This window comes from Streptomyces sp. NPDC005799 (assembly GCF_040630525.1).
In the GTDB taxonomy this organism is placed as follows: Bacteria; Actinomycetota; Actinomycetes; order Streptomycetales; family Streptomycetaceae; genus Streptomyces; species Streptomyces griseorubiginosus_B.
The window spans coordinates 230049-286945 of the sequence record NZ_JBEXXQ010000001.1; the positions used below are offsets into that span (position 1 = coordinate 230049).

The 56897-nt window shown below is 71.6% G+C and carries 47 protein-coding genes and 3 pseudogenes (1 of these 50 only partly in view); 21 read left to right on the forward strand and 29 right to left on the reverse strand.

Annotated features, from left to right (window positions below):
• Positions 1–16 precede the first annotated feature (16 nt).
• From ABZ453_RS00950 to ABZ453_RS00980, 7 genes are all read right to left on the reverse strand, one after another.
• The gene (locus tag ABZ453_RS00950; protein WP_359010240.1) at positions 17–988 is read right to left on the reverse strand and encodes a BadF/BadG/BcrA/BcrD ATPase family protein; all 972 of its coding nucleotides are present in this window, start codon (positions 986–988) and stop codon (positions 17–19) included.
• Positions 979–2244 (reverse strand): 6-phospho-beta-glucosidase, encoded by a 1266-nt coding sequence (locus ABZ453_RS00955; protein WP_359010242.1) that lies wholly within the window; start codon positions 2242–2244, stop codon positions 979–981. Before ABZ453_RS00955 ends, ABZ453_RS00950 begins: the two co-directional genes overlap by 10 nt.
• A 7-nt stretch (positions 2245–2251) precedes the next feature.
• Entirely contained in the window at positions 2252–3145 is an 894-nt protein-coding gene (locus ABZ453_RS00960) for a carbohydrate ABC transporter permease (RefSeq protein WP_133040938.1), read from the reverse strand.
• Positions 3146–3147: 2 nt separating this feature from the next.
• Positions 3148–4089, reverse strand: a complete 942-nt coding sequence (locus ABZ453_RS00965) for a sugar ABC transporter permease (RefSeq protein WP_359010244.1) — start codon at positions 4087–4089, stop codon at positions 3148–3150.
• A gap of 7 nt (positions 4090–4096) precedes the next feature.
• Positions 4097–5458: an ABC transporter substrate-binding protein gene (locus tag ABZ453_RS00970; RefSeq protein WP_359010246.1), complete on the reverse strand. Its 1362-nt coding sequence runs from the start codon at positions 5456–5458 to the stop codon at positions 4097–4099.
• A gap of 81 nt (positions 5459–5539) precedes the next feature.
• Complete coding sequence (locus tag ABZ453_RS00975; protein ID WP_359010248.1) at positions 5540–6751, reverse strand: ROK family transcriptional regulator; 1212 nt, start codon at positions 6749–6751, stop codon at positions 5540–5542.
• A 171-nt stretch (positions 6752–6922) separates the two neighbouring features.
• Positions 6923–8026 (reverse strand): mechanosensitive ion channel family protein, encoded by a 1104-nt coding sequence (locus tag ABZ453_RS00980; RefSeq protein WP_359010250.1) that lies wholly within the window; start codon positions 8024–8026, stop codon positions 6923–6925.
• A gap of 322 nt (positions 8027–8348) precedes the next feature.
• Between ABZ453_RS00980 and ABZ453_RS00985 the strand changes: the two genes are divergently transcribed.
• A complete protein-coding gene (locus ABZ453_RS00985; RefSeq protein ID WP_133040943.1) occupies positions 8349–8885 on the forward strand; it encodes an HNH endonuclease in 537 nt (178 codons plus the stop codon).
• 150 nt (positions 8886–9035) lie between these two features.
• Here the strand turns inward: ABZ453_RS00985 and ABZ453_RS00990 are convergent.
• Both ABZ453_RS00990 and ABZ453_RS00995 read right to left on the reverse strand, forming a co-directional pair.
• Positions 9036–9293: pseudogene (locus ABZ453_RS00990) on the reverse strand (ATP-binding cassette domain-containing protein); the annotation flags it as partial.
• Positions 9290–9424: pseudogene (locus tag ABZ453_RS00995) on the reverse strand (PadR family transcriptional regulator); the annotation flags it as partial. The pseudogenes ABZ453_RS00995 and ABZ453_RS00990, both read right to left, overlap by 4 nt.
• A 178-nt stretch (positions 9425–9602) precedes the next feature.
• Between ABZ453_RS00995 and ABZ453_RS01000 the strand changes: the two are divergent.
• The 3 genes from ABZ453_RS01000 (at position 9603) to ABZ453_RS01010 (ending at position 12243) form a co-directional block, all read left to right on the forward strand.
• Positions 9603–9800: a hypothetical protein gene (locus tag ABZ453_RS01000; protein WP_359010574.1), complete on the forward strand. Its 198-nt coding sequence runs from the start codon at positions 9603–9605 to the stop codon at positions 9798–9800.
• A complete protein-coding gene (malQ, locus tag ABZ453_RS01005; protein WP_359010251.1) occupies positions 9801–11879 on the forward strand; it encodes a 4-alpha-glucanotransferase in 2079 nt (692 codons plus the stop codon).
• Positions 11880–11970: 91 nt separating this feature from the next.
• The gene (locus tag ABZ453_RS01010; RefSeq protein ID WP_359010253.1) at positions 11971–12243 is read left to right on the forward strand and encodes a hypothetical protein; all 273 of its coding nucleotides are present in this window, start codon (positions 11971–11973) and stop codon (positions 12241–12243) included.
• A 67-nt stretch (positions 12244–12310) separates the two neighbouring features.
• On the opposite strand, the pseudogene ABZ453_RS01015 reads toward ABZ453_RS01010, so the two are convergent.
• Positions 12311–12653: pseudogene (locus ABZ453_RS01015) on the reverse strand (MarR family transcriptional regulator); the annotation flags it as partial.
• Positions 12654–12799: 146 nt separating this feature from the next.
• A complete protein-coding gene (locus ABZ453_RS01020; RefSeq protein WP_359010254.1) occupies positions 12800–13705 on the reverse strand; it encodes an SDR family oxidoreductase in 906 nt (301 codons plus the stop codon).
• Between the two features lie 131 nt (positions 13706–13836).
• On the opposite strand from ABZ453_RS01020, the gene ABZ453_RS01025 reads away from it, so the two are divergent.
• The 3 genes from ABZ453_RS01025 to ABZ453_RS01035 all read left to right on the forward strand — a co-directional run bounded on the left by ABZ453_RS01025 (position 13837) and on the right by ABZ453_RS01035 (position 16928).
• The gene (locus ABZ453_RS01025; RefSeq protein WP_359010255.1) at positions 13837–14721 is read left to right on the forward strand and encodes a LysR family transcriptional regulator; all 885 of its coding nucleotides are present in this window, start codon (positions 13837–13839) and stop codon (positions 14719–14721) included.
• A gap of 45 nt (positions 14722–14766) precedes the next feature.
• On the forward strand, positions 14767–16098 hold the full coding sequence (locus tag ABZ453_RS01030) for a sigma-70 family RNA polymerase sigma factor (RefSeq protein WP_359010575.1): 1332 nt from the start codon (positions 14767–14769) through the stop codon (positions 16096–16098).
• 71 nt (positions 16099–16169) lie between these two features.
• A complete protein-coding gene (locus ABZ453_RS01035; protein WP_359010256.1) occupies positions 16170–16928 on the forward strand; it encodes an SDR family oxidoreductase in 759 nt (252 codons plus the stop codon).
• An 89-nt stretch (positions 16929–17017) separates the two neighbouring features.
• Here ABZ453_RS01035 and pepN (ABZ453_RS01040) read toward each other — a convergent pair whose 3' ends face one another.
• Complete coding sequence (gene pepN, locus ABZ453_RS01040; RefSeq protein WP_359010257.1) at positions 17018–19588, reverse strand: aminopeptidase N; 2571 nt, start codon at positions 19586–19588, stop codon at positions 17018–17020.
• Positions 19589–19801: 213 nt separating this feature from the next.
• On the opposite strand from pepN (ABZ453_RS01040), the gene ABZ453_RS01045 reads away from it, so the two are divergent.
• A complete protein-coding gene (locus tag ABZ453_RS01045) occupies positions 19802–20278 on the forward strand; it encodes a DUF1203 domain-containing protein (RefSeq protein WP_359010259.1) in 477 nt (158 codons plus the stop codon).
• On the opposite strand, the gene ABZ453_RS01050 is transcribed toward ABZ453_RS01045, so the two are convergent.
• Positions 20275–21294: an aspartate-semialdehyde dehydrogenase gene (locus ABZ453_RS01050; protein ID WP_359010260.1), complete on the reverse strand. Its 1020-nt coding sequence runs from the start codon at positions 21292–21294 to the stop codon at positions 20275–20277. The genes ABZ453_RS01045 and ABZ453_RS01050 overlap by 4 nt on opposite strands.
• Before the next feature lie 210 nt (positions 21295–21504).
• Here ABZ453_RS01050 and ABZ453_RS01055 point away from each other — a divergent pair, with 210 nt between their 5' ends.
• On the forward strand, positions 21505–22026 hold the full coding sequence (locus tag ABZ453_RS01055; RefSeq protein WP_359010577.1) for a sigma-70 family RNA polymerase sigma factor: 522 nt from the start codon (positions 21505–21507) through the stop codon (positions 22024–22026).
• A 1-nt stretch (position 22027) separates the two neighbouring features.
• Complete coding sequence (locus ABZ453_RS01060; RefSeq protein ID WP_359010261.1) at positions 22028–22768, forward strand: hypothetical protein; 741 nt, start codon at positions 22028–22030, stop codon at positions 22766–22768.
• A gap of 50 nt (positions 22769–22818) precedes the next feature.
• Here the strand turns inward: ABZ453_RS01060 and ABZ453_RS01065 are convergent, their stop codons facing one another.
• The gene (locus ABZ453_RS01065; RefSeq protein WP_359010263.1) at positions 22819–26091 is read right to left on the reverse strand and encodes a S8 family serine peptidase; all 3273 of its coding nucleotides are present in this window, start codon (positions 26089–26091) and stop codon (positions 22819–22821) included.
• A gap of 156 nt (positions 26092–26247) precedes the next feature.
• Between ABZ453_RS01065 and ABZ453_RS01070 the strand changes: the two genes are divergently transcribed.
• The 3 genes from ABZ453_RS01070 (at position 26248) to ABZ453_RS01080 (ending at position 30150) form a co-directional block, all read left to right on the forward strand.
• The gene (locus ABZ453_RS01070) at positions 26248–26712 is read left to right on the forward strand and encodes an NUDIX hydrolase (RefSeq protein ID WP_356768281.1); all 465 of its coding nucleotides are present in this window, start codon (positions 26248–26250) and stop codon (positions 26710–26712) included.
• Between the two features lie 198 nt (positions 26713–26910).
• Entirely contained in the window at positions 26911–28671 is a 1761-nt protein-coding gene (locus ABZ453_RS01075) for a TIGR03767 family metallophosphoesterase (RefSeq protein WP_359010264.1), read from the forward strand.
• 291 nt (positions 28672–28962) lie between these two features.
• Positions 28963–30150: a glycosyltransferase gene (locus ABZ453_RS01080; protein ID WP_359010579.1), complete on the forward strand. Its 1188-nt coding sequence runs from the start codon at positions 28963–28965 to the stop codon at positions 30148–30150.
• Positions 30151–30228: 78 nt separating this feature from the next.
• Here the strand turns inward: ABZ453_RS01080 and ABZ453_RS01085 are convergent, their stop codons facing one another.
• Entirely contained in the window at positions 30229–31266 is a 1038-nt protein-coding gene (locus ABZ453_RS01085) for a hypothetical protein (RefSeq protein ID WP_359010265.1), read from the reverse strand.
• A gap of 188 nt (positions 31267–31454) precedes the next feature.
• A complete protein-coding gene (pepN, locus tag ABZ453_RS01090; RefSeq protein WP_359010267.1) occupies positions 31455–34052 on the reverse strand; it encodes an aminopeptidase N in 2598 nt (865 codons plus the stop codon).
• 157 nt (positions 34053–34209) lie between these two features.
• Between pepN (ABZ453_RS01090) and ABZ453_RS01095 the strand changes: the two genes are divergently transcribed.
• Positions 34210–34872, forward strand: coding sequence for a DsbA family protein (locus ABZ453_RS01095; protein WP_359010268.1), 663 nt, complete (start codon positions 34210–34212; stop codon positions 34870–34872).
• Positions 34873–34875: 3 nt separating this feature from the next.
• Here the strand turns inward: ABZ453_RS01095 and ABZ453_RS01100 are convergent, their stop codons facing one another.
• From ABZ453_RS01100 to ABZ453_RS01115, 4 genes are all read right to left on the reverse strand, one after another.
• Positions 34876–35115 carry a hypothetical protein gene (locus ABZ453_RS01100; protein WP_359010270.1) on the reverse strand — a complete coding sequence of 80 codons (240 nt, stop codon included), beginning with the start codon at positions 35113–35115 and terminating at the stop codon, positions 34876–34878.
• A 16-nt stretch (positions 35116–35131) separates the two neighbouring features.
• The gene (locus ABZ453_RS01105; RefSeq protein WP_359010273.1) at positions 35132–36562 is read right to left on the reverse strand and encodes an FGGY-family carbohydrate kinase; all 1431 of its coding nucleotides are present in this window, start codon (positions 36560–36562) and stop codon (positions 35132–35134) included.
• 208 nt (positions 36563–36770) lie between these two features.
• Positions 36771–37799, reverse strand: coding sequence for a 2-hydroxyacid dehydrogenase (locus ABZ453_RS01110; protein ID WP_359010275.1), 1029 nt, complete (start codon positions 37797–37799; stop codon positions 36771–36773).
• Positions 37800–37829: 30 nt separating this feature from the next.
• On the reverse strand, positions 37830–38651 hold the full coding sequence (locus ABZ453_RS01115) for a DeoR/GlpR family DNA-binding transcription regulator (RefSeq protein WP_359010277.1): 822 nt from the start codon (positions 38649–38651) through the stop codon (positions 37830–37832).
• A 150-nt stretch (positions 38652–38801) separates the two neighbouring features.
• On the opposite strand from ABZ453_RS01115, the gene ABZ453_RS01120 reads away from it, so the two are divergent.
• From ABZ453_RS01120 to ABZ453_RS01130, 3 genes are read left to right on the forward strand one after another with little or no spacing between them, the layout of a single operon-like run.
• Complete coding sequence (locus ABZ453_RS01120; protein WP_359010279.1) at positions 38802–40352, forward strand: FGGY-family carbohydrate kinase; 1551 nt, start codon at positions 38802–38804, stop codon at positions 40350–40352.
• 28 nt (positions 40353–40380) lie between these two features.
• The gene (locus tag ABZ453_RS01125) at positions 40381–41001 is read left to right on the forward strand and encodes a histidine phosphatase family protein (RefSeq protein ID WP_359010281.1); all 621 of its coding nucleotides are present in this window, start codon (positions 40381–40383) and stop codon (positions 40999–41001) included.
• Between the two features lie 12 nt (positions 41002–41013).
• The gene (locus tag ABZ453_RS01130) at positions 41014–41790 is read left to right on the forward strand and encodes an SAM-dependent methyltransferase (RefSeq protein ID WP_359010283.1); all 777 of its coding nucleotides are present in this window, start codon (positions 41014–41016) and stop codon (positions 41788–41790) included.
• Between the two features lie 28 nt (positions 41791–41818).
• Here ABZ453_RS01130 and ABZ453_RS01135 read toward each other — a convergent pair whose 3' ends face one another.
• The 6 genes from ABZ453_RS01135 to ABZ453_RS01160 all read right to left on the reverse strand — a co-directional run bounded on the left by ABZ453_RS01135 (position 41819) and on the right by ABZ453_RS01160 (position 48162).
• Complete coding sequence (locus ABZ453_RS01135; protein WP_359010285.1) at positions 41819–42715, reverse strand: TauD/TfdA family dioxygenase; 897 nt, start codon at positions 42713–42715, stop codon at positions 41819–41821.
• 14 nt (positions 42716–42729) lie between these two features.
• Positions 42730–44073, reverse strand: coding sequence for an LLM class flavin-dependent oxidoreductase (locus ABZ453_RS01140; protein ID WP_359010287.1), 1344 nt, complete (start codon positions 44071–44073; stop codon positions 42730–42732).
• Positions 44074–44104: 31 nt separating this feature from the next.
• On the reverse strand, positions 44105–44839 hold the full coding sequence (locus ABZ453_RS01145) for an ABC transporter ATP-binding protein (RefSeq protein ID WP_359010289.1): 735 nt from the start codon (positions 44837–44839) through the stop codon (positions 44105–44107).
• Entirely contained in the window at positions 44815–45657 is an 843-nt protein-coding gene (locus ABZ453_RS01150) for an ABC transporter permease (protein WP_359010291.1), read from the reverse strand. The genes ABZ453_RS01145 and ABZ453_RS01150 overlap by 25 nt, the downstream gene beginning before the upstream one ends.
• A gap of 5 nt (positions 45658–45662) precedes the next feature.
• Positions 45663–46733, reverse strand: coding sequence for an ABC transporter substrate-binding protein (locus tag ABZ453_RS01155; protein WP_359010293.1), 1071 nt, complete (start codon positions 46731–46733; stop codon positions 45663–45665).
• A 241-nt stretch (positions 46734–46974) separates the two neighbouring features.
• Positions 46975–48162 carry an ROK family protein gene (locus ABZ453_RS01160; RefSeq protein ID WP_359010295.1) on the reverse strand — a complete coding sequence of 396 codons (1188 nt, stop codon included), beginning with the start codon at positions 48160–48162 and terminating at the stop codon, positions 46975–46977.
• Positions 48163–48601: 439 nt separating this feature from the next.
• On the opposite strand from ABZ453_RS01160, the gene ABZ453_RS01165 reads away from it, so the two are divergent.
• Positions 48602–49177, forward strand: coding sequence for a biotin transporter BioY (locus ABZ453_RS01165; protein WP_359010297.1), 576 nt, complete (start codon positions 48602–48604; stop codon positions 49175–49177).
• On the opposite strand, the gene ABZ453_RS01170 is transcribed toward ABZ453_RS01165, so the two are convergent.
• Both ABZ453_RS01170 and ABZ453_RS01175 read right to left on the reverse strand, forming a co-directional pair.
• The gene (locus ABZ453_RS01170; RefSeq protein ID WP_359010299.1) at positions 49167–50495 is read right to left on the reverse strand and encodes an FAD-binding oxidoreductase; all 1329 of its coding nucleotides are present in this window, start codon (positions 50493–50495) and stop codon (positions 49167–49169) included. The two genes, ABZ453_RS01165 and ABZ453_RS01170, sit on opposite strands and share 11 nt — an antisense overlap.
• 124 nt (positions 50496–50619) lie before the next feature.
• A complete protein-coding gene (locus tag ABZ453_RS01175; protein ID WP_359010301.1) occupies positions 50620–51345 on the reverse strand; it encodes an LPXTG cell wall anchor domain-containing protein in 726 nt (241 codons plus the stop codon).
• A 233-nt stretch (positions 51346–51578) separates the two neighbouring features.
• On the opposite strand from ABZ453_RS01175, the gene ABZ453_RS01180 reads away from it, so the two are divergent.
• On the forward strand, positions 51579–54029 hold the full coding sequence (locus ABZ453_RS01180; protein WP_359010303.1) for a protein kinase: 2451 nt from the start codon (positions 51579–51581) through the stop codon (positions 54027–54029).
• 27 nt (positions 54030–54056) lie between these two features.
• Here the strand turns inward: ABZ453_RS01180 and ABZ453_RS01185 are convergent, their stop codons facing one another.
• Positions 54057–55472 (reverse strand): amino acid permease, encoded by a 1416-nt coding sequence (locus ABZ453_RS01185; RefSeq protein ID WP_359010305.1) that lies wholly within the window; start codon positions 55470–55472, stop codon positions 54057–54059.
• A gap of 216 nt (positions 55473–55688) precedes the next feature.
• On the opposite strand from ABZ453_RS01185, the gene ABZ453_RS01190 reads away from it, so the two are divergent.
• Both ABZ453_RS01190 and ABZ453_RS01195 read left to right on the forward strand, forming a co-directional pair.
• A complete protein-coding gene (locus ABZ453_RS01190) occupies positions 55689–56177 on the forward strand; it encodes a ribose-5-phosphate isomerase (protein ID WP_359010307.1) in 489 nt (162 codons plus the stop codon).
• 27 nt (positions 56178–56204) lie between these two features.
• Positions 56205–56897: the 5' portion of a DNA-formamidopyrimidine glycosylase family protein gene (locus ABZ453_RS01195; protein WP_359010309.1), read on the forward strand. It continues 117 nt past the right edge of the window; the window shows 693 of its 810 coding nt (coding positions 1–693); its start codon is at positions 56205–56207; the stop codon falls past the right edge of the window.

Below are 56897 nucleotides of genomic sequence, written 5' to 3' on the forward strand. Positions count from 1 at the left end.
ACTTCCAGCGGAGCGCTTAGCCCTCGAAACGGGCCCGTACCCGCTCGTGCACCTCCCTCTGCGCTCCCACCCGGTCAAGGCCTAGCAGCGCCGCGCCCAGCACCGGGCTCGCCGTGACCACTCGGGCCACCGCCTTCGGTGCGCGGACCGCCAGCAAGTCCCTGATGCCGTCGCTCAGTTGGGGATGCTGGGCGGCCAGGACGCCGCCGCCGAGCAGGACCGGGGTCTCCTCCTCCAGCAGGTCCAGACGGGTCAGTGCGACCGTCGCCATGGTGACCACCTCGTCCGCCAGCCGGTCCACCAGCGCGCGGGCGATCGGGTCGCCGTCCGCGGCCGTCGCGAACAGCACCGGCGTCAGCTCGTGCCGGCGTACCGGCTCGACCTCCTCCAGGTGCAGCGCCTCGATCAGCGCGAGCATGGTGGCGTAGCCGAAGTGGGCCGGGAGTGCGCGGACCAGTTCCGTCTCCTCGCCCCGGCCGTCCTCCGCGCGCGCGGCGTGCCACAGGGCCTCCTCCGCCAGGCCCCAGCCGCCGCCCCAGTCACCGGAGATCCGGCCGAGCGCGGGGAAACGGGCGGTACGGCCGTCGGGGCGCATGCCGACGCAGTTGATGCCGGCACCGCAGACCACGGCGACCCCGCGCGGCTCGGTGATGCCCGCGCGCAGGATGGCGAAGGTGTCGTTGCGGACCTCCACCGACGTGCCCCACGCGCGCGCGTGCAGCGCGGCCGCCAACTGCTCCTCCTCGACGGGGAAGTCGGCGTTGGCGAGACAGGCGGAGACATGGTCGGCGGACTCCACGCCGGCGGCGGCGAAGGCCCGGCCGACCGCGTCGCCCAGGGCGTCCACGGCCGTCTCGACGCCCACCACCGGCGGCCGGAACCCGCCGCCGCGGGCCGTGGCCAGGACGGTCCCGTCGTCCGCGACGACCGCCACGTCGGTCTTGCTGTTGCCCGCGTCGACGGCGAGGACACGTGCGGTCATGCCCACGCGAGGTGCTCCCGGTTGTGTGCGATCAGTCGGTCGGTGAGGTTCTCGGCGTACTCGTACTGGCCGATGAGGGGGTGGGCGAGCAGTGCCCGGAACACCCGGTCCCGGCCGCCCCGCAGGGCCGCCTCCAGAGCCAGCTCCTCGTAGGCGGTGACGTTCGCCGTCAGGCCCGCGTACAGCGGGTCCACGGCGGCCACCGGCAGCGGCGTCGCCCCCTTCACGCCGACCGCCGCCTGCACCTCGATCACCGCGTCGTCGGGCAGGAAGGGCAGCGTGCCCCGGTTGTAGGTGTTGACCACCTGGTACGGCGATCCGCCCGCGCCCAGCAGCGAGGCCGCGAGGTCGACGGCCGCCTCCGAGTAGTACGCGCCGCCCCGTCTGGCGAGCAGCTCCGGCTTCTCGTCCAGGGCCGGGTCGCCGTACATCTTCAGCAACTGCCGTTCCATCTCGGCCACTTCGGCGGCCCGGGACGGCTTGGTGCGCAGTTCGCGGACGACCTCGTCGTGCGCGTAGTAGTAGCGCAGGTAGTAGGAGGGGACCACGCCGAGGCGGTCGAGGATCTCGCGGACCAGGTGCAGGTCGGCGGCGATGGCGTCGCCGTGCTCGGCCAGCAGCTTGGGCAGCGCGTTCTCGCCCTCGGGGCCGCCGAGGCGGACGCCGGTCTCCCAGGTGAGGTGGTTGAGGCCGACATGGTCGAGGTGGATGTCCGCGGGCGAGACGCCGAGCAGGTTGGCGAACTTGCGCTGGAAGCCGATCGCCACGTTGCACAGGCCGACCGCCTTGTGGCCCGCCTGCAGCAACGCGCGCGTGACGATGCCGACCGGGTTGGTGAAGTCGATGATCCAGGCGTCGGGGCTGGTACGGCGCACCCGTTCGGCGATGTCCAGCACCACCGGCACCGTGCGCAGCGCCTTGGCGAGACCGCCCGCGCCGGTGGTCTCCTGGCCGACGCAGCCGCACTCCAGCGGCCAGGTCTCGTCCTGCTCGCGTGCCGCCTGACCGCCGACGCGCAGCTGCAGCAGCACCGCGTCGGCGCCCTCGACGCCGGCGTCCAGGTCGGAGGTGGTGACGACACGGCCGCTGTGGCCCTGTTTGGCGAAGATGCGCCGGGCGAGCCCGCCGACCAGTTCGAGGCGCTCGGCGGCCGGGTCGACCAGCACCAGCTCCTCGATGGGCAGGGTGTCGCGCAACCGGGCGAAGCCGTCGATGAGTTCGGGCGTGTAGGTCGACCCTCCGCCGACCACGGTGAGTTTCATGAAGTGTCTAACCCTTCACTCCGGTGAGCGTGACGCCTTCGACGAACGCCTTCTGGGCGAAGAAGAACACGAGGATCACGGGGGCCATGACCAGCACGGTCGCGGCCATGGTGAGGTTCCAGTCGGTGTGGTGCGCGCCCTTGAAGGACTCCAGGCCGTAACTCAGCGTCCACGCGCCCGGGTTCTCCGAGGCGTAGATCTGCGGGCCGAAGTAGTCGTTCCAGGCGTAGAAGAACTGGAACAGGGCGACGGCGGCGATGCCGGGCTTGGCCATCGGGATGACGACCTTGAGCAGGGTGCGCAGATCGCCGCAGCCGTCGACCTTGGCCGCGTCGACGTACTCGTTCGGGATGGTCAGCAGGAACTGGCGCAGCAGGAAGATGGAGAACGCGTCGCCGAAGGCCATCGGGATGATCAGCGGCCACAGCGTGCCCGACAGGTCCAGCTGCTTCGCCCAGAACAGGTACATCGGAATGATGATCACCTGCGGCGGCAGCATCATCATCGAGATGACCAGCATCAGGGCGAGATTGCGGCCCCGGAAGCGGAACTTGGCGAGCGCGTAGGCCACGGGGATCGACGAGACGACGGTGAGGACCGTCCCGAGTCCCGCGTAGATCAGCGTGTTCTTCCACCAGGTGAGGAAGCCCGGGGTGTCGAAGACCTTCTTGTAGTTGGCCCACTCCCAGGTGTGCGGGATCAGGTCCCGGCTGAGCGCCTGGCTGTCGCTCATCAGCGAGGTCAGGAAGACGAACACGAACGGCAGGGTGAAGAAGAGCGCGGCCGCCACCCCGAGGGAGTGGATGGCGATCCACTCGAAGAGCGACCTGCGGCGGGCCGTGCGTTCGGCGGGGGAGACCGGGGCGTGCACCTGCACCGGCTTGTCCAGCACTTGGGCCATGGTCAGTCACCTGCCAGGTTGAGACCGCCCCGGCGCCGCATCAGGAACGCGGTGAACACCATGGACAGGACGAACAGGACGAGGGCGACGACACACGCGGAGCCGTAGTCGAAGCGCTGGAATCCGAGGTTGTAGACGAGCTGCGGGAGGGTCAGCGTGGACTTCTCCGGGTAGCCGGGCTCGAACTGGGTGCCGGCGCCCTGGATCACGCCCGAGGCGACCTTCCCGGCGATCAGCGGCTGGGTGTAGTACTGCATGGTCTGGATCACGCCGGTGACGACCGCGAACATCACGATCGGCGAGATGTTGGGCAGGGTCACGTACCGGAACCGCTGCCAGGCCGAGGCGCCGTCCAGCTCGGCGGCCTCGTACTGCTCCTGCGGGACGTCGAGCAGCGCGGCCATGAAGATGACCATCAGGTCGCCGATGCCCCACAGGGCGAGCAGGGTGAGGGCCGGCTTGGACCAGGTGGGGTCGTTGAACCAGCCGGGGGCCGGGATGCCGACCTTCTCCAGGATCGAGTTGACCGGGCCCGTACCGGGGTTGAGCAGGAACGCGAACGCCATGGTCGCGGCCACCGGCGGGGCGAGGTAGGGCAGGTAGAACAGGGTGCGGAAGACTCCCGTGCCCGTCTTGATCTTGGTGATCAGCAGGCCCACGCCGAGCCCGAAGACGACTCGCAGGGTCACCATGACGACGACCAGCCACAGGGTGTTGCGCAGGGCGGGCCAGAAGTAGGGGTAGTGCTCGAAGACGTACGTCCAGTTCTTCGTACCGCTCCACGTCGGCGCCTTGAAGCCGTCGTAGTGCATGAACGAGAAGTAGACCGTCGAGATCAGCGGGTACGCGAAGAAGACCGCGAAGCCGATCAACCAGGGCGACATGAAGGCGAGGGTCCGAAGCGCCGACCGGCGGCGCTTCGACGCCAAGGTGATGGTGCTCATCGTCGGACTACTTCGCCTGCGCGATGTCCGTGTCGATCTGCTTGGCCGCGCTCTCCAGGCCGGCCTTGAGGTCGGTGGCCTTTCCGCTCTCGTAGTCATAGCCGAAGTTCTGGATGGTCACGAGGTACGAGCCGCCGTTGATCGAGGCGGGGCTGGTGTTCGAGTTCGGGTTCGCCGCGATGTCGAGGAAGGTCTTGAAGCGCGGGTCGTACTTCAGCTTCGGGGACTTCAGCGCGGCCAGCGTGGAGGGCACGTTGTGGATGCCGTTGGAGAAGTTCACCACCGCGTCGGTGTCCGTGGTGATGTACTTGACGAACTCCCAGGCCGCGTTCTGCTTCTTGCTGGTGGCAGCGACACCGGCGATGGTGCCGGTGATGTAGCCCTTGCCGTACTGGCCGGCCTGGTCGTCGGGGACGGGCAGCGGGGCGACGCCGATGTCCAGCTTCGGGTTGGCCTCCGTGGCCATGCCCAGCCGCCACTCGCCGTCGAGCTGCATGGCGACCTGGCCGGTGTGGAAGGGGTGCTTCTTGCCCCACTCGTCGCCGAGCGTGGAGCGGTAGGTCTCCAGCTTCTTGAAGCCGCCGAGCTCGTCGACGAGCTTCTTCTGCAGCTGGAATCCCGCGGTGAACGCCGGGTCCTTGGCGAGGTCGGACTTGCCGTTCTGGTCGAAGTACGTCGGCGAGAACTGCGCGAAGTAGTGCTCGGTCGTCGTCTCCCAGCCGTGGTAGTCCGGCATGAAGCCGAGCTGCTTGTATGTGTCGCCCTGGGGGATCGTCAGCTTCTTGGCGTCGGCCTCGAACTCCGACCAGGTCTTCGGCGGGCTGGTGATGCCGGCCTTCTTGAACTCGGTCTTGTTGTAGTAGAGGCCGTACGCGTCGCCCAGCAGCGGCACCGTGCAGCGGTCGCCGTTGAACTGGGTGTACTCGTTCATCGCCTTCGGGAACGTCGTCTCCGGGTCGATGCCGTCCTTCTTGAAGAAGGGGTTGAGGTCGACCAGTGCGCCCGAGGAGCAGAACTTGCCGACGTTGTTGGTGGTGAAGGAGGAGATGACGTCGGGCGCCTTGTCGCCGCCCGTGCGCAGCGCCTGGTTGATCTTGTCGTCGGTCATGTTGCCGACGACGTTGACGTGGATGTTGGGGTGGGCCTTCTCGAAGCCGGCGATCAGCGACTTCACGGCCGCCACCTCGTTCGGCGCGCTCCAGGCGTGCCAGAAGTTGATGGTCGTGTCCTTGGAGGCGTCGTCGCTCGCACCCGAGCTCGACTGTCCGGTACAGGCGGTGGCGAGGAGGGCGAGGGAGGCGGAGGCGGCGAGCGCGAGGGCCGTCTTCCGGGTCACTTCGGCGGCGACTTTCCTGGACTTTTCGGGCATGACGAGGTCTCCCAGGGGCGGGACGGGGTGGGTGAGGAAGGCGCGGGGGGTGAGTGCGGGGTGTGCGGGAGGGGTGGTGCGTCAGCGCGAGGTGTCGAAGACCTCGTCGCGAGTGGCCGCGAGGGCGCTCTCCAGCGCGCCCCGCAGCACGGGATGTTCACGGACGTCGCCGATGACGAGCCGGGGGCGGGCGGCGGCCAGCTCCTCCAGCTCGTCCTGGACGAGGGAGCGCAGCGGCTCGCCGCCCGAGGTCAGGGAGGCGCCGCTGAGTACGACGAGTTCGGGGTCGAGGACGGAGACGAGGGCGGCGAGACCGGTGGCCAGCCGGGTCGCGTACGTCTGCAGGAGCTTGCGGGAGAGGTCGGTGTCCTCGGCGGCGGCCCGCTCCAGGAGCGCGGCGGCCACCTCGGCGTACGGCCCCGAGGGGATCTGCGCGATGCCGAGTTCGCGGGCGAGACGCGGGACGGCCTGGGAGCCGGCCAGCTCCTGGTAGCCACCGCTGTTGGCCTTCGTCACCTGCCGGACCAGGGGCACGCCCGGCACCGGGAGGAAACCCACCTCGCCCGCGCCGCCGGTCCAGCCGCGGTGCAGCCGGCCGCCGAGGACCAGGGCGGCGCCGAGGCCCCCCTCGTTCCAGAACAGCACGAAGTCCTCGTGCCCCCGTGCCGCGCCCAGCCGTTGTTCGGCGACGGCGACGAGGTTGACGTCGTTCTCGTACTCCACCGGCATCGGCAGCGCGGCGGCGAGTTCGTCGAGCAGGGCCGGGGTGTGCCAGCCCGGGAGGTGCGAGGCGTAGCGCAGCCGGCCGGTGTTGGGGTCGAAGGCGCCGGGGGTGCCGATGACGAGCCGGTGGACGTCGTCGCGGGCCAGCCCCGTCGCCTTCACCGCCCCGTCGAGGGCGTCGGTGACCTGCCGGACGACGGGCTGGGCCGGACGCCTCCCGGGGGTGGGGAGTTCGTACGAGCCCACCGTGCGGCCGGTGACGTCGGCGACGGCGGCGAGGATGCGCTCCGGGGTGACGTCCAGGCCCGCCGCGTACCCGGCGGCCGGGTTGACCTCGTACAGCTGGGCGTTGGGGCCGGGCCGTCCCTCGGTGGTGCCGGTGGCGAGGACCAGCCCGGCCGCCTCGAGGCGGGCGAGCAGCTGGGAGGCGGTCGGCTTGGAGAGGCCGGTGAGCTTGCCGATCCGCGTGCGGGACAGTGGCCCGTGCTCCAGGAGGAGGTCCAGGGCGGCGCGGTCGTTCATGGCGCGCAGGACGCGCGGGGTGCCCGGCGTACCGGCGGATCCTGCCATGGGTCGACACCTGCCTTTCGACTGTCCAGCTTCTCATTCCACCACTGTTAGGAAAGTTTCCTATTGGCTGGAAAGGAACGTAAGCCCAGGGCGAAGGGGGCGTCAATAGAAGCCGCCCCCGAGGCAACACACTCGTTACCTCGGGGGCGGTGGGACCGGGGGAGCGGCCGGCTACTTCGGCGCGGTCCGCTGCGGCGCCATCGGCGTGGCCGCCGCCGACTGCGGGGAGTCCGGGTCGGAGTGGGCGGACGGGGCCGCGACCGTCTCCGTCGCGGGGGCGGGGTCCAGGGCGGTGGCCACGGCCGTCTCGCCGCCCACGATGCGGATGTCCGCCGCGTCGAAGGCCCGCTTGACGCGCCAGCGCAGCTCGCGCTCGACGGCGAGGGACTTGCCCGGCATGGTCTTCGCCGAGATGCGCACGACCATCGAGTCCAGCAGCACGCTGTCCAGACCGAGCACCTCGATCGGGCTCCACAGGAGCTCGTTCCACGGCTCCTCGGCGCTCATCTTCTCGGCGACCTCGTCGAGGGTGGCCTTCATCTTGTCCAGGTCCTCGTTCGCCTTCACGGTGACGTCGACACCGGCCGTGGCCCAGCCCTGGGAGAGGTTGCCGATCCGCTTGACCTCGCCGTTGCGGACGTACCAGATCTCGCCCTCGGCGCCGCGCAGCTTCGTCACGCGCAGACCGACCTCGATGACCTCGCCGGAGGCCACGCCCGCGTCGATCGTGTCGCCGACGCCGTACTGGTCCTCCAGGATCATGAAGACACCGGAGAGGAAGTCGGTGACCAGGTTGCGGGCGCCGAAACCGATCGCGACACCGGCGACCCCGGCGGAGGCCAGCAGCGGGGCCAGGTTGATCTGGAACGCGCCCAGCACCATCAGCGCCGCGGTGCCCAGGATCAGGAAGGACGCCACCGAGCGCAGCACCGAGCCGATGGCCTGGGAGCGCTGACGGCGGCGTTCGTTGTTGACCAGCAGACCGCCGAGCGAGGTGCCGTCGACCGCCTCGGCGGTGCGGGTCATCCGGTCGATCAGCTTGGTGATCGCCCGCTGCACGACCGCTCTGAGCACTCCCGCGATCACCAGGATCAGCAGGACCCTGAGACCGATCGCCAGCCACGTCGACCAGTTCTGCTCGACCCAGCTGGCCGCGTTCGTCGCGCTCTCCTGGGCGTCCTGGAGCGTCGGGACCGTCACGGCCGTCGACCCCGAGGGGGACGGCGACGGCGAGGGCGACGAACCGGCGGCCAGTAGGACGGCGGGCAAGGACACGGCGGGTACCTCCAGGTGCAGCGGTCCGCCCCCCGGCACGCGACGCGGTCAAGGTCACGAAAAGGTCACCGGAAGGGCAGGCCCACCACACTATCGGGGCGCGGTGTGGGAATCCTTGCGGTCTTCTGAGGAGACTCCGTGCGCACCCGGGATGAGCAGGTGGGATAAACACATCCCGCTCGGGGGGATGAATCACGTGTGGTCGAAAACACTCCCAGCCCGTTACCGGGACATGGTGGCGCGTCCACCAGGCAAGAGGGGAGACTGACCTACAGATCGTCCCGGCGCGAGCCACGCGCCGCCGACGCCCAAGGAGGCATCCGTGCCGCATGTCCTGGTCCTCAACGCGTCGTACGAGCCACTCGGCGTCGTACCGCTCCGCCGCGCGCTCGTCCTCGTCCTGGAGAACAAGGCCGTCTCCCTCGAGGAGTCGGGCGCCTTCCTGCACAGCGCGACCGTCACAGTCCCCGCACCAAGCGTGGTCCGGCTCAAGCGATTCGTCCGGGTTCCCTATCGGGGGCCCGTTCCTCTGACCCGACGCGCGCTGTTCGCGCGTGACGGGGGCCGGTGCATGTACTGCGGTGGCGTCGCAACCAGCGTCGACCACGTCATCCCGCGCAGCCGCGGGGGCAAACACGTCTGGGACAACGTGGTGGCGTCCTGCCGCCGCTGCAACCACGTCAAGGCCGACCGACACCTGATCGAGCTGGGCTGGCGGCTGCGCCACAAACCGGCCCCGCCCACCGGTCTGGCCTGGCGCATCATCGGGACCGGCCATAGGGACCCGCGCTGGCTGCCCTACCTGCAGCCGTACGGCGCGGAAGACGCCATGGCCCGGATCGACGGCATCTCCGCCTGACGGTCCGGGCCTTCGCATTCCCCTGCTCACCGGGAGTGCGGCAGCGTACGGCCCGGCCCGGGAGCCCCCCGCGCTCCCGGGCCGGACAGCCATGCGGTCAGGCGTAGCGCAGCTCGGCCGGGTGCAGTGTGCGGCGCAGCAGGGGGAGCCGCGCAGCTCGCTCAGCCGCCGCTCCGGCAGCCGGTCCAGCCGCTCGCCGGCGTACGTCACCACGCCCGCGTCCGGCCGCACGATCCCGGCGAGGCAATGCAGCAGTGTCGACTTGCCGCTGCCGCTCGCGCCGGTCACGGCGAGGATCTCGCCCGCGCCCAGCTCGACCGAGGCACCGCGCAGGGCCTCGGTCCTGCCGTGCGCCTTGGTGAGGCCGCGGGCCGCCAGCAGCGGCACCTTCCCGTCCCCGTTGTTCATGCCGAGTCGACCTCCGCGGTCAGGGTGGTGAGCCGGGCCGCCGTCGTGGTCATCCAACGGAGGTCGGCGTCGAGATGGTTGAGGGCGTAGTCCGCCGAGAGCACGGTCGCGAGATCGGCGCCCTTGGCGGTCGGTCGGCGGGTGACGTGTTCGGCGCCCGGGCCCAGAATGTGATGAGAGGCACGTAGTTCCTTCCTGTACGTCTGTCATCGCGCCCGCTGGGTAGGGCTGCGGTAACCGCCCCCAAGGTCGCCGTACTCGCGAAGGAGGCCCCTCGTGGCCGCACCGGCACACCCGCTCTCCAAACCCGTGGCGCAGCTGCCGCCCCTCGAGGACGAGCCGCACTTCTGTGTCTTCAGCGCGGAGGGCGCCTGCGCCGAGACCCCGCTCACCAGTGAGCCGCCGCTGCCCGAGGCCGAGCCGCTCACCAGCGAACCCCCGCTCTCCGAGGCCGCGCCGCTGACCAGCGAGGCGGTGGCCCCCGAGCCGGACTGCGCGAGGCCGTAGATGACCGCGCAGGGGCCGGCCGAACCGCCCTCCGAGGAGCTGACCCGGCTCGCCGAGCTGCACGGTGTGGCCGCCTCCTACAGCCCCTCCCCGGACCGTACGGTCGCCGCATCGGCCACCGCCGTCACCCTCACCCTGGCCGCCCTCGGCGTGGACGCCGGCACCGAGGCCTCGGTCCGCGCCGCGCTCGCCGCCCGCGAGCGCGAACTGGCCGAGCGGCTGCTGCCGCCCACGGTGGTCCTTTGGAGTGGCGCCCCGTCCCCCGCCCTGGACGCCCTCCCACCCGGCACCCGGCTGAGCGTCGAGACCGAGGAGGGCGAGGCGCGGACGTCCGTCGAGGGACTCCCGCCCGGCGTCCACCGGTTGAGCGTCGCCGCCCCCGACGGCCGCACCGCCGCGGCCCACCTGCTCGTCGCCCCGTCCCGCCTGCCGACGCCCACGACCCGCTCGTACGGCCTCCTGGTCCAGCTCTACTCCCTGCTCTCCCGCCGCTCCTGGGGCATGGGCGACCTGGGCGACCTGGCCGAACTCAGCGACTGGGCCGGGCGCGCGCTCGGCGCCGGCTTCGTCCAGGTCAACCCCCTGCACGCGGCCGTACCCGGCGCCCCCACGGACCCGTCCCCCTACCGCCCCTCCTCCCGCCGCTTCCCCGACCCGGTCCACCTGCGCGTGGAGGACGTGCCCGAGTACGCGTACGTCACCGAGCGCGAGAAGCTGCGGACGCTCCTGGAGCGGGCCGACCGGCTGCGCGCCTCCGTCCTGGAGAAGGACGCGCTGATCGACCGGGACGCGGTGTGGGAGCTCAAGCGGGAGGCGCTGGAACTGGTCCGCGAGGTACCGCTCGGCCCGGGCCGGCGCGCCGCCTACGCCGACTTCCTCGCCCGGGAGGGCGAGGCGCTGGAGGACCACGCCACCTGGTACGCCCTCGCCGAGGTGCACGGCCCGGACTGGCGGAGCTGGCCGGCCGGTCTGCGCGACCCCCGCTCGGCCGAAACCGCCCGCGCCCGCGGCGAGTTGATGGACCGGGTGGACTTCCACTGCCGTCTGGCCTGGCTCACCGACAGCCAGCTCACGGCCGCCCAGCGCACCACGCGGGAGGCCGGGATGGCGGTGGGCGTCGTGCACGACCTGGCGGTCGGCGTGCACCCCGAGGGCGCCGACGCCTGGGCGCAGCAGGAGTACTTCGCCGCCGGGATGTCGGTGGGGGCCCCGCCGGACGCCTTCAACGCGCGCGGCCAGGACTGGGGGCTGCCGCCGTGGCGCCCGGACCGTCTTGCCGAGTCGGGCTACGAGCCGTACCGCCGCCTGCTCAGGGCCCTGTTCCGGTACGCCGGCGCCCTGCGCATCGACCATGTCATGGGTCTGTTCCGGCTCTGGTGGGTGCCGCAGGGGCATCCGCCCACCGAGGGCACGTACGTCCGCTACGACGCCGAGGCCATGCTCGCCGTCCTGGTGCTGGAGGCCTCGCGTGCCGGGTCCGTCGTCATCGGCGAGGACCTGGGCACCGTGGAGCCCGGGGTGCGGGAGAAGCTGCGCGAGCGCGGGGTGCTCGGCACCTCGGTGCTGTGGTTCGAACGGGACTGGGAGGGCGACGGCCGCCCGCTGCCCCCCGAGGACTGGCGCGCCGACTGTCTCGCCACCGCCACCACCCACGACCTGCCCTCCACCGCGGCCCGCCTCACCGGCGAACACGTCGAACTCCGCGACCGGCTGGGCCTGCTGACCCGCCCCCTCGCGGAGGAACGGGCCGAGGCCGCGGCCGACACGGGGGAGTGGCTGGCGGTGCTCACCCGGCTCGGTCTGCTGCACGGCACGGGCGGCGGACACGGTGCCTCCGAGGAGGAGGCCGAGATCCAGGCCGTCCACCGCTTCCTGCTCCGTACCCCGTCCCGCCTCCTCGGCGTGTGGCTCCCGGACACGGTCGGCGACCGGCGTCCGCAGAACCTGCCGGGCACCTGGGACCAGTATCCGAACTGGCGGCTGCCGATCGCGGACGCGCAGGGCAGGCCGGTGACCCTGGAGGAGCTGGCCGGCTCGGCACGACTGCACGCCCTGATCGACGTCCTGCGGACCGGGTAGACCGGGGCGCGGGCCGGGTGGGGCCCGGCCGGGGGCCGCTGGGGGGACCCCGGACGAGCGACCCCGATCGTCATTCGATACTTTTGGGACCGTGGACAAGAAGAACGCCCTGCGCGCCGGCGCCCTGGCCGCCGGTACGACGCTGATGATGCTGCTCATGTCGTCCCCCGCGCTCGCGCTGACCCGCGACGACGGCGACGACCCCGGCAACGGCCTGAGTGTCATCCAGACGCTGGGCCTCTACGTCGCGATCCCGCTCGCCCTGTTCGGGATCATCGCGGGCCTGGTGCTGGTCCTGGACAAGTCCCACCCCAGCCACCGCGTGGCCAAGCCCGGCGCGGACAAGGCCAAGGCGAAGGCCTGACCCGACGCTTCACCGGGGGCGCCGGCCGCACCGCACCGCGGGTGCGGCCGGCGCCCCTGACGTGTTCTCACGCTTCTTGCGCTCCCGCCGGCAACTCCCTCAGCAAGTCGGCCAGTTGGTCGGCCTGCTCCTCGGTCGGGGTGGCCCGGGCCTCGGTCTGGACGGACAGGCCCGCGCCGACCGCCTGGTCGATGACCCCCGGTCCCTTCCCGGTGAGCGTCACCTGGAGGGCGCGGCGGTCGTACGGGTCGGGGGCGCGGCGCAGCAGGCCCGGGCGCTCCAGTTTGCCGAGGCGGCCCGTCATGCCGCCCGTGGTGAGCATCAGCGTCGCCGAGAGTTGGCGCGAGGGTGTACGGCTCCCCGGCGCGGCGCAGGGTCGCCAGGACGTCGAACTCGCCGCGTGAGATGCCGGAACCCGCAAAGGGACCGCATCCGCCGAGGAGACCCCAGCCTCCGTGAGGACCCCGGCCTCCGTGAGGACCGCAGCTCCCGAGGGGGCCGGAACCCGTAAAGGACCGCCGGCCCCGGGGAGGAGCGCCCCGCTCGGCTCCCTCGGTCACGCGGTGAAGTAGTGGCCCTCCTCCAGGTCCTCCAGCAGGCCCGGGCCCGTCGGGTCCCAGTTCAGCCACTTGCGGGTGAGGGTGTTGGACGCCGGTACGTCGCGGGGGACGATGTGGCCGAGCCAGCCGTAGTGGGCGTCCGCCTCCTCGGGGGCGATGGAGCGGACCGGCAGGTCCAGGTGGCGGCCGATGACGGCGGCGATGTCCCGGAACGGGACGCCCTCGTCGCCGACCGCGTGCAGCCGGGAACCGGCCGGCGCCGACTCCAGGGCGAGCCGGACCAGACGGGCCGCGTCCGAGCGGTGCACGGCGGACCAGCGGTTGGCGCCGTCGCCGACGTGGGCGACGAAGCCCTTCTCACGGGCGATCGCGATCAGCATCGAGACGAAGCCCTTGTCGCCGCGCCCGTGCACGGACGGCGAGAACCGGACGGCCGCCGACCGGACCCCGCGGTCGGCCAGTGCGACGGCCGCGTCCTCGTTCCGGGCCCGGATCGCCCCGAAGGACTCCGGCGGGGCCGTGTCCTCCTCGCTGGAGACCCTTCCGGGCTGCAGCAGGGCCGTACCGGAGGACATCACGAAGGGCTTGTCCGAGCCCTTCAGCACGGCGCCGATCGCCTCGACGGCCCGCAGATCGGCCGCACACGCGGCGGCGAAGTCGAAGGTGCCGGAGAAATCGTGGATGAAGGCGAGGTGGGCGACGCCGTCGGCCGCGGCGGCCCCCGCGGCGAGGGAGTCGGGGTCGTCGAGATCCCCGCGGTGCACCTCGGCCCCGGCCGCGGCCAGCGCGGCGGCGGACGAGTCCGAGCGGGCCAGCCCGGTGACCCGGTGCCCGGCGTCGAGGAGTTCACGGACCACGGCGGAACCGATGAAACCGGTGGCGCCCGTGACGAATACGCGCATGGTGCGGCCCTTCGTGAGGGGAGTGGGTGAGTGTGCCTCCATCCTCGGAAGGGGGCGGCGGCCGCGTCCAAAGCCTGTTCCGCATGGCGCAATACGGTTCGGGCATCACCACAGGTGAGTAGGGTGGAGGAATGGCTGACCTCGACCTCCGTCTGGTCCGGTACTTCACCGCCGTCGCCGAGCACCGCCACTTCGGGCGGGCCGCCGAGACCCTGCACATCACCCAGCCGTCCCTGAGCCGGCAGATCGCGAGCCTGGAGCAGCAGGTCGGCGCCCGGCTGCTGGACCGCACTCCGCGCGGGACCCGGCTGACCGAGGCCGGGGAGGTGTTCCTGCCCCGCGCGCGGGCGCTGCTGCGGTCCGCCGAGCAGGCCGCGGCCGAGGCCCGCGCCGCCGCCGAGCCCGGCCGGTTCACCGTCGGCTTCACCAGCGGAGTCATCGTCACCGCCGCCGTGCGCGAAATGCGGCGCCGGCATCCGGAGGCCGACGTACGCAGCCGACATCTGCGCTGGGACGAGGCGCGCGCGGCGCTGCTGGAGCGGCGGGTGGACGCCGCCGTCGCCCGACTGCCCTTCGTCACCGACCAGTTGGACGTGACCGTCCTCTACGACGAGCCCCGGGCCGTGGTCGTCCCCGTCGATCACCGGCTGGCCGGGAAGGAGTCCGTCACCGTCGACGACATCGCGGACGAGCCGATGCCCCGGATCACCGGCGCCGACCCCGTCTGGGCGGCCTTCTGGCGCCTGGAACCCCGCCCGGACGGCCGCCCGGTGCCCGAGGGCCCCGAGATCCAGGACCTGGAGGACAAGTTCGAGGTCGTCGCCGCCGGGGAGGCCCTGGTCGTCACGGCCTATCCCACCGGCATCCGGCTCCGTCCCGACCTCACCTCCATCCCGCTGCACGGCGTGGAGCCCAGCCAGGTCGCCCTCGCCACCCGCGCGGGCGACCGCAGCCGTATGGTGACGGCCTTCCGGAAAGTCGCGCGGACGCACCTCACGCGCCCCGAGCAGGTATAGCGTCACACCGTCCCCGCGTGACGCGATCCCCTCCCGGAGGTGCCCGTGGTCGCCGACGTCTGTGCGGTGTGTGGAAAGCCGCTGCCCGCCCGGGCCGGCCGCACCGGCCGCAGCTCCGTGTACTGCTCGGCGGCCTGCCGGCAGAAGGCCTACCGCAGGCGGCACGGGCCGGAGGAGCCCGGGGTGGAGGGGCTGATCGAGGACCTCGCGCGCCAGGTGAAGGAGCTGGCGCCCACACCCCCCTCGGTCCTGTACTCGGGGGTGAGCGAGCTGTCGTCGTCCGTCGCCCGGCTGCGGCGGGTGGCACGGGTGGCGCGGGACACGGCGAAGGAATCCGTCACGCCCGTCCCCGTGACGGAACCGGAGAAGCGGCCCCGGCCCAGCAGGTCCGAGCTCGGCGCCCTCACCGAGACCGACTTCGCCGCCCTCACCGAGACCCACCGCCGTGAGATCCAGGTCCACTGCTACCGCATGACCGGCTCCCACGACGACGCCGAGGACCTGGTGCAGGAGACGTTCCTGCGGGCCTGGCGGGCCCGGGACGGCTTCGAGGGGAGGGCCGGCGCCCGCACCTGGCTGTACCGCATCGCCACCAACGCCTGCCTGGACTTCCAGCGCCGCACCGCCCGCCGCCCGCAGCGCTACGAACCGATCCCCGGCATGAACCACGGCACCGGCGAGCCCCCCGCCCGTATCACCTGGCTGCAGCCCTACCCCGACGACGAACTGCCCTCCGCCGAGGAGCAGCCGGAGGCCGCCGCGCTCTCCCGGGAGACCCTGGAACTGGTCTTCCTCGCCGCTCTCCAGCACCTCCCGCCCCGCCAGCGCGCGGTGCTGATCCTGCGGGACGTGCTGGGGCTGACCGCCGCCGAGACCGCCGAGGCGCTCGGCCTGACCGTGGCCTCCGCCAACAGCGCCCTGCAGCGCGCCCGTCCCACCCTGCGCGACCGGCTGCCCGGCCACCGCGCCGACTGGACGACCACCGAGCCCACCCGGGCCCAACGGGCCGTGCTGCAGCGGTACATGACCGCCGCCGAACAGCTCGACTTCGGGGCGATGACCGGGCTGCTGAGCGAGGACGTCACGCTCACCATGCCGCCGAACCCGTTCTGGTTCACGGGCCGCGACGCCCTCGTCGACTTCCTGCGCCCCACCCTGGACCCGGCGTCCCCCATGTTCTTCGGCCACTGGCGCCATCTGCCCGCGCGCGCCAACGGCCAGCTCGCGGCGGGCGGTTACGTCCGCAGGCCCGGTACGAACGTGTACCGCGCGCAGGTCCTCGACGTGCTCCGCTTCGACGCCGACGACCGGATCGTCGAGATCACCTCCTTCGAACCGCACCTCTTCCCGGCCTTCGGCCTGCCCCTGCGTCTGTGACCGATGACCGCCACGGCCCCGGCGCGTCCATATGACCGACACGAACGTCACGACCCGCAGGGAGAATCACCATGCTGCTCACCGACAAGACCGCGATCGTCTACGGTGCCGCCGGCTCGATCGGCGGTGCGGTGGCCCGCGCCTTCGCCGCCGAGGGGGCCCGTGTCCACCTCGTCGGACGGACCCGTAAGACACTGGAGGCGGTGGCCGCCGACATCAAGGACGCCGAGGTCGCCGTCGTGGACGCGCTGGACGAGGCGGCCGTCGAGGACCACCTGAACGGCGTCGGCGCCGTCGACATCTCCTTCAACCTGGTCAGCCGAGGCGATGTGCAGGGCGCCCCGCTCACCGACATGCCGGTGGACGACTTCCTGCGGCCGGTGATCGACGGCACCCGCGCCAACTTCATCACCGCCCGCGCCGCCGGCCGCCGCATGGCCGAGCGCGGCTCCGGCGTCATCCTCACCCTCAACAGCGGCTCCGCGCACGGCAGTCCGATGATGGGCGGCACGGGACCCGCGGACGCCGCCACCGACACGCTCGTCCGCAATCTGGCGATCGAACTGGGCCCCCGCGGAGTACGCGCCGTGGGCCTGTGGGCGGCCGGCGTCCCCGAGACCTTCACCGTCGAGAAGCTCTCCGCGGTCAACCCCGCCATCGACGAGGCGGCGATCCAGGGCATCGTCACCAACCTCGCGACGATGCGGATGACCCGCCGCAACCCCACCCTCGCCGAGATCACCGCCACGGCCACCTTCCTGGCCTCCGATCACGCGGCGGGCATCACCGGCACGTTCGTCAACGTGACGGGCGGAATGGTCGTGCGCTGAAGGCGGTCGAAGGGCGGCTCTGGACGGCTGAGGGCATACGGAGGGGCGCCCGGCACGATGCCGGGCGCCCCCTGTCGTCGTACCCGGAACTAGGCGGCCGTGTCCGCCGCCTGCGCCTTCAGCGCGCGCTCCACTCCCGAGCGGGACTCCGAGACCAGACGGCGCAGGGCCGCGTTGGGGTCGGTCTCGGAGAGCCAGGTGTCCGTCTTGGCCAGGGTTTCCGGGGAGACCTGGATGGCGGGGTAGAGGCCGACGGCGATCTGCTGGGCCATCTCGTGCGAGCGGGAGGACCAGATGTCGTTGACCACCTCGAAGTACTTGTCCGTGTACGGGGCGAGCAGCTCGCGCTGGTCGGTCTGGACGAAGCCGGCGATGACCGCCTCCTGCACGGCGTTCGGCAGCTTGTCGGACTCGACGACCGACGCCCAGGCCTCCGCCTTGGCCTCCGCCGTCGGGCGGGCGGCACGGGCGGACGCCGCGTGGCGCTCGCCGGCCGCGGTCTTGTCCCGCTCGTACTCGCCGGCGATCTCCGCCTCGTCGAAACGGCCGACCGCGGCGAGGCGCTGCACCAGCGCCCAGCGCAGCTCCGTGTCGACGGCCAGGCCCTCGATCGTCTGCGAACCGTCCAGCAGGGACTCCAGCAGGTCCAGCTGCTCCGGCGTACGGGCCGTGGCCGCGAAGGCGCGGGCCCAGGCCAGCTGGTGGTCGCTGCCCGGCTCGGCGGAGCGGAGGTGGGCGAGCGTGGCGTCGGTCCAGCGGGTCAGCAGCGACTCGCGGGCGGTCGGGTCGGCGTACAGGTCGACGGCGAGCTTCACCTGGCGCTGCAGGGACTGCACGACACCGATGTCGGACTCCTTGCCGATGCCCGACAGGACCAGTGAGAGGTAGTCGCGGGTGGCGAGTTCGGCGTCCCGGGTCATGTCCCAGGCCGAGGCCCAGCACAGGGCGCGGGGGAGGGAGGACTCGAAGTCGCCGAGGTGCTCGGTGACGAAGGCGAGGGACTGCTCGTCGAGGCGGACCTTGGCGTACGACAGGTCGTCGTCGTTGAGCAGGACGACGGCCGGACGGCGCTTGCCGGCCAGCTGAGGTACGGCCGTCAGCTCGCCGTCGACGTCCAGCTCCACGCGCTCGTCGCGCACCAGCTTGCCGCTCGTGTCGTCGAGTTCGTACAGGCCGATCGCGATGCGGTGCGGGCGCAGGGTCGGCTCGCCCTTCGCGCCGGCCGGGAGCGCCGGGGCCTCCTGGCGGATCGCGAAGGAGGTGATGACGCCCTCGGCGTCCGTCTCGATCTCCGGGCGCAGGATGTTGATGCCGGCCGTCTGCAGCCACTTCTGCGACCAGGTCCCCAGGTCGCGCCCGGAGGTCTCCTCCAGCGCGCCCAGCAGGTCGGACAGCCGCGTGTTGCCGTACGCGTGGTTCTTGAAGTACGCCTGCACGCCCGCGAAGAACTCGTCCATGCCGACGTACGCCACGAGCTGCTTCAGGACGCTCGCGCCCTTGGCGTACGTGATGCCGTCGAAGTTGACGAGGACGTCGTCGAGGTCACGGATCTCGGCCATGATCGGGTGCGTGGAGGGCAGCTGGTCCTGCCGGTACGCCCACGTCTTCATGGAGTTGGCGAAGGTCGTCCAGGAGTGCGGCCAGCGGGAGGCGGGGTGGTACGCCTGGCACGCGATGGACGTGTACGTGGCGAACGACTCGTTCAGCCACAGGTCGTTCCACCACTCCATGGTGACCAGGTCGCCGAACCACATGTGGGCCAGCTCGTGCAGGATGGTCTCGGCGCGCAGCTCGTACGACGCGTCGGTGACCTTGGAACGGAAGACGTACTGGTCGCGGATGGTCACCGCGCCCGCGTTCTCCATCGCGCCCGCGTTGAACTCCGGCACGAAGAGCTGGTCGTACTTCTTGAACGGGTACGCGTAGTCGAACTTCTCCTGGAACCACTCGAAGCCCTGCCGGGTGACCTCGAAGATCGCGTCCGAGTCCAGGAACTCGGCGAGCGAGGGCCGGCAGTAGATGCCCAGCGGCACGGACTGGCCGTCCTTCTCGTACACACTGTGCACGGAGTGGTACGGGCCGACGATCAGCGCGGTGATGTAGCTGGAGATCCTCGGCGTCGGCTCGAAGACCCAGACGTCGTCCTTGGGCTCCGGGGTCGGGGAGTTGGAGATGACGGTCCAGCCGGTCGGCGCCTTCACCGTGAACTGGAAGGTGGCCTTCAGGTCGGGCTGCTCGAAGCTCGCGAAGACGCGGCGGGCGTCCGGCACCTCGAACTGGGTGTAGAGATAGGCCTGCTGGTCGACCGGGTCGACGAAGCGGTGCAGGCCCTCGCCGGTGTTGGTGTACGCGCAGTCCGCGACCACGCGGAGGACGTTGCGGCCCTCCAGCAGGCCAGGCAGCGCGATCCGGGAGTCCGCGAAGACCTCCGCCGGGTCGAGCGGGTCGCCGTTCAGCGTGACCTCGTGGACCGTGGGGGCGACCAGGTCGATGAAGGACTCGGAGCCGTTCTCGCTGACGTCGAAACGCACCGTCGTCACGGACCGGTACGTACCGCCCTCCTGCGCGCCGGAGAGGTCGAGATCGATCTCGTAGGACTCGACAGTGAGCAGCTGCGCCCGCTGCTGAGCCTCTTCGCGAGTCAGGTTTGTGCCAGGCACGCGTTCATCTCCTCGTATGTGTCGGTTCGGCGGTGCGGCCATCCTTCCACGGCGGCCGGGAAAAGCGCGATGTCCATTCACCGCCGCCGGTCTCCGACGGCCGGCCCGGTCGCACGCACGTCCGTCGTAGCCGCCGCCGGCCAGCCGACCTGCGGGAACGCCGTGTCCGATTCCCGCCGGTCATCGCGCCCGGCCCGCGGCAGCCTGGGACGTATGACCACCTACACCGCACGCCCCGTCGCCCCGTCCGCCCTCGAGGAGCTGCGCGTCGCCGACGACGCGGGTCGGCCGCCCGCCCCGTTCACCGACGACGAGGGCGGCGCCCCCCTGCGCTGCTGTCTGCGCCGCAGTGAGCCGGGGGAGCGGATCACGCTCGTCGCCTACGCGCCACTGCGCCGCTGGGCGGCCGAGACGGGCGCCGAGCCGGGAGCCTACGACGAGCAGGGACCCGTCTTCGTCCACGCGGAGCAGTGCCCGGGCCCGGCCACCGGCGCCGCCGCCTACCCCTTCGCGGACGCCCACCGCACCGTCCGCCGCTACTCCGCCGACGGCCGCATCCTCGGCGGCGAGCTGGTCGACGCCCCCGACGACGCGGCCTTCAAAAACGCGTTCGACGACCCGGCTGTGGCACTCGTCCACGTCCGGGCCGTCGAGTACGGCTGCTTCCTCTACGAGGTGCGCAGGCCCTAGGCCTGCTTCAGCTCCGCCGCCACCAGCTCCGCGATCTGGACCGCGTTCAGCGCGGCGCCCTTGCGGAGGTTGTCGTTGGAGATGAACAGGGCGAGGCCGTTGTCGACGGTCTCGTCGCGGCGGATGCGGCCGACGTAGGAGGGGTCCTGACCGGCGGCTTGCAGGGGCGTCGGGATGTCCGACAGCTCGACCCCGGGGGCCCCGGCGAGGAGCTCCGTCGCCCGCTCGGGGGAGAGGGGGCGGGCGAAGCGGGCGTTGACCTGCAGGGAGTGGCCGGAGAACACCGGGACGCGGACGCAGGTGCCGGAGACCTTGAGGTCGGGGATCTCCAGGATCTTGCGGGACTCGTTGCGGAGCTTGTGCTCCTCGTCGGTCTCGTTCAGGCCGTCGTCGACGAGGTTCCCGGCGAAGGGGAGCACGTTGAAGGCGATGGGGCGCTTGTAGACGCCGGGCTCGGGGAAGTCGACCGCCGCGCCGTCGTGCGTCAGCTTGTCCGCGTCGGCGATCACCTTCTGCGCCTGGCCGTGCAGCTCGGCCACGCCCGCGAGACCGGAACCGGACACGGCCTGGTAGGTGGCGACGACCAGCGCCTCCAGACCGGCCTCGGCGTGCAGCACCTTCAGGACCGGCATCGCGGCCATCGTGGTGCAGTTCGGGTTGGCGATGATGCCCTTGGGGCGGTTCGCGATCGCGTGCGGGTTCACCTCGGAGACGACCAGCGGAACCTCGGGGTCCCTGCGCCAGGCGGAGGAGTTGTCGATCACGACCGGACCCTGCGAGGCGACCTTCTCGGCCAGCGCCTTCGAGGTCGCGCCGCCCGCGGAGAACAGCACGATGTCCAGGCCGGAGTAGTCGGCGCTCGCCGCGTCCTCCACCGTCACGCCGTCCAGCTCGGTCCCGGCCGAGCGGGCCGAGGCGAACAGGCGCAGCTCGGAGACCGGGAAGTTTCGCTCCTTGAGGATCCTGCGCATGACCGTGCCGACCTGACCGGTGGCTCCGACGATTCCGACCCTCACGGCGACTCCCTTACCTGTGATGCTTGCGTGTCTGCGGCTTTTCCATCATGCGGCCGACCCGGGTCCGCCTGTCCAATTCTTTGCGCACCATGCCCGAGGAGTGGGACGCCCGGAGGTGTGAGGTACGCCTCCACACAGTCTTCCGGAGATCCGGTCGAACGTTTCCGTGCGCCGCCGCGTCATAGAGGAAACGCGGTGAGGGGGTGGCTTGTGCTGCGCAGAAAGGCCCGCCGTGCGCCGGAGGAGGAGGATCCTCTGGACGCGGCTCAGGAACGCCGGGTGCGGGCGGTGCTCGCGCTGGGCGGGGTGCCGCAGGCGGACCTGCCGGACGGGGTGCAGCAGGTCCGCCTGCGGTTGCTGGAGCGCGCGGCGAAGGGGTACGAGGCCCCGCGCGACGTCTCCGCCTGGGCGGCCGTCGTCGCCTCCAACCTGGCCATGGACTGGCATCGCGCCAAGCGCCGCCAGGACCGGATCGGTGAGCGGCTGGCCTCCCTGCGCCAGCTGGAGCACCCCTCGGGCGAGGACACCAGCGTGCTCTCGCTGGCGGTGGCCCAGGGCCTCGACGAGCTCCCTGACTCCCAGCGCCAGGTCCTCGTCCTGCGCTTCTACGCCGACCTGCCGGTCCGTTCGATCGCCCAGGAGCTAGGGGTTCCGGAGGGCACGGTCAAGAGCAGGCTGCACACGGCGGTCCGGGCCCTGCGTGCCCGTCTGCACGAGGACGAGGTGGTGTGAGATGACCGCCGACGACCGGCACTACGACGGCGGCGACGCGCTGATGGCCGCGCTCACCGGCGAGCGGCTCCCGAAGGACGCCGACGCCGTCCTCCTCGCCGAGCACCGCCGCGCCGAGGCGGATGTGGCGCTGCTGCGGGAACAGCTCGGGATCATCGGGGACGCGCTGGCCGGGGAGCAAGCACGGCCACGGCCGGCGGCCGCACCGCCACGGCCGTCACGCAACCGGCGTGCGGTGCGCAGGTTCGCCTTCGCGGGCCTCGCCGTGACGGCCGTCGCGGGCGTGCTGTCGGGGATGATCTGGCTGCTGGGACAGGCCGGGGGCGGGGCGAACTCGCTGTCGGGCGGCAGCGCCGACTCCGGCGCCAAGGCGGACTCCGCGGCCCGCTCCCCGTTCGCCAGCCCCGAGTACCTCGCCTGCTCGCGGCTCGTCGCCGAGGGCACGGTCACCGCGGCCGGACCGGCCCCCGCGGCCGCCGGCCGGGAGCGGATCACCCTGCGTGTGACCCGCGCGTACAAACCGGCGAAGGCCCAGCCGGAGAACGCCGGGGAGGAGATCACCTTCGTCGTCGCCGAGAGCGTGGCCGGCCGGGCCCTGCACCTGGGCGACCACATCCTGGTCGCCTTCCCGCGCCGCTCGGCCACCCCGGACCAGGTCCTGGTCGGGGAGGCGTCCATCGCCCCCGAACGCGCCGGGCTCGAACAGGCGCTGACCGGGTCGGCCGGTATGACCTGCGAATGAGCAAGGGCGGGCGCCCGTACGGACGCCCGCCATCATCGCCGTACCACCGGCTACGGAGTGACCTTCTCGATCTTCACGCTGCCGGTGCCCGCGACCGTGCCCCGGGCGTTCACCAGCTGCACCTGGCCGAAGAACTCCCGGCCCTCCGGAGCGGCCGCCGCCGCGGTGACGCTCGCGGAGACGGTCGCCGAGGCGCCCGTGCCGAGCTTCACCGGCGCCGTCTGATCCACGGTGACGGTGCCCAGGGACGCGGAGAAGAAGACGTCCCGGTAGTCGTACGCGGTCGAGCCGGACGGCACCGAGTAGCCCGCGACCTCGACGGTGTACGTTCCGGCGGCGGGCGAGGCGACGGAGACCGCTTCCTCCGAGTCGCCGTCGGCGGACTGGCCGACGACCGTGCCGGCCGCGTTCTTCACCGTCAGGTCGAGGTCGGCGGCCGCGTCGGAGACGTTGCCGATCGCCACGTCCAGGGACTTGGCGCCCTCGGGCACCACGACCGTGGTGGTCTGCGTCTCGCCCTGCTTGATCGTCGGGCGGGCCGTCTTCGAGGAGCCGAGCGGGCCGCCCACCAGGTGGCCGTCGATCGCTGCGAGCTTGTTGGTCACGCTCCAGGAGGCGGCCGCCGGGGTGCCCACCTTCGCCTCGGGCACGGTCACCGTCTCCGGGTCGAAGGCGGCGCCGTAGACGGCGGCGTCGAGCTTGTAGGGGTTGTCGAGCAGTGGCGAGGTGCGGCGCGCCTCGACCTCGATCTCCCAGACGCCGGGCTGCGGGTCGGCGTACGAGCGCACGTCGGGCTTGCAGCCGTTGCCGTCGAGGTAGTTGTTGTAGCAGTACGGCGTGGAGGTGTTGTCGACCGGTACGCCGTAGGGGTGGATCGCGATGAACCGCGTCTGGCTCGCGCCCTGCAGCCCGCCGATCGCCACCTCCAGCGACGTGGCGCCCTCGGGCACCGTCACGAAGTACGACCGCGTGCTGTTGCGCTGCACGGAGTCGGACGCGGAGTAGGTGTACTTCACCGGCGTCGAGACCACGACCGTGGTCAGGATCTGCTTGTCGACGCCGTCGGTCTGCGGGTCGTCCACGGAGAGGATCGCGCTCTTCAGACCCGCCGAGCGGGGGTTCGCCTGCACCTGCACCGTCACCGGCTGGTTCAGCGGCAGCCTCACCTCGTGCTTGCCGAGGATCCTGAAGGTGTCACCGGCGTTGTTCTCGAACCACAGCCGGTGCCACTGCGCCTTCTCCGAGCCGGAGGTGCGGGTGATGGTGACGTCGTACGTCTTCTTCTGCCCGGCCTTCAGACCGCCCTCGCGGTCGTAGAGTCCGGTGCCGTAGCCGGGGGTCTTCAGCAGCTGGTCGATCGCGGTGTCGACCGGCGCCTTGACGGTGTAGTCGTGGGCGGTGGCGCCGTCGCGGACGGCGTCCCAGGCGTCGACGACGTCGATCAGGCCCGCGCCCTCCTCGTACGCCTGAACGCCCTTGATGTGCTTGGCCGTCGAGGTCAGAGCCGTGCGCAGGTCGGCGGGGCTCAGCGCGATGTGCTTCTGCTTGGCGGCGCTCAGCAGCAGCGCGGTGGCGCCGGTGGCCTGCGGGGAGGCCATCGAGGTGCCCTGCAGCATGGAGTAGCCGGCCGGCAGCGCGTAGCCCGCCTCGGCGACCGGGGCGCCCGGCAGCCAGGTCTGGGTGGTGTTGATGGCGGCGCCCGGTGCGGACAGGGTCGGGGTGAAGCCGCCGTCCTCGCGCGGACCGCGGGAGGAGAAGGGCATCATCGCGTACTTCTTCTCGACGACCGAGCCGTAGTTGGCCGCCCAGGTCTCCTGGGAGATGGTCGCGCCGACGGAGATCACCTTGTCGGCGAGGCCCGGGTCGCCGATGGTGTTGGCACCGGGGCCGGAGTTGCCGGCGGAGATCACCAGCTGCACGCCGTAGGTGTCGATGAGCCGCGTGTACAGCTCCGCACGGGCGTTGTTGCCGTCGTTGAGGGCCGGAAGGCCGCCGATCGACATGTTGACGATGTCGACACCGCGGTTGACCACCAGGTCGATCATGCCCTCGGTGAGCGCGACGTTGGTGCAGCCGCCGGTCCAGGTGCAGGCCCGGGAGGAGACGATCTTCGCGCCGGGTGCCGCGCCGTTCATCCTGCCGCCGAACAGCCCGTTGGCGGCGGTGATGCCGGCGACGTGGGTGCCGTGCTCGGACTCGATGACGCCGATGTTGACGAAGTCCGCCTTGGCGCCGGAGGAGTTGTAGACGACGTCCTTGCGGATCTCGACCACGAACGGCTGCCGCTCCACCACGTCGGTCTTCGGGTCGTCGGTCCCGAAGTAGCCGACCTGGAAGCCGTCCTTGTACGGCTTCATGGGCGTGTCGTCGCTGAAGTCGAAGTTGTTGTTGAGGTCGACGCGGACCGTCCCGGCGGCAGCGTCGTACAGGACGCCCCACTTGTCGGTGGTGTCGCCGTCCCGGTTGGCGTCGCCCTTGGCGTCGCCGCCCGCGGTCGCGGCCTCGCTGAAGGTGCTGATCCGGTACGACCCGGCGGGCGCCGTCCAGGTGCGGCCGCCGTAGGTGAAGACCGGCCCGGACACCGAGGTGAGCATCGGCCGCCAGGTGGCGTCGCCGTCGACGATCGGGTCGGTGGCCGTCACCCAGTCGACGATCTTCCGCTCGCCGGTGGTGGTCTTCTGCAGCGCCGGGTGACCGAGGTCGACACCGGAGTCCAGGATGCCGATGGTGACACCTCGGCCGTCCGCCTTCGGGTGCTGCTTCACGAAGTCGACGGCGCCCGTCTCGAAGGACGGGTTGTACGGGTTGCGCGCCGGCGTGTTCTTGTCCGGCGCCGGATAATTCGCCTTGCCACTGGCCGACTTGGCGCCGCTCGTGACGCTCGGGTCGTCCAGGGGTATCTCCGCGCGCAGGTCGATGCCGTGCACGGAGGACAGCTTCGCGGCGGCCGCGATGGCGGAGTCCGCCCTCGAGGTGGGGACGGTGGCCCGGACGTAGCCGAGCTTGTCGTAGGTGCGGCCCACGATGCCGCCCTTGACCGCGTCCAGCTTCTGGGTGACCTGCTCGGTCTGCCCCGGCGCGGTGGCGATCATCATCGTGACGTTCTTGTCGCCGTCGGCCTTGGCCTCGGCGAGCCGGTCCGCGTCGTCGGAACCCAGCTTGTCGTGGGCGGACTTGACGGCGGTGTCCGTGGGCGCGGTGCCGGAGGGGCCGTCGGCGGAGAAGGCCAGGGGTATCGGCCCGGCCGCGGAGAGCGCGGCGACGAGACCGACGGCCACGGCTATTCGGGCCGCGGGTCTGACGGGAAGCAAGGTCATCGGCATCCCTTACAGGTGAGGAAGTCCAGTGCCGGACGAGCGCACAGCTTTACCCAAGGGGACGTTGTTTGGGAAGTGTTGACCCGAGCGATAGAGATGTATGGGGAAAACCCCCGATGCGGGAGGCACCGCCGACGGCCCCGTCCCGGCTAATTTCTCCCTGTGCGACGGAAACTGAGGGTGGCGGCCTACGCCATATGCGTCCGTGACGGCCAACTCCTGCTGGCCCGCTGGACCGACGGCCGGGGCCGGCCCGAATGGACCCTGCCCGGCGGCGGCATGGAGCACGGGGAGGACCCCTACGACACCGTGCTGCGGGAGGTGGAGGAGGAGACGGGGTACCACGTCGAGGTGACCGGTCTGCTCGGCGTCGACTCCTTCCGTCTGACGACCCGGAGCCGCTTCCGCCGCCCGGTCGACCGCCAGGGCCTCCGGCTCGTCTACGAGGCCCGGGTGACCGGCGGCGAACTCCGCCCCGAGATCGGCGGTTCGACCGACATGGCGGCCTGGCACCCGCTGGAGACGGTCCCGGCCCTCAACCGGGTCGGGCTCGTCGACACGGGCCTGGCGCTGTGGCGGGAGCGGCCCGTGACGGGTCGGTTACCCCAGAAGATGAACACTGCGTGACCGCCTTCCGGCCGGTCGAAGAGCGGGTGAGAACACGCAGGGTTTGCCAAGATCCACGTACGGTGATCGGCGCTGCGCGTTGCCGTCTCGTTCACGCGCAGGTCATTCCCGGTGCCAAGCATCCAAGGCGAGCGGGTTGTTCGCGGCAGCGAAACCCGCGACCACTGCCGACGCGTTCGCACTCGGGGAGACCGCGCCATGCCGCGCATACGCTCAGTCGCCGGCGACAAGCCCGCGATCAACCGCCGTACCGTCCTCGCCGCCACTGGCGCGGCAGCCGTCTCCGCAGGCGTCGGCTACGCCCTGCGGCCCACCGACAGCCAGGCCGCGGCCGTCGCCGCGGAACCGCACGAGGCCATCGTGGCCCACTCCCGTCAGGCCGCCGCCGCGCCTCTCGCGCCCTACACCAAGGGCACCACCCTCGCCTCCGTCGCCACCCCGCGCGCCGGCTCCGGCTACCGCCGGCTCGCCGACGGCCCCGGCTGGGCCCGCGTCGTGCGCAGCGAGCTCGCCGCCCCCAGGTCGGGCCGCGCGGGCCGCCGTACCGCGCTCGCGGCGTTCGTGCAGCTGACCGACCTGCACCTGATCGACGCCCAGCACCCGCTGCGCCTGGAGTACGTGCGCTCCGCCGACCCGCACGCCTGGCGCCCCCACGAGGCGCTGACCGTGCAGGGCGCGGTGTCCCTGATCGAGCGGGTCAACGCGCTGCGCGGCGCCCCCGTCACCGGTTCCCCGCTGCACTTCGCCATGACCACCGGCGACAACACGGACAACAACGCGAAGACCGAGCTGGAATGGTTCCTGACCGTCATGAGCGGCGGCCGGGTCACCCCCAACTCCGGTGACCCGCGCCACTACGAGGGCGTCCAGAACAGCGGCCTGCAGCTGTTCTGGCAGCCCGACTCCACCACCCGGGACAACGACAAGCGGCTGGGCTTCCCGCACCTCGGCGGCTTCCTGCCCGCCGCGATCCGGGAGATCCGCAGCCCCGGCCTCAATCTGCCCTGGTACTCCACGGTCGGCAACCATGACGCCCTGCTGCTCGGCTGCTACGGCCACGCCGACTCCTGGCTCGGCGAATTCACCGTCGGCGGCAAGAAGTTGATGAGCCTGCCCGCCACCGAGGCCAAGAAGCTGCAGAACCTCATCAGGAGCGGCGGCGACCCGAGCGGCACCGCCCTGCGCGACCTGCTCAAGGCGCACAGCCGCGACCTGCGCTCCATCACGCCGGACGAGCGTCGCGCCCCCTTCACCCCGACCGACTACCTCAAGGCCCACCTAGACCCGGCGCACCGCGGTCTCGGCCCGGTCGGCCACGGCTACTCCACCGCCAACCTCGACGCGGGCACCCAGTACTACACGTTCCGCATCTCCGACGACGTCATCGGCATCAGCATCGACACCACCGACCCGAGCGGTCACTACGACGGCTCCATCGGCACCACCCAACTGCGCTGGCTGGAACGGCAGTTGAAGGACAACAAGGACTCCTGGGCCATCGTCTTCAGCCACCACACCAGCAAGTCGATGACCAACACCGAGCACCCCGACCCGGCGCACCCGGGCGAGCAGCGGCACGACGGCGCCGAGGTCGTCTCCCTGCTGAGCCGCCACGCGAACGTCCTGGCCTGGGTGAACGGACACATCCACCGCAACGAGATCACCCCGCACAAGGCGTCGGGCGGCCGCTCCTTCTGGGAGATCTCCACCGCGTCCCACGTGGACTACCCGCAGCTGGCCCGCGTCATCGAGATCGCCGACAACAAGGACGGCACGATCTCCCTGTTCACCACCCTCATCGAGTCGGCGGCCCCGCACCGCACCGACTTCACCGACCTCACCCAGACGGGCCTGGCCGCCCTCTACCGCGAGATCTCCTACAACGCCCCCGGCGCCAGCAAGAAAATGGGCGGCACATCGAGCGACCGCAACACCGAGCTGGTCCTGAAGAAGGGGTGAGTGCATGCGCCCCGTCAGGGGCGCGGGGAACGGCGCGAACAGCCACAACGCACCCGCACCCGCCCGACAACACATCGCGGCACCCCACTGGGCGCTCACCGCGATCGCCGCGGCTTGGCGCTTTCCTGACCTGCTGGGCCGTCCGGTAATCCAGGCGACTCGGACACGAGACGCCCAGTTCATCCGTACGAAACGTCCGTGCCGCCTCATATCGGCTAACCCGCTGTTCACGGGGATGGCTCAATCTGTACGAGGCGGGGTGGTCGTGTGCGCGCAACGCACGGACTGCAGGTGTTGTCTGTTTACGAGGGTTTCTTCTCCGGCGGGGCCCGGATCGTCCACAGTGACGTCGTGCTCGGGCTGGTGGAGGGCGGTCAGCAGGATCACCGGGTGCTGAGCATCCACGGTGAGGTGCACCGCGAGGCCACCCGGCAGCGGATGGAGGACGACGCCTGCTACCGGTCGCTGACCGCGGCGGGGGTGGGCGTCACGTCCCTGGGCCGCAGCTTCCCCGCAAGCCGGGATCAGGTCGGTTTCACCGGGCCGGAACTGGCCGACACCGCACGGGCGACCGCCGAGGCGGACGTCATCCTCTCCCTGAAGGAACAGCCCCTGCGGCTGCTCAACCAGGCGGGCCTGCCGCGCCGCCCGGTCGTGGTCTGTCTCCACCGCTCCGACCCGGAGAACCAGGGCGCCGCCCTGGACGAGCTGAAGGTGGCCATCGCCGATGGCACGGTGGTGGCCTGTGTGTGCTGCGCGGAGTCCACCCGGGCCGCCTACCAGGCCGCCGGGGTGCCGGGCGAGCTGCTGCACGTCATCCCCAATGGCGTGGACCTGCTCCGCTTCCGCCCCGACCCGGCCGCCCGGCTCGCCGTCCGCGCCGCCCTGGACATTCCGGCCGACGCCCCGGTGGTGGTCTTCGCCGCCCGCTACGACGCGATGAAGAACGTCCCCCTGTTCCTGGCCTCCGCCCGCGCCTGGCTCGCCCGGGAGCCGCGCGGCCACGTCCTGATGTGCGGCGCGGGCATGACGCGCGCCAACCCGGGCCTGGTCGCGGACCTCGCGGCCGGCTTCGGCTCCGACCCCCTCCTCACGGACCGGCTGCACCCCCTCGGCGTCCGGCACGACATGGAGCACCTCTACGCGGCCGCCGACGTGGTCGCCCTCACCTCCTCCTGGGGCGAGGCGGCCCCGCTGTGCCTGGTCGAGGGCATGATGTGCGGGGCCGTACCGGTGGCCACCGACGTCGGTGACAGCGCGGCGATCGTCTCGGGCCACGGCTTCGTCACCCCGCCCGACCCGGACGCCATCGCCCGGGCCTGGACGGAGGCGGTGACCGCCCGCCCCGACCTCGCGCCGGCCCTCGCCGCCAGCCGCGAACGGTTCAGCCGTACGCGGATGATCGCGGCCTACGCGGCCCTGATCGACGGCGTCCACACCCGGGCGACGCTGCCCCCCGCCCTGCCCGAACCGCTCTGACCCACCAGACATGAGGAGGGGCCACCGGACCCACCCGGCAGCCCCTCCTCTCCCTCCTGGCACCGTCCCGGTCCGTCACTACCGGGGCAGTACCACGACATAGGCGGCCGGGTCGCGGTCGCCGGAGGCCATCAGGGCCGTGCGGACCACGGCCGCCTGCTGCTCGGCGGAGTCCCGGAGCTTCTTCGGGGTGATGTGGACGACCGTGATGCCCAGGCGCTCCAGGGTCTCCCGCTTGCGGACGTACTCGGACCACATCGCGTCGTCGTCCTGGCGGGGCGCGCGGGTGTCGAGTTCGACGGCTACCGCCTGCTCCGGCCAGTAGGCGTCCAGGCCGCCGAGGTACGGGCCGCCGGGCAGGCGCAGGTCCACGTTCCAGACCGGGTCGGGCAGACCGTGCTCCTCGACCATGCGGTACAGCCGGTCCTCCGCCACCGTCCGGCCCTGGGCCAGCAGCAAGTCCACCGCGTCCACGACGTGCGGCCGGCTCAGCAGCTTCGCGTTCTTCAACTCCCGTACCACCGAGGCCGGTTCACAGTGGCCGCCGCGCACCGCCTCGGTCAGCAGCCGCCGTACGGCACCGGCGTCCGAAAGCTCCGACACCGCGTCGGCCAGGGCGCGGGGGACCGGCGCGATCGGAACGCCCGTCACCTGCTGGGCGGCCGGCAGGGACGGTGTGCGGACGACGTGGGCGCAGCCGGTCGAGCGGACCCGGCGCAGCCGGGGGACCAGGACGTCGATCCTCTCGATCGACAGCAGCGGGGGAGCGGATGTGAAGCCGTGCAGCGTGAGGGCCGCGAGGCCGGTGATCATCGCCTCCGTGTACACCGGGCGGTGCGGGGGCTCGGCGCCCGGCTGGGCCGGCACCCCGGGGGCGGCCTCGCGTGCCGCGTACATCAGCACCGCGTGCAGCCGCTCCTCGCTGGTGGGCGGGCCCGGGTGGAGCAGGAAGACACCCGGGAGGATCTGCTGCCAGGGGCCGCCGGGGCGGCACCGCTCGGTCAGCTCCGCGGACGGGACACCGTGCGCCCTCAGCTGCGCGGCCGTCAGGAGACGGCGGTGGACCTCGGAGAGGTGACGGAGCGGGCGGGGGGACAGCGGGGTGTTGTGGGTCATGTCCCGTGGTTTTCCGCGCCCGGACCGCCCCCTAACCGCTGTTACACGCTCGTCGACAAATGCGGACAAGGTGGCGCTAAAGGACAGGTGTTCGGATGCCGATAGGGCACCGAAAACCCCTGGTCCAAGTGAGTTGGGCCAGGGGTTACGGGTGTTATTGACCGGATTCCGTAACGGTCACCGGCGGCTTAATCGTTGGCCAAAGCCTGGGCCCGCAGCGCCCGTGCCAGATCGTCCCGGGCCTCCAGCACCAGCCGGCGCAGCGCGGGCGCCGCCCCCTCGTGCGCCGCCAGCCACGCGTCGGTCGCCTCCAGCGTCCCCGGCGAGTCCTGCAGCGAGGGGAACAGACCCCGCACCACGTCCATGCCGATCTGGATGGACCGCTCCGCCCAGACCCGCTCGATCGCCGCGAAGTAGCGCTCCGCGTACGGCGCGAGCAGCTCCCGCTGCGAGGCCTGGGTGAAGCCCGCGATCGTCGCCTCCACCAGCGCGTTGGACAGCGCGTCCGACTCCACCACCTGCGCCCACGCCTGCGCCTTGACCGCCTCGGACGGCCGCGCGGCCAGGCACCTGACCTGGTGGCGCCTGCCGGAGGCGGTGTCGTCGCGGACCAGTTCGGCGGCCAGCACGGCCTCGTCGGCGACCCCGTGCGCGGCGAGCGGCTCCAGGAACGCCCAGCGCAGCTCCTGGTCGACCTCCAGCCCGTCGACCTTCTCGGTGCCCTCCAGCAGCCCCCGCAGCAACCGCAGATCCTCCGGAGAGGAGGCGACCGTCGCGAAGAACCGCGCCCAGGCCAGCTGGTGCTCACTGCCCGCCTCCGCCGCCCGCAGCTCCCGCAGGGCGCCCTCCGCCACCAGCCGTCCGCCGGCCTCCCGCCACCCCGGCGCCACATAGTGCACCAGCGCGGAGTTCGCCCACGCGTGCAGCATCTGCAGGACGCCGATGTCGGACTCGCGGCCCGAGAAGCGCAGCACGATCTCCACGAACTCCCGGGCCGGCAGCAGCGCGTCCCGGGTCATATTCCACAGCGCCGACCAGCACAGGGCCCGGGCCAGCGGGTCGGTCATGGTGCCCAGGTGCTCGCGCAGGGCGGCCAGCGAGGTCTCGTCGAAGCGGATCTTGCAGTACGTCAGGTCGTCGTCGTTGACCAGTACCAGCTCGGGCGCCTCGGCACCGGCCAGCTCGCCCACGACCGTCCGCGCGCCGTCGACGTCCACCTCGGCCCGCGCGTACCGCTCGAGAGAACCCTCGGGGGTCCGCCGGTACAGGCCCACCGCCACCCGGTGCGGGCGCAGCTCCGGGGTGCCCGCCGGCGGAGCCGGCTGATGGGCAGGGCCGGCCGCCTCCTGCACCACCGCCAGCTCGTCGACCCGGCCCTCGGCGTCCAGCAGCACCTGCGGGGTGAGGGAGTTGACGCCCGCCGTCTGCAGCCAGGACCGCGCCCAGCCGCCCATGTCCCGGCCGCTGGTCTCCTCCAGCACCGACAGCAGGTCACCGAGGCGGGTGTTGCCGTACGCGTGCCGCTTGAAGTAGCGGCGGGCACCCTCCAGGAACGCGTCCTGGCCGACGTAGGCGACCAGCTGCTTGAGGACGGAGGCGCCCTTGGCGTAGGTGATGCCGTCGAAGTTGAGCTTGGCGTCCTGCAGATCGCGGATGTCGGCGGTGATGGGGTGGGTGGAGGGCAGCTGGTCCGCGCGGTACGCCCAGGCCTTGCGGCGGTTGGCGAAGGTGATCCAGCCGTCCTGGAAGCGGGTCGCGCCGACCAGCGCGAAGGCGCCCATGAAGTCCGCGAAGGACTCCTTCAGCCACAGGTCGTCCCACCACTCCATGGTGACCAGGTCGCCGAACCACATGTGGGCCATCTCGTGCAGGATCACGTTGGCCCGGCCCTCGTACGAGGCCTTGGTGACCTTGCCCCGGAAGATGTACTCCTCGCGGAAGGTCACCAGGCCCGGGTTCTCCATCGCGCCCAGGTTGTACTCCGGCACGAACGCCTGGTCGTACTTCCCGAAGGGGTACGGGTAGTCGACGTGGTCGTGGAAGAAGTCCAGGCCCTGCTTGGTGACCAGGAAGACGTCGTCGGAGTCGAAGTAGGGCGCGAGACCCTTGCGGCACAGGGCGCCCAGGGGGATCTCCAGCGTCGTACCGTCCGGGAAGGTGCGGGAGTAGGAGTCCGTGACGTAGTGGTAGGGGCCTGCCACGACGCACGTGATGTACGTCGAGATCGCCTTCGTCTCCGCGAACCGCCACACCCCGTCGGTCCGTTCGCCGACGCCGTTGCTCCACACCGTCCAGCCCTCCGGGGCCCGCACCTCGAAACGGAACGGGGCCTTGAGGTCGGGCTGCTCGAAGTTGGCGAAGACGCGGCGGGAGTCGGCCGGCTCGTACTGCGTGTACAGGTAGACCTCGCCGTCCTCGGGGTCGACGAAGCGGTGCATGCCCTCGCCGGTGCGGGAGTAGGCGCACCGGGCGTCCACCACCAGCTCGTTCTCGGCGGCGAGGTCCTCCAGCAGGACCCGGGAACCGTCGAAGACCTGACCCGGGTCGAGATCCCTGCCGTTGAGTGAGACGGAGGTCACACCAGGCGCGATCAGATCGGCGAAGCTGGACGCGCCGGGCTCGTTGCAGCGGAAGCGGATCGTGGTGACCGAGCGGAAGGTGCGCGGACCGTCCCCGGTCTCCTCGCCCACCGCCGAACGCAGGTCGAGCGACACCTCGTACCCGTCGACGGACAGCAGGGCGGCCCGCTCCCGGGCCTCGTCACGGGTCAGATTCTCACCGGGCACGGGCGGCACTCCCTCGGCAGCTGTTCGGTATGTGGACAGGGCTGATCCTGCCATGCGCCCCTGACGGGAGGCAGCTCGGAATGAGGGCGGCGGACGGGAATGGGGACGGCGACGCCCGGTGTTGCCGGTTGAAAAGAGTCCCTTTTCTAGGAGAGCCATGTCCGAGACCGCGAGCAGCTCCGCCAAGACCCCCGTCGACTTCTGGTTCGACCCGCTGTGCCCCTGGGCGTGGATGACCTCCCGCTGGGTGCTGGAGGTGCAGAAGGTCCGGGACATCGACATTCGCTGGCACATCATGAGCCTCGCGGTGCTCAACGAGGACCGGATCGACGAGCTGCCCGAGGAGTACCGGGAGATGCTGGCGACCAAGGCGTGGAAGCCGGTGAAGGTGGTCACCGCGGCCTGGCAGAAGCACGGCGCGGACGTCGTCGGCCCGCTCTACACCGCGCTCGGCACCCGCTTCCACAACAACGGCGAAGGCCCGACCGTCGAGGCCATAGCCGCCGCGCTGGAGGAGGTCGGGCTGCCCGCCGACCTGATCGACTACGCCGACCAGGAGGACTTCGAGTTCGAGGCCGAGCTGCGCGCCTCGCACAAGGAGGGCATCGAGAAGGTCGGCCAGGAGGTCGGCACCCCCGTCATCGCCGTGCCCGGCGCGGACGGCGAGCAGATCGCCTTCTTCGGCCCCGTCGTCACCCCGGCCCCCAAGGGCGAGGAGGCCGCGAGGCTCTGGGACGGCACCCTCGCCGTCGCCTCGGTCCCGGGCTTCTACGAGATCAAGCGCACCCGCACCAAGGGCCCGGACTTCAGCAACCTGTAGGTCTCACTCGGGGGCGGCGGCCTCCTCGTCCTTCTTCTCCCGGAACTTCTCGGGAAGGATGCCGCCGTCGCCCTGGCGGAAGTAGGGCTGGTACCACAGGCAGCCCTTCGCGGTGCAGCGCCAGAGGTCGTGGACGAAGTGGCGGGGCCCCTTCTCCTCGCGGACGGCGGCCTTCTCCGCGTCGTTGAGTTTGCGGAAGTCCTGTCTGCTCCTGCAGGTGGGGCACATCCGGCTCGTCGTCATGAACCCCTCCTCGCGGTCAGCGACCGGCGTCCACCGCCGCGCGTGCCCGCGCGAGACGGTCCAGATGGTCCTCGTAGGCCTTCGCGTAGTACGCCGCCCGTGTCGCGTCAGGTTCCACCATGGATGTCGGTTTCGTCCATACCCCCGCGTCCAGGGGAACCCCGTACCGCTCCGCCGCCGCCAACACCGCGCCCCGCGCGCCCACTTCGCCCTCGACCACCCGCAGCGGACGGCCCAGCACGTCCGCCAGCAGCCGCATCCACGCGGGGCTGCGGGTGCCGCCGCCGCACACCGCGAGGGTGCCGGTCAGGCCCGCGGCCTGAAGACAGTGGCGGGCCGCGAACCCGATGCCCTCACAGGTGGCGCGGACCAGATCGGCCTTGGTCGACTCCAGACAGACGCCGCTGAGCTCCGCGCGCAGCCGGGGCTCGACGAAGGGGGCGCGCTCGCCCGAGGGGGCGAAGTACGGCAGGACCCGCACGCCGTTCGCGCCCGGCGGCGTGTCGGCGAGCAGGGCGTCGACCTCCTCCCGCGGGACCCCGGTCGTCGACAGCACCCAGTCCAGCGCCGCCGTGCCGACCATCGCCGGCATGGCCCGCAGCCAGTGGCCGGGACGGTCGGTGGAGATGTACAGCCCGGCCGGCTCGCCCGTCAGGTCCAGGTCGGTGGTCGCGACGAGGCTCGCCAGGCAGGTGCCGACGATCAGCAGACCGTCACCCGGCGCGGTGACGCCCGCGCCGAGCGCGCAGGAGGGCAGGTCGTACGGCCCGTTCGCCAGCCGGGTGCCGGCCGGCAGCCCCTCGCCGAACGCCTCGGCCGTGGCGATCGGGTCGCCGACCGGGGGGAGCAGGCCACGGCGGTGGGTGAGGCCGAGCAGCTCGACGACCCGGTTGTCGTACGTCCGTGTCCTCGGGTCGAGGAACGGCATCGACGCGTCGGAGACGTCCGTGGTCACCGGGGCGCCCGTCAGCCGCCGGAACACCATGTCCTTGCAGTACACGGCGGTGGCGGCGGCGTCCAGGGACCTCGGCTCGTACCGGTCGAACCACGCCAGCAACGGGCCGGGACAGCCCGGGAACATGGCGCTCCCGGTGCGGCGGAAGACGGTCTCGAACGTGCCGTCCGCCAGCCACTGGTCGAGGAGTTCATGCGCCCGTCCGTCCATCCAGGAGGCCGCGGCCCGCACCGGCCGCCCCTCCTTGTCGACCAGCCACACCCCGTCGCCCTGCCCGGTGAGCCCCGCGAGCGCGACGGGCTCCGCGAGCCGCGAGGTCAGCGCCTCCAGCACCGCGACGACCGCCCCGTACACCTCCTCCATGTCCTGCTCGACCACGCCCCCGTGCAGCGCGAGCCCCACCGCCCGCGCCTCGACGCCCAGTTCCCGCCCCTCCTCGTCGAACGCGGCGGCCTTCACCATCGACGTCCCGACATCGATCCCGACATACATGGCGGCTCCTCCTCCTCCTTTGGCTTCGTTCGCCTCCGGGGGCGCTGTGTGCCGGTGTCGAGGGGCCGATCGTGCTCAGCGCTTCGCGCCTCCGCGCGTTCGGTCCCTCAACACCGGCGCGCCCCCTACGGCTCTCTTCGCGGCCGGTGTCCTGGAGACAGTGGGGGTTGGTGGGCTCTTGCTCGGGGTTGTGATTCCGTCCCGGCGTTCATGTCAGGGCGTGCGTGAGGGGCTCCCCGCGTGCCCAGCGGCCCACTTCCTCCGCGGCGATTCTCGCCGCCTTCTCCGCCACCGCGCGGGACGCCCCGCCGAGGTGCGGGGTCAGGACGACCCGGTCGGCCAGCGCGTGCAGCCGGGAGTCCGGCGGGAGCGGTTCCCGTGCGTAGGTGTCGAGCGCCGCCGCCGAGAGCCGGCCGCTCTCCAGGGCGTCGCACAGCGCCTCCTCGTCCAGCAGGGGACCGCGTGCCGCGTTCACGAGCACCGATCCCTCGGGCAGGAGGGCCAGTTCGCGCGCCCCGATCAGGCCCCTGGTCTGCGGGGTCAGCCGGGCGTGCAGGGTGATCACCCGGGAGCGAAGCAGGAGTTCGTCGAGCGAGTCGACGCGCAGGCCGTGGATCTCGCCGCGGACGTAGGGGTCGTACACCATCACCCGCGCGCCGAAGGCGCACAGCGCCCGGGCGACCCGGCTGCCCACGGCGCCGTAGCCGACGAGCCCGACCGGCAGGTCCTCCAGCTCCAGACCGCTGTGCTCGTACGTGTAGTACGCCGCCCCCTCCCAACTCCCCTGCCCGGCGAGGAGGCCGTGGGCCTGGGGGATGCGGCGCAGGGCGGCCAGGAGCAGGCCGACGGTGAACTCGGCGGTGGCGGCGGCGTTGCGGCCGGGCGCGTAGCAGACGCGCACGTCATGGCGTTTGGCCGCGTCGAGGTTGACGTTGACCGGGCCGCCCCGGCAGACGACGACCAGGCGGAGCGCGGGGGAGGCCTCCAGGACCCGTTCGGTGACCGGACCCATCTGGGTGACCAGGACCTCGCGGCCGTCGGCCAGCGCCTCGATCATCTCGTCCTCGGCGTCACTGGCCTCCCGCACCTCGGCCACCGGGCCGAAGGGTTCCAGGGGCCAGCCGAGCAGTAACTCCCGCACCGAACAGTCCGCTCGAGCGGCGACCGCGTCCCTGATCAGCGAGGGCAGGACGAAGTGGTCGCCGGCCGCCAGCACCCGCACCGACCCGCTCGTCACAGCAAGCCCTTCGTCACAGCAAGCCCTTCGTCACGGTGAGTCCTTCGTCGCGCATACCTGGTAGGTGACCTTGTGCTCGTCCAGGTCCCGCAGCGCCTCCGCCGACGCCCCGTCGTCCACGAGGAGCAGGTCGAAGCGGGACAGCGGGGCGACCCGGTGCAGGGCGGTCCGGCCCAGCTTGGTGTGGTCGACCAGCAGGACGCCCCGGGCGGCGGAGTCGAGCATCGCCCGCTTCACCGACACGATGTGCTGCTCCTGGTGATAGGCGTACCCGGCGTGCACGGCCGACGTCGAGGCGAAGCAGACGTCCACGCGCAGCGACTGGACCGCCTCGACGCAGGACACGCCGAGGAACGAGGCGTGCAGCGGGTCGTAGTCGCCGCCCAGGGCCATGAGATGGATGCCCCGCTGGTCGGCGAGGACGTTGACGGCCTCCAGGAAGTTGGTGACCACCGTCAGCGGGGTGATCTCGCCGAGGCGGAGCCTGCGCGCTATCTCCAGCGCGGAGGTGGAGTCATCCAGCATGATCGCCATGCCGGGCTCTATCAGCCCCAGCGCCCGCTCGGCCAGTGCCTCCTTCTCGGCGCGCATGGTCTTCAGCCGGTACTGCACGTTCGACTCGAAGACACCGGAGGGCTGGGCCGTCACCCCGCCCCGGAACTTCCGGACCACTCCCTGCCGTTCGAGCTCGTCCAGGTCGCGGTGGACGGTCATCAGGCTCACCCCGAACCGCTCGGCGAGCTCCGCCGCCGTGGCCGAGCCGGCGGCCAGGACCCGCTCGGCCATGGCGGCCCGGCGGGGGGTCGGTCCCTGGGGGTGGGCGCCGCCCCCGCTGCTGTCGCTGCTGCTCATCGTGTCCCGGTCACCGTCGAGTGGTCTCGTCAATCGAGGGTGTAACGGTGGAAGTTGCGCGTCAATCCCTCGCGCAGGCGAAAAACCCGGGTCAATATCGAAGATGGATGTGAAGTTCACACACGAAATCGCGATACCCGGGAGGTTCGGATGGCGGACGGGCGTGAGGCCTGGCTGGGGATCGACCTGGGCACGCAGAGCGTCCGGGTGCTGCTGGTCACGGCGGACGGCACGGTCCTCGGCCGTGGCTCGGCACCGCTCGGCGGGCACCGGGAGGGGGAGCGGCACGAGCAGGACCCGCAGGAGTGGTGGGCGGGTGTGTGTGCCGCGTCCCGGCGGGCGCTCGGCGGGGTGACGGGTGTGCGGATCGGGGGACTCGCGGTGTGCGGCACGTCCGGCACGGTCCTGCTGACGGACCCCGCGGGACGGCCGGTGAGCCCCGGGCTCATGTACGACGACGGGCGCGCGGCGGGTGAGGCGGCGCGGGTGCGGGCGGCCGGGGTGGCGGTGCAGGACACCTGGGCGCTGCCGAAGGCGGTGTGGCTGGTGGGGGAGTACGGCGGGGAGGTGGCCGGCTCCGCCGCCGGCCGGCCCGCCTCACCCGGCGCGCACCGGCCCCACCCCCACCTCCGTCTGGCCCGTCCGTCCCGCTTCCGGCTGGCCCACCAGCCGGACGTGATCGTCGGCCGTCTCGTCGGGGTGCCCCCGCCCGCCGACTCCAGTCACGCCCTCAAGACCGGTTACGACCTGGAGCGCAACGCCTGGCCGTACCCGGCCTTCGCCGAACTGGGCCTGCCCGACGGGCTGTTCCCCGATGTCGTGCGCCCCGGCACCCCGCTCGGCGAGGTCGGCGCCGAGGCCGCCGAGGCCACCGGTATCCCCGCCGGCACCCGGGTCGTCGCGGGGATGACCGACGGCTGCGCGGCGCAGATCGCCTCCGGGGCGCTCAGGCCCGGCTCCTGGAACTCGGTGCTCGGCACCACGCTCGTCCTCAAGGGCGTCTCCAGCACCCCCGTCCACGACCCCGCCGGCGTGGTCTACAACCACCGCGCCCCGGACGGGAGCTGGCTGCCCGGCGGGGCGTCGGGCGTCGGCGCCGGCGTCCTCACGGCGTCCTTCGCGGGAGCGGACCCGGCGGCCATGGACGAGCGGGCGGCCGCCTATGAGCCGTCGGGTGCGGTGACGTATCCGCTGGTGTCGTCCGGTGAGCGGTTCCCGTTCCGGGCGCCGGACGCCTCCGCGCTGGTCCTCGGCCAACCGCGCGACGACGCCGACCTGTGGGCCGCCCTCCTCCAGGGCGTCGCCCTCACGGAACGGCTCTGCCTGGACTACCTGCACCATCTCGGCGCCCCGCTGGACGGCCCGCTCACCTTTACCGGGGGCGGCGCGCGCAGCCGGTACTGGAACCAGCTGCGCGCCGACATCCTGGGCCGCCCGGCCCGCGTACCGGCCCAGACCGAGCCGGCTCTGGGCATGGCCGCGCTGGCCGCCCACGGCACGGGCGCGGGCGGCTCCTTGGCGGACGTGGCCGAGCGCATGGTCCGGGTCCGGACGGTTCTCGAACCCCGACCCGAGCGCACGGCCCTGTTCGCGGAGCCCTACGCCCGGCTGATCGACGAGCTGACGGCCCGCGGCTGGCTGCCGCCCCCGGTCGCCGCCCACGCCCGCACCCGCCTCCACCAAAACACGGCGGACTCATGACCCCACCCCCACCCGGATGGACCCGCACATGAACACCACCCTTCTCCTCGCCCGGCACGGGCAGACCGTCTGGCACGGTGAGAACCGTTACGCCGGGGTCAGCGACGTGCCGCTCACCGACACCGGGTACGCGCAGGCCGAGGCGCTCGGGCGGTGGGTCGCCGCGCACCCCGTCACCGCCGTCTGGACCTCCCCCGTCTCCCGCGCCGTCGTCACCGCCGAGCCCGCCTGCCGGGCCCTGGGGCTCACCCCGGCCCGCGAACCGGACCTGCGGGAATGCGACTTCGGCGTGGTGGAGGGCCGTACCCTCGCCGAGTTCGCGGCCGAGAACCCGGACGCGGCGCAGGCGTTCCGCGCCGATCCCGTCGCCCACCCCTTCCCCGGTGCCGAGGACCCGAGGGCCGCCGCCGAGCGCGGTGCCGCCGCCCTGCGCCGTATCGCCGCCGCGCACGAGGGCGAGCGCGTGCTGGTCGTCGCCCACAACACCCTGCTGCGGCTGGTGCTGTGCCGTCTGCTGTCCATCCCGCTCGGCGAATACCGCCGTGTCCTCCCGCGACTGCGGAACGCCGCCGTGACCGAACTCCGTATAAATCTCAACCAAGTTGGTCTGATCTCGCTGAACGTGCCCTGCGATCAGGATCGAACGTAGGAGGATGTCGGTATGACGGAGATCGACACCTCGGTGCCGCATTCGGCCCGGATCTGGAACTACTGGCTGGGCGGCAAGGACAACTACCCGGTGGACGAGGAGGCCGGCGACGCCTACACCGCCGTCTTCCCCGGCATCGTCACCATCGCCCGCAGCAGCCGCGCCTTCCTCGGGCGCACCATCCGCCATCTCGTGACGGAGGCGGGTGTACGGCAGTTCCTGGACGTCGGCACGGGACTGCCGACCGTCGACAACACCCACGAGGTCGCCCAGCGCCACGCCCCCGACGCGAGGATCGTCTACGTCGACAACGACCCCCTGGTCCTCGCCCACGCCCGCGCCCTGCTCACCTCGACGCCGGAGGGTGTCACGGCGTACGAGGACCTGAGCCTGTACGACCCGGAGCGCATCCTGGAGGCGGCGGGGAGGACGCTGGACCTCACGCGGCCGACGGCCCTGATCCTCAGCGGCATCCTCGGGCACGTGAGCAGCTACGACCAGGCCCGTGACCTGGTACGGAGCCTGATGGCGGGCCTGCCCTCCGGCAGCTACCTGTCCCTGAACGAGGGCTCGCGCGGCACCGACCCGGTCTACGAGCAGGCGCAGGACGCCTACAACGAGACCGGCGCGGTGCCGTACTTCCTGCGGCCGGTCGAGCAGATCGAGGGCTACTTCGAGGGCCTGGAGCTGGTGGAACCGGGCGTCGTGTCCGTCCCCCTGTGGCGCCCGGACCCGGACGCCGACACCGCCCCCATCGGCCAGCACGGGGGCGTGGGCCGCAAGCCGTAGCGCACGACGGGGGCGGTGTCCTCGGTGCCTACGCCGCCACGGACGTGTAGTGCGAGGCGTCGCCCTCGATCGAGTAGCTCTCCTTGCCCTCGATGCCGACCGGGATGTCACCGGCGACGGTCACCCGGTGCAGCCGGCGCGGCAGGCCGTCGTAGTTGTCGACGGCGTAGTGCTGGGTGATGCGGTTGTCGAACAGCACGAGCTGGTTCTCCGACCAGCGGTGGCGCAGGATGTTCTCCGGCCGGGTCACGTACGCCTGGAGCAGGTCCAGGATCTTGCGGGACTCGCCCGGGGAGAGACCGACGATCCGCTGGGCGAACCCGCCGATGAACAGGCCGCGTTCACCGGTCAGCGGGTGGACGCGGACCACCGGGTGGACCGTGCGGTACTTGATGGACGTGAACTGGGCGCGCTGCGCGGCCTGCCGCTCGTCCAGCTCCTCCTCCGGCACGGCGTAGTCGTAGTCGTTGGTGTGCTCGGCCCACAGCGTGTCCGCCAGGTTCCGCAGGGACTCGGGCAGTTGACGGTAGGCGGCGGCCGAGCTGGCGATCAGGGTCTCGCCGCCGTACGGCGGGATCGTGAGCGAGCGCAGGGTGCTGGCCTGCGGTGGGTTCAGGACGAACGTGACGTCGGTGTGCCAGTGGTTGGCGGCCCGGCCGCGCTCGCTGTCGACCGGCAGGACGTTCGGGACGCCGTCGACGGAGGAGACCGTCGGGTGGGCGGTGGTCACGTCGCCGAAGTGGCGGACGAAGGCCTGCTGTCCCTCGTCGTCGAGGTTCACGTCGTCGAAGACGAGCGCCTTGTGGGCGTTCAGGGCCTCGCGGATCGCGGTCGCCGTCTCCGCGTCGAGCGGCTTGGAGATGTCGACTCCGGAGACGCGGGCGCCGATGTGGGCGGTGACCTTCTGGATCTCGATCTCGGACATGTGCGGGGGTCCTTTCAGATGAGGGCGGGTTCGGCGGGCTGGAGGTACTGGTTGGCGGGGCGGGGCAGGCCGTAGCGCTCCCGCAGGGTCCGGCGGGGCCCGTACTCCGTGCGCAGCAGGCCGCGGGTGCGCAGGAGCGGGACGACGTGGTCGACGAAGGCGTCGAGGCCGGAGGGCAGGACGGCCGGCATGATGTTGAAGCCGTCGGCGGCGCCCCGCGTGAACCAGCTCTCGATCTGGTCGGCGACCTGCTCGGGCGTGCCGGCGAAGGTGAGGTGGCCGCGTCCCCCGCCCAGCCGCCCGATCAGCTGCCGGACGGTGAGCCGCTCGCGCCGGGCGAGCCCGACGACGAGCGTGTAGCGGCTCTTGGCGCCCTCGACGGCGTCCTCGGACGGCAGGTCGGCGGGCAGTTGGGCGTCCAACTCCAGTGTCCCGGAGGACAGTTGCAGCAGTCGCTCCAGGTTGGCCACGCCGTGCCGGTGCACGATGTGGTCCTCCAGCAGCTGCTCGTTTGCCCGCGCCTCCGCCTCCGTGGACCCGATGACCGGCACGATCCCGGGCAGCACCTTGATGTGCTCGGGGTCCCGGCCGGCCGCCCTCGTACGGGACTTGAGGTCGGCGTAGAAGGCCTGCGCGTCCTCGAGGGTCTGCTGGGCGGTGAACACCGCCTCCGCGTACCGGGCCGCGAACGACTTGCCGTCCTCGCTGGAACCGGCCTGCACGAGGAGTGGATAACCCTGGGGTGAACGGGGGACGTTGAGCGCTCCCTCGACACTGAAGTACGTCCCCTTGTGCCGGGGCGGATGGATCTTGCTGTCGTCGCCCCAGACGCCGGCCGCCTTGTCGGCGATGACCGCGTCGTCCTCCCAGCTGTCCCAGAGCTTCAGGGCCACGTCGAGGAACTCGGCGGCACGGGCGTACCGCTCGGCGTGTGCGGGCTCGTGCTCGAGACCGAAGTTCCGGGCGGCCTCCGCGCCCGCGGTGGTGACGATGTTCCAGCCCGCCCGGCCACCGCTGATGATGTCCAGCGAGGCGAACTTGCGGGCCAGGTTGTAGGGCGAGTTGTACGAGGTCGACGCGGTGGCGATGAGCCCGATGTGCTCGGTCGCCGTCGCCAGCGCGGTGAGCAGCGTGAGCGGTTCCAGGGCGCCTGCGGGACGCTGGGCGAGGTTGCTCCACAGCTGTGGACCGTCGGCGAGGAAGAGCGAGTCGAAGGTGCCGCGCTCGGCGGTTCGGGCGAGCCGTACGTAGTGGCCGAGTTCGACATGCGCGAGCGGATCGCTCTCGGGCAGCCGCCACGAGGCCTCGTGATGACCGGTGTTCATGAGGAAGGCGTTGAGGTGGAGCCGGCGGGTCATGCGTGGTCCTCCGGGAAACCCTGGGTGGTGGTCATGCGTGGTCCTCCGTGACGCCGAGCGCCGCGAGCAGCCGTTCCCGGTACTCGCCGAGCAGGGGGTCGCGGTAGGAGCGCGGGTGGGGGCGGTCAATGGTGAGGTCGAGTCCGATACGGCCCTTTTCCAGGACCAGGACCCGGTCGGCGAGGACGATCGCCTCGTCGACGTCATGGGTGACGAGCAGGACGGACGGCCGGTGGCGTTTCCACAGCTCCCGCAGCAGGCCGTGCATCCGGATGCGGGTCAGCGCGTCCAGCGCTCCGAACGGCTCGTCGGCCAGCAGCAGTTCGGGCTCGCGGACGAGGGACCGGGCGAGCGCGGCCCGTTGGGCCTCGCCGCCGGACAGCTCGTTGGGCCAGGCCCGTTCGCGCCCCTCGAGCCCCACCTCGGCGAGCGCCTCCCGCCCCCTGCGCTCGGCGTCCTTGCCGTCGAGCCCGAGGAGTACGTTGTCCAGCACCCGCCGCCAGGGCAGCAGCCGTGCGTCCTGGAAGACCACCGACACCCGTTCGGGGGCGTCGAGCCGGCCGCTCCCGGCGACCTCGTGGTCCAGTCCCGCGACCGCCCGCAGCAGGGTGCTCTTGCCGGAGCCGCTGTGGCCGAGCAGGGCGGTGAACTGTCCGGCCGGCAGGTCGAGGTCGATGCCGTCGAGGACGGTACGCCCGTCGAACGACCGGGTGAGGCCGCGGAGTCGGACGGCGGGCCGGGTCAGCTGCTCAGTGTGCGGCGCCATGACAGCACCCTCCGTTCGATGAGACGGACCGCGCTGTCGGAGACCAGGCCGAAGACGCCGTACACGAGCAGGCCGACGAGGATCACGTCGGACTGGCCGTAGTTCTGGGCCTGGAACATCATGTAGCCGAGTCCGCTGGTGGCGTTGATCTGCTCCAGCACCACCAGGCCCAGCCAGGAGCCGGTCACCCCGAGCCGGAGTCCCACGAAGAATCCGGGCAGGGCGCCGGGGATGACGATCTGCCGGACGAACCGCAGCCTCGACAGCCCCTGCACCTCGGCCAGTTCGACGAACCGGCTGTCGATGCCGGAGAGCGCGGCGTGCGTGTTCAGGTAGATCGGGATGTAGACGACGATGGCGATGATCGCGATCTTGAACGCCTCGCCGATGCCGAGCCAGAGGATGAACAGGGGGATCAGACCGAGGGTGGGGATCGCCCGGTTGAGGTTCACCGTCCCGTCGATCAGCGCCTCCCCGACCCGGCTCAGCCCCGACGCCAGGGCGAGGACGACACCGGCGACGAGACCGATGGCGAAGCCGTACGCGGCCCGCTCGACGGAGGTCGCGATGTCCGCGGGCAGGGTCCCGGCGGTCCACAGATGCCCGGCGGTCTTCAGCACCGTCCAGGGAGCCGGGATCGCGCCGGGGTCCAGCTGCCCGGCGGCCGAGGCGGCGGCCCACAGGACCAGGAGCAGGGCCGGCCCGATCAGGCGGGTGGCCGGCAGGCGCCTGCCCGGGGCGAGGCCGCGCCGGCGACGCCGTACCGGAGGGGTCTCCTCGCGGGTCGTCACCGGGACGGCGGTGGTCGTGGTGGTCACAGCGGTCACCTCCGGTATTCCGCCGGTACGGCCTTGGCGGCGATGGACTCGAAGCGGTGGTCGAAGAGCGAGGACACATCGAACTTCTTCACGAAGCCGCCCTCCGCCAGCAGATCCGCGGTCTCCTGCTCCCATTTGATGGCCTCGTCCCAACTCGGCGGGAACAAGGGCTTGTTGGCGAGATCGGAGATGGACTTGGCCTGCGCGGGGGTCAGGTTCTGCGTCTTGACGTAGAACTCCTCGTTCCAGGTGCCGGGGTTCTCGTATATCCACACCTGGCCCTTGGCCCAGTACGGGATGTACGCGGCGACGGCGGCGGCCTTGGCGGGGTCGCTCAGCACGGAGGCCGGCGCCCAGAGGAGGTTGAGCAGGTCGACGACGCCGGTGGTGATGACGCGGGCGCCCTTGGACTTGTACTGCGCCAGATAGGCGGGCGCCTGGCTGTTGGCGAGCGGGGCGATGTCGACCTGGCCGGACTGCAGGGCGGTGAGGAACTGGTTGCTGGTCAGCGGGACGAGCTTGACGTCGTCGTACTTCAGCCCCGCCTGCTTCAACGCCCGCAGCAGGACCACTCCTTGGGCCTGGCCCTGGGAGAAGGCGAGCTTCTTGCCCTTGAAGTCCGCGACCGAGTGGATGTCGCTGCCGGGCTTGGTGGCGAAGAGGTAGTTGGGCTTGCGGGTGATGTCGATCGCGACGATCTTCGCGTCGAAGCCCTGGTAGTGCGCCTGGATCGGCGGGATGCCCGCGTTGTTGGCGAGGTCGAGGGACTTGGCGCGGAAGGCGTTGATGACATCCGGTCCGGCACCGATGTTCACCCAGCTCGACACCTTGAACGGCGTCTCGCCCAACTTGGCCAGCTTGAACTGCAGTTGCTCGGTGTTCTGGTACGAGGCGATCTTCAGACTGGTGCCGGCCGGGACCTTGTCGGCGAGCGGGGCGGACAGGGCGCCCTTGCCGGTGTCGGCGGACGCGCTGCCGTTCGCGCAGCCGCTGAGCCCGGCGACACCGGCGGCGGCACCGAGCAGGGAGGTGAGGAAGAGCCGTCGGTCGACACCCGAAGCAGACGAGGAAGGCATGGTGGGACTCCGTGAGTTCGGAAACACAAGCGGGAAAGAAAACGCGCGGAATTCCAGGCGGAACCAGGCCCGGCAAAGGGGGGCCCGGCAAAGGGGGTCACACAGAATTCACGCAGGGGGAAATGAGCGCTTCACACGCGGCAACGTGTCAGCAACAAAGGGTGCGACAGCTCACGAACAGGCTCATGACCAGGATGTTCCCGGCCATGAACGCCCCCTGTCAACATTCGGAGTTTCTGAATTAAATAGCCCGAGGTGAGGCCGCCAGCGGATCCCGGTAGAGCACGTCGAGTGCCACCGAGCCACCGGCCACCGCGAGCACGGAATCCGGGAAACTGGTCGGAACGACGGACGCCGCCCGTTCCGCGCCGACCCCTTCGCGCAGCGCGTCGAGGCAGTCCTGCCGGTGGATGATCCCCACCTCGGTCACCACGACCGTCTCCGGGTTCAGCACGTCCAGCAGCAGCCGCGCCGCCCGCCCGACGGCCCCGGCCCGCTCCACCAGCAGCCGTACGGCCTCCCGGTCGCCCGCGGCGGCCGCCGTGACCACGTGCATCGGGTTGACGCCCTCGACGACACCCGCCGTCCGTGCCCGCCGCACCAGCGTCCGCTCGCTCAACTCGGCCTGCAGGCAGCCGATCCGCCCGCACGCGCAGGGTTCCTTACCGCCCGGCACCGGCAGATGGGCGATCGCGCCCGCCTGCGACCGCGGCCCGTGGTGCACCTCGTCATGGGTGGCGAACGCCGCGTCGACCACGTTGCCCACGAACAGATGCAGCACGCTCCCGCCGTCCCGGGCCGCCCCGAACAGCCGCTCCCCGTTGACCAACGCCCGCGCGTGCCCGTCCACATGGACCGGCAGCCCGGTGCGCTCGCCCAGCACCTCCCGCACGGCCACCTCACGCCAGCCGAGCATCGGATGCTCCACGACGGTCCCGGACTCCCGGTCCACCCAGCCGCCGACGGCCACACCGACCCCCAGCGGCCGGCAGCGCGGCGTCTCGGCCAGCAGGGCGCCGAGCCCCTCGGCGGCCCGCGCCAGCACCCAGCCCGGATCGGTCCGCTCGTGCCGTAGCTCCCGCCGGGCCACCACCCGCCCGCGCAGATCGAGCAGCGCGACCGTGGTGTACGGCACGGCCACATGCACCCCGCCGACCACGAACCGTGAGTCGTCCAGGTCGACGGGGACGTGCGGGCGCCCCACGCCGTTCGAGCGCCGGGGCGCGGACGCCTCACGGATCAGGCCGAGCTCGGCGAAACGGGCGCAGTAGTCCGTCACCGACGCCGGTGACAGCCCGGTCAGCCGGGCGATGGTGGAGCGTGCCACCGGCCCGTGCTCCAGCACGGACCGCAGGACGACACTGGCGCTCGTTCGGCGCCGGGAGGTGGAGGAGGGGGAGGCGACGGGGGGAGCGGCGGTACGGGGCATGGGAAAACGTCCTCGGGAACGGGGGCCGACACGTCTCGGAGCGTGAGGCGCGCCGGAACCCGCCTCAGACGCTCGTGCTGAGTCGTGTGCGGCTACAGGTGGCGGTCCCCTGGCGTCGCAGGTCGACATAGCGACGCGACGTGAAGTACCGGGACTGGGCGACCATGTCCCGAAGGGTAGGCGAGAAACGGTGAATCCGACCAGACCGCTAGGATTCATTTGGTGGGATTCGACAGTCCTGACTCCGGCCCGTCACGTGAGGCGGACGTCCCGGCCTCAGTGACCGGTGTCACGTCGAACCGGGTGTAACCAGCACTCTTTGTTCGGAGCCCACCAAGCTGTCGCTCCACCCTTTGTCGGGCGCTGACGGTGATCACCTCCATGCGCGCGGGTTAACGTCACCCTGTCCCTGCATGCCCCCGTCACCCGCGGAGTCCCCATGAGCACCGCTGCCGCCACCGTCCGCCCCCGCGAGGTCCTCGCCGACCTGCTCCCCGCGTCCCGTGTCCGGGACGTGGCGCTCGTGCTCGGCGGCGCGGCGCTCACCGGTCTCGCGGCCCAGATCTCGGTGCCCGTCCCGCACTCCCCGGTCCCGGTGACCGGCCAGACCTTCGCCGCGCTGCTGGTCGGCACGACGCTCGGCGCGAGCCGCGGCCTGGCCTCGCTCGTCCTGTACGCGCTGGCCGGGCTCGCCGGTGTGCCGTGGTTCGCCGGCGGCGGCTCCGGCGCGTCCGTCTCCTTCGGCTACATCCTCGGCATGCTGCTCGCCTCCACCGTCGTCGGCGCCCTGGCCCGCCGCGGCGCCGACCGCTCCGTGGTGCGCATGGCGGGCACGATGCTGTTGGGCGAGGCGCTCATCTACGCCGTCGGCGTCCCGTACCTGGCCTACGCGGCCGACCTGTCCCTCTCCGCCGCGATCGCGGCCGGCCTCACCCCGTTCCTGATCGGCGACGCCCTGAAGGCGGCCCTGGCGATGGGCGTCATGCCCGCCGCCTGGAAGCTGGTCAGGCGCTGACGTCGTAGGTCCTGCGGAAGAGGTTCGCCGGGTCGTACCGGGCCTTCAGCCCGGCGAGCCTCTTGCGCGTCCCGTCGTCGTACAGCCCCTCGGTCCGGTCCCCGGCCCCGAAGGCGAAGTTGAGCGCCCGGCCGAGGGTGACCGGCGCGAGCAGGGCGAACGCCGGGTCCAGCACCGCCCGCGCCTGCTGACGGTCCCCGACCGTCAACAGCCGCACCAGGAACCGGCCTTCGCGGTAGGGCACCGAGTTCGGCGCGGGCCGCGCGAGCGCCCCGCCCAGATGATTGACCTGCACGACACACATCGGCCCACCCGCGTCCGGCCCGGTGCGCGCGAGCACTTCGGCGGCCCGGTCGACGTCCAGTTCGCTCAGCATCGCGCTGTCCCCGTAGTAGGCGTGCGGGAAGTCCGGGTCGCTGTGGATGGTGTGGCTCTCGGCGTACGGCATCTCCCGCAGCGAGTCGGCGATCACCGGCCCGAACTCCCGCAGCGGCGCGGTGATCCGCTCGCCGTCGGTCCCCGTATGGGCGACCCGCACGGAGACGACGTACCGCCCCCGCAGATGCGGCGGAAGCGCCGGCAGGTCCGGGTACGGTACGGCGGCGAAGGACGAGGTCAGCCCATCCGGCACAGTACGGGTCCACTCCTCGTACACCCGTAGCAGGACTGCCGGATCGGTCTGCCGCCCGTCGAAGGCGACGGAGCCGCCGTACAGCGTCCGCACCGGTACGAGACCGATCTCCAGCTCGGTGACGACGCCGAAGTTGTGGCCGCCGCCGAGGAGGGCCCAGTACAGGTCGGGGTCCGACTCCCGGGTGACCTGCCGCAGCCGCCCGTCCGCCGTGACGACGTCCAGGGACCGCACATGGTCGGCCGCGTAGCCGAACTCCCGTGCCAGGATGCCCAGTCCGCCGCCCAGGGTGTAGGAGACGGCGCCGACGCCCGGCGCGGAGCCGTTGAGCGGCGCGAGCCCGTACGGTTCGGCGGCCGCGACGACCTGGCCCCAGCGGACGCCGGCCTGGACGCGAACGGTGCGCGCCTCCGCGTCGACGGTGACCCGGTCCATGCGCTTCGTCGTGACGAGGACGCCGCCCTCGAAGTCGCCCGGCAGCCCGTGCCCGGTGGCCTGGACGCCGATCGGCAGATCCCGGTCCGCCGCGTACCGCACGACGGCGATCACGTCCTCGGCGGTCCCGGCGGCGCAGACCACGGCGGGGCGCCGGGCGAACCCGGTCTGGAAACCGGCGAGTTCGTCGTCGTAGCCGAGGTCGCCGGGGCGGAGGAAACGGGGGATCGCGGTGCTGTCGACGGAGGTCATGACCGGCATCCTGCCCGCATAACCTGACACCCGCCGTCAGCTTTTCGAGTGAAGTGGGACGAAGTGAAGTGCGGTGAAGGGACGGGCCGGGACGCTCACACGCCCCGGCCCGCGGTGGCCGTACTCAGCCGCGCGGCTGCTGGGTGGGCCGCCGGGTCGACCACCACAGTCCGGCCGCGCCGGCCGTCAGCAGCGCCGCGCCCGCCGCGCCGAGCGGCAGCAGGTCCTGCCCGACACCGGTCTTGGGCAGTTCGCCGCCGCTCGGTGCCACCGGCTTGTTGTCGGTGCCGAGGAGCAGTGGGGTGGCCGGGGCGTTCGGCGACGGGTTCGTCGTACCGAACGGCACCGGGCCCTGCTGCCAGTACGTCTTCTTCCCGTCACCGGCTTGGACGGGCAGGCAGATCTTGCCCTGCTTTTTCAGGTCGTACGTGGCGTCCACGGCGTACGACTTCGATTTTCCGACCGCCAGATTGTCGATCGGGCAGGCGAATCCGCTGTTCGACCCCGCGGGAAGGTCATTCTTCCCGATCGCCGAGCAGCCCTGGACGTTCTTTACGGTGAGGCCGTCGAAACCGACGACCAGAAGCTGGATCTTTCCGCTGTCCTTGGTCCCCTGATTCTTCACCGTGGCGGTGATCGCCGCCTTCTGCGTGCTGTTGTCCACCGAGATCCTCGAGGGCAGGAGAGTCGTCAGCTTGACGCCTGCCGGGGCCGCGTCCATGGCCTTTCCCCCCTGGCTGCTCCCGGGCCCCTGATCGTCGGCGCTGGCCGTGCAGGAAAGGATCAGTACGGCCGAAAAGGCCGCCGTGACCAGTGATCCCGCTATGGCCGTCGTACGACGAGAACTCATGTTCGTCCCCCTTGCGTCCCCCTGAGCTGCGCCTGAATTCGCAGTACTTGAAGAGGTACCACAAGATTTCTCCGCACTATGCTGGTACGGCACTAAGTGTGACTATTGTGTTTCCGTGGGGGCGGTCGTTGAGGGGGTGCAGCGGTTTGCCGGGGAATGTGAGCGGTGGCGGTGTTCCAGGGCTGCTGGTGAACGGGCGTTATCGATTGGGCGCGATTATCGGCCAGGGGGGAATGGGGCGGGTGTGGCGGGCTGCCGACGAAATGCTGGACCGCCCGGTCGCGATCAAGGAAATGCGGATAGACGGCCTGGACGCCGAGGACACCCGCACCCGCCGCGAACGCACTCTGCGCGAGGCCAGGGCGACGGCACGGATCGACCACCCCAACGTCGTGCGGGTGTACGACGTCGTGGACGAGGGCGAACGCCTGTGGATCGTCATGGAGTTGGTGGAGGGCCGCTCCCTGGAGCGGATCATGGTGGAGTCGGGATCCCTGAGTCCCCGTGAGGCGGCCCGGACAGGCCTGGGCCTGGTCGCGGCCCTGCGTCAGGTGCACGCACGGGGGGTGCTGCACCGGGACATCAAACCGGGGAACGTCCTGGTGGAGGCCGCGGGGGAGCGGGTGGTCCTCACGGACTTCGGAATCGCGGCGCTCCAGGACGCCAAGGCGCTGACGATGGTCGGCATGCTGGTCGGCTCCCCCGACTACATGGCCCCCGAGCGGATCTCCGGCCGGCCCCAGGGGCCGCCCTCGGACATCTGGTCCCTCGGCGCGACGCTCTGCGCGGCGCTGGGCGGCCGCTCCCCGTTCTCCCGCGACACCACGCTGGCGACGCTCCACGCGGTCCTCTATGAGGAACCCGAACTCCCCGCCGCCGCGGGCCCCCTGCGCTCCATCCTCGCGGCGCTCCTGGAGAAGGAACCAGAGGTCCGCCCCGGCCTGGATGAACTGACGTCCGCCCTGCACCTGGTGGCCTTTCCCGCCCCTACTCCGACGCTGCCGGTGGGTGGGGGAGAGGGGGATGGCGGGGGTGCGGCTGGGGCTGAGGCTGGGGCTGAGGGGGGAGGGACGGCGCAACTGCCCGGGGACGGGGAGCTGTTGGGGGCTCCGGGTGCCTCGGGAAGGCCCGTGGCTTCGACGGCCTCCGGGGCTACGGGGGCTTCGACGGCTCCGACTGCTTTCGTGGCTCCGGGTACGGAAGCAGCCGCGGGGGCCGAGGGGGCGGTCACTGGCGCGGGAGGCTCCGAGGCGGGGGGTGCCGGCGGTTCGGAGGCGGGGGGTGTCGGCGGTTCGGAGGGGGAGCCGGTCGATCTGCCGGGGCGGGGATTCGAGGGCGGCCCGTCCGGGGGCGCCCCAGTGAGCGCCGGGGCCGGTGCGTCAGGCGGGGACGCCACTGATACGGCAGGTGGGTCATCCCGGGATGCCGGGGCAGGAGCGACGGACGTCCCCGCCGCGGAACCCGCGAAGCGTCCCGAGCCCGCTCACCCGGTGACCCCGCGGCCCGCTCCCGATCCCCGCCCCGGAGCATGGTCAGCCCGCCACCCCGCGTCTCGGACCGAGGCGCCCCAGGCATCCGAACCGGTCGACGCAGCGGACCCGGCGGTGTCCTCCCCCTGGCACTCGTCCGAGGCTCCCACGCCCTCCTATCTGGGCACCCGTCTCGTCCACGCCGCCCGCGAACCCCGGCAGAGCGAACCCGTGGAGGACGCGGCCCCGAGGGAACAGACGGTCACCCATGACCTCCGTCGCGACACGACGCCCGCCCCACGCCCCACCCGCATCTCGCCCCCGGACCAGGAGACCCCCGCAGAACCGTCCGAGTCGCCGTACCCCACCCCTCCCGAGCCCGGTCGACTCCGCGCCTCCACCCCCGCCGCCTCCAACGCCTCCACCGAAGTCCCCTCGGAACTGCGCTCCGAGGCCCGGTCCGAGATTCCGTCGGGCCTCTCCACGCAGCCGACCGCCCCCAACTCCGCCGGCCCACAGCAGGGAGCGCAGGCCCCACGCCCCGCCCTCGGCCCGCATCCCCTCCGCACACCCGAGCCGCCCCCTCCCGCGGCCCCCGTCACCCCGCGCCGCCACGGCCGTCGTACCGCCCTCCTCGCCGGGGTCGGTGTGGTCGCCGCCGGGGTCGTCGTGGCGGCCGTCCTGCTGTCCAACTCCGGGTCTCCGGACGACCGGCGCGCCGGTTCCTCGACGACGCCGACCGCCGGCGACAGCCCGTCGCCCACCGTCGAGGGCACCGCCAGGCCCCCCAGCCTGCCGCCCGGCACGCACGAGGAGGCCGGCGGCTACGCGTGGGCGACCCCCAGGGGCTGGCGTCGCAACGTGATGACGGGCGCGGAGGTCCACTACACCTCCCCCGACGGCGCCCAGGAACTCGTCGCCAAGTCCTCCCTCGCCCGCGACAACCTGATGCGGACCTGGCAGCAGTCGGAGCAGAACGCCCACCAGGGCCAGGACTACCGCAAGATCCGCCTGGAGCAGACCACCTTCCGCGGCGACCCCGCCGTGGTCTGGGAGTACACCTTCACCCTCGACGGCGTGAACTGGCACGCCCGCCTCCTGGGCTTCAACCAGGAAGGACGGTCGTACCAGATCAACACCTGGTACCACACGGCCATCGAGCCCCAGGCCCTGAAGACCTACGACAAGGTGAAGGACAGCTTCAAGATCCTCTGAGCGGGCGAGCCCTCGGCCGCCGGGGGATCAGCCCGCCCCGACCTCGTCCCGCGCCTCGACGGAAGCCGCACCCGCGGCCGTACGGCCCCCGCGCACCTTCTCCCGCACCAGCGCGACCATCAGCACGACCGCCGCCACCAGCAGGGACAGCAGCACGGTCTCCCGGCCGTCGTGCTCGGTGTCGGTCAGCATGTAACCGAGCACGAAGACGATCAACGCGGCCGTGGCCCAGGTCAGATACGGATACAGCCACATCCTCACGACCAGCTTCTCCGGCGCCTCGGCCTGGATGATCCGCCGCATCCGCAGCTGCGAGAAGCAGATCACCAGCCACACGAACAGGGCCACCGCGCCACTGGAGTTGACCAGGAAGAGGAACACCGAGTCCGGGAACCGGTAGTTGAAGAACACGGCCACGAAGCCGAAGACGACCGACGCGACGATCGCCGCAAGCGGCACGCCCCGCGTGGTCGTCCGCGCGAACGCCTTCGGCGCGTCGCCCCGCTCGCCCAGCGAGAACGCCATCCGGGAGGCCGTGTAGAGGCCGGAGTTGAGACAGGACAGCACCGAGGTCAGCACGATGACGTTCATGATCTGACCGGCGTGCGCGATGCCGAGGGAGTCGAGGGCGGCGACGTACGAGCCCTGCTCCTTGATGGACGGGTCGTTCCACGGGAGCAGCGAGACCACGACGAGGATCGAGCCCAGGTAGAAGACCGCGATACGCCAGATGATGCTGTTCGTCGACTTGGTGACCGCCCGCTGCGGGTCCTCCGACTCGCCCGCGGCCAGCGTGGCGATCTCGCTGCCCATGAAGGAGAAGACGACCAGCAGCACGCCGGTGAGGATCGCGCCGGGGCCGTGGGGCAGGAAGCCGCCGTGCTCGGTGAGGTTGCCCAGGCCCGCCTTGTCGCTGTCCACGCCCGGCAGCACACCGGCCACCGCGAGCGCGCCGACCACGATGAACGCGCCGATGGCGACGACCTTGATGCCGGCGAACCAGAACTCGAACTCGCCGTAGGAACCGACCGAGACGAGGTTGGTGGCGGTCAGCACCACCATCACGATGAGCGCCCAGCCCCACTGCGGGACGGCCGGGATCCAGCCCTCGAGGATCTTGGCGCCGGCGGTGGCCTCCACCGCGAGCACCACCACCCAGAAGAACCAGTAGAGCCAGCCGATGGAGAACCCGGCCCAGCGGCCGAGCGCCCGGTCGGCGTGGGCCGAGAAGGAGCCGGAGGTCGGGTTGGCGGCGGACATCTCGCCGAGCATCCGCATCACGAGCACGACGAGCGTGCCGACGAGGGCGTACGACAGCAGGATGCCGGGTCCTGCCGTCGCGATACCGGAGCTGGAGCCGACGAAGAGGCCCGCTCCGATGACACCGCCGATGGCGATCATCGACAGATGTCGGTTCTTGAGTCCGGCCTGGAGACCAGTCATGGGGGGAATTCCTTTGCGCCGGGTGTGGGGACTTCCGTACTGCGCCACCGTGGTGACGTACAAGTCGGTCCAGTGAATCGGAGGCAAAGGACTTGGTGAACCTCTGAATCCAGATTGTTACTTGAGTTTTCTTTGAGGTTCCATGGTCAGGTCTGGATTTCTCCTGGTCGCCACCCGGAGCTGCTGCCCGGAAACGGCCGTGTCACACTCGGAGCCATGCGCGTGTATATCGGCTCCGACCATGCCGGCTTCGAACTCAAGAACCACCTCGTCGAGTGGCTCACGTCGGCCGGCCACGACCCCGTCGACTGCGGCCCGCACATCTACGACGCCCAGGACGACTACCCGCCCTTCTGCCTCCGCGCCGCGGAGCGGACGGCCGCGGACCCCGACTCCCTCGGCATCGTGATCGGCGGTTCGGGCAACGGCGAGCAGATCGCGGCGAACAAGGTGAAGGGCGTGCGCGCGGCGCTGGCCTGGAGCGAGGAGACCGCCTCCCTCGGCCGCCAGCACAACAACGCCAACGTGGTCGCGGTGGGCGGGCGCATGCACACCCAGGAGGAGGCGACGAAGTTCGTCGAGATCTTCCTGAACACGCCGTTCTCCGGCGACGAGCGCCACCAGCGCCGGATCGACATGCTCTCGGCGTACGAGACGACGGGCGAGCTGCCCCCGATCCCCGCGCACCACCCGCAGCAGGGCTGAACCGAGGGCCGGAAAGGAACACGCACCGTGCCAGAGGGGCACACGATCCACCGGCTGGCGTTGGACTACGCCGACCGCTTCTCCGGCACGGCACCCCGCGTGACCAGCCCCCAGGGCAAGTTCTCCGACGCCGCCGCACTGCTCGACGGGGTCGGCCTCACCCGTACCGAGGCCCACGGAAAGCACCTCTTCCTGGGCTTCCGCGACGCCGAATGGGTCCACATCCATCTGGGCCTGTTCGGCAAGGTCGCCTTCGGTGACGCCCCCGCGCCGCCGCCCACCGACACGGTCCGGCTGCGCCTCGCGAACGCCACCTCCTACGTGGACCTGCGCGGCCCGACCACCTGCGCGCTCATCACCGAAGCCGAGAAGCAGGCGATACACGCGCGCCTCGGCCCCGACCCGCTCCGGGACGACGCCGACCCCGAGGCGGCGTACCGGCGGATCTCCCGCAGCCGTACGACGATCGCCGCGCTGCTCATGGACCAGAAGGTGATCGCCGGGGTCGGCAACGTCTACCGCGCCGAGGTCCTCTTCCGGCACCGGATCGACCCCTACCGCGCGGGCAGGGACATCACGCCCGCCGAGTGGCGGCTGATCTGGACGGACCTGGTCGAGCTGATGCACGAGGGCGTGCGCAACAACCGGATCGACACCGTCCGCCCCGAGCACACCCCCGAGGCGATGGGCCGTCCGCCCCGCGTCGACGACCACGGCGGC

Excerpts from the sequence above, each read along its gene's own strand:
- ABZ453_RS00955 (WP_359010242.1), bottom strand. The coding sequence starts at position 2,244 with ATGAAACTCACCGTGGTCGGCGGAGGGTCGACCTACACGCCCGAACTC.
- ABZ453_RS00960 (WP_133040938.1), bottom strand. The coding sequence starts at position 3,145 with ATGGCCCAAGTGCTGGACAAGCCGGTGCAGGTGCACGCCCCGGTCTCC.
- ABZ453_RS00965 (WP_359010244.1), bottom strand. The coding sequence starts at position 4,089 with ATGAGCACCATCACCTTGGCGTCGAAGCGCCGCCGGTCGGCGCTTCGG.
- ABZ453_RS00970 (WP_359010246.1), bottom strand. The coding sequence starts at position 5,458 with ATGCCCGAAAAGTCCAGGAAAGTCGCCGCCGAAGTGACCCGGAAGACG.
- ABZ453_RS00975 (WP_359010248.1), bottom strand. The coding sequence starts at position 6,751 with ATGGCAGGATCCGCCGGTACGCCGGGCACCCCGCGCGTCCTGCGCGCC.
- malQ (WP_359010251.1), top strand. The coding sequence starts at position 9,801 with ATGACCGCGCAGGGGCCGGCCGAACCGCCCTCCGAGGAGCTGACCCGG.
- ABZ453_RS01020 (WP_359010254.1), bottom strand. The coding sequence starts at position 13,705 with ATGCGCGTATTCGTCACGGGCGCCACCGGTTTCATCGGTTCCGCCGTG.
- ABZ453_RS01025 (WP_359010255.1), top strand. The coding sequence starts at position 13,837 with ATGGCTGACCTCGACCTCCGTCTGGTCCGGTACTTCACCGCCGTCGCC.
- ABZ453_RS01035 (WP_359010256.1), top strand. The coding sequence starts at position 16,170 with ATGCTGCTCACCGACAAGACCGCGATCGTCTACGGTGCCGCCGGCTCG.
- ABZ453_RS01045 (WP_359010259.1), top strand. The coding sequence starts at position 19,802 with ATGACCACCTACACCGCACGCCCCGTCGCCCCGTCCGCCCTCGAGGAG.
- ABZ453_RS01060 (WP_359010261.1), top strand. The coding sequence starts at position 22,028 with ATGACCGCCGACGACCGGCACTACGACGGCGGCGACGCGCTGATGGCC.
- ABZ453_RS01065 (WP_359010263.1), bottom strand. The coding sequence starts at position 26,091 with ATGCCGATGACCTTGCTTCCCGTCAGACCCGCGGCCCGAATAGCCGTG.
- ABZ453_RS01075 (WP_359010264.1), top strand. The coding sequence starts at position 26,911 with ATGCCGCGCATACGCTCAGTCGCCGGCGACAAGCCCGCGATCAACCGC.
- ABZ453_RS01085 (WP_359010265.1), bottom strand. The coding sequence starts at position 31,266 with ATGACCCACAACACCCCGCTGTCCCCCCGCCCGCTCCGTCACCTCTCC.
- ABZ453_RS01095 (WP_359010268.1), top strand. The coding sequence starts at position 34,210 with ATGTCCGAGACCGCGAGCAGCTCCGCCAAGACCCCCGTCGACTTCTGG.
- ABZ453_RS01100 (WP_359010270.1), bottom strand. The coding sequence starts at position 35,115 with ATGACGACGAGCCGGATGTGCCCCACCTGCAGGAGCAGACAGGACTTC.
- ABZ453_RS01105 (WP_359010273.1), bottom strand. The coding sequence starts at position 36,562 with ATGTATGTCGGGATCGATGTCGGGACGTCGATGGTGAAGGCCGCCGCG.
- ABZ453_RS01115 (WP_359010277.1), bottom strand. The coding sequence starts at position 38,651 with ATGAGCAGCAGCGACAGCAGCGGGGGCGGCGCCCACCCCCAGGGACCG.
- ABZ453_RS01120 (WP_359010279.1), top strand. The coding sequence starts at position 38,802 with ATGGCGGACGGGCGTGAGGCCTGGCTGGGGATCGACCTGGGCACGCAG.
- ABZ453_RS01125 (WP_359010281.1), top strand. The coding sequence starts at position 40,381 with ATGAACACCACCCTTCTCCTCGCCCGGCACGGGCAGACCGTCTGGCAC.
- ABZ453_RS01130 (WP_359010283.1), top strand. The coding sequence starts at position 41,014 with ATGACGGAGATCGACACCTCGGTGCCGCATTCGGCCCGGATCTGGAAC.
- ABZ453_RS01135 (WP_359010285.1), bottom strand. The coding sequence starts at position 42,715 with ATGTCCGAGATCGAGATCCAGAAGGTCACCGCCCACATCGGCGCCCGC.
- ABZ453_RS01140 (WP_359010287.1), bottom strand. The coding sequence starts at position 44,073 with ATGACCCGCCGGCTCCACCTCAACGCCTTCCTCATGAACACCGGTCAT.
- ABZ453_RS01145 (WP_359010289.1), bottom strand. The coding sequence starts at position 44,839 with ATGGCGCCGCACACTGAGCAGCTGACCCGGCCCGCCGTCCGACTCCGC.
- ABZ453_RS01155 (WP_359010293.1), bottom strand. The coding sequence starts at position 46,733 with ATGCCTTCCTCGTCTGCTTCGGGTGTCGACCGACGGCTCTTCCTCACC.
- ABZ453_RS01160 (WP_359010295.1), bottom strand. The coding sequence starts at position 48,162 with ATGCCCCGTACCGCCGCTCCCCCCGTCGCCTCCCCCTCCTCCACCTCC.
- ABZ453_RS01165 (WP_359010297.1), top strand. The coding sequence starts at position 48,602 with ATGAGCACCGCTGCCGCCACCGTCCGCCCCCGCGAGGTCCTCGCCGAC.
- ABZ453_RS01170 (WP_359010299.1), bottom strand. The coding sequence starts at position 50,495 with ATGACCTCCGTCGACAGCACCGCGATCCCCCGTTTCCTCCGCCCCGGC.
- ABZ453_RS01175 (WP_359010301.1), bottom strand. The coding sequence starts at position 51,345 with ATGAGTTCTCGTCGTACGACGGCCATAGCGGGATCACTGGTCACGGCG.
- ABZ453_RS01180 (WP_359010303.1), top strand. The coding sequence starts at position 51,579 with ATGGGGCGGGTGTGGCGGGCTGCCGACGAAATGCTGGACCGCCCGGTC.
- ABZ453_RS01185 (WP_359010305.1), bottom strand. The coding sequence starts at position 55,472 with ATGACTGGTCTCCAGGCCGGACTCAAGAACCGACATCTGTCGATGATC.
- ABZ453_RS01190 (WP_359010307.1), top strand. The coding sequence starts at position 55,689 with ATGCGCGTGTATATCGGCTCCGACCATGCCGGCTTCGAACTCAAGAAC.